36 protein-coding genes are annotated in these 43,484 nt (G+C 49.5%); 9 read left to right on the plus strand and 27 right to left on the minus strand.

What is annotated here, in order from left to right; translation table 11 throughout:
• Positions 1–29: 29 nt before the first annotated feature.
• Both IC230_RS14355 and IC230_RS14360 read right to left on the minus strand, forming a co-directional pair.
• Positions 30–1,097, minus strand: a complete 1,068-nt coding sequence (locus IC230_RS14355) for a mandelate racemase/muconate lactonizing enzyme family protein (protein WP_191039713.1) — start codon at positions 1,095–1,097, stop codon at positions 30–32.
• Complete coding sequence (locus IC230_RS14360) at positions 1,087–2,151, minus strand: DUF1611 domain-containing protein (protein ID WP_191039714.1); 1,065 nt, start codon at positions 2,149–2,151, stop codon at positions 1,087–1,089. The genes IC230_RS14355 and IC230_RS14360 overlap by 11 nt, the downstream gene beginning before the upstream one ends.
• A 220-nt stretch (positions 2,152–2,371) precedes the next feature.
• On the opposite strand from IC230_RS14360, the gene IC230_RS14365 reads away from it, so the two are divergent.
• On the plus strand, positions 2,372–3,544 hold the full coding sequence (locus IC230_RS14365; RefSeq protein ID WP_191039715.1) for a threonine aldolase family protein: 1,173 nt from the start codon (positions 2,372–2,374) through the stop codon (positions 3,542–3,544).
• Positions 3,545–3,567: 23 nt separating this feature from the next.
• Here the strand turns inward: IC230_RS14365 and IC230_RS14370 are convergent, their stop codons facing one another.
• The 4 genes from IC230_RS14370 to IC230_RS14385 form a co-directional block, all read right to left on the minus strand.
• Positions 3,568–4,488 carry a helix-turn-helix domain-containing protein gene (locus tag IC230_RS14370; protein WP_191039716.1) on the minus strand — a complete coding sequence of 307 codons (921 nt, stop codon included), beginning with the start codon at positions 4,486–4,488 and terminating at the stop codon, positions 3,568–3,570.
• Between the two features lie 69 nt (positions 4,489–4,557).
• A complete protein-coding gene (locus IC230_RS14375) occupies positions 4,558–5,568 on the minus strand; it encodes an aldo/keto reductase (RefSeq protein WP_191039717.1) in 1,011 nt (336 codons plus the stop codon).
• A gap of 401 nt (positions 5,569–5,969) precedes the next feature.
• Complete coding sequence (locus IC230_RS14380; protein WP_191039718.1) at positions 5,970–6,848, minus strand: MBL fold metallo-hydrolase; 879 nt, start codon at positions 6,846–6,848, stop codon at positions 5,970–5,972.
• A 190-nt stretch (positions 6,849–7,038) separates the two neighbouring features.
• A complete protein-coding gene (locus IC230_RS14385; protein WP_191039719.1) occupies positions 7,039–7,605 on the minus strand; it encodes a hypothetical protein in 567 nt (188 codons plus the stop codon).
• Between the two features lie 92 nt (positions 7,606–7,697).
• On the opposite strand from IC230_RS14385, the gene IC230_RS14390 reads away from it, so the two are divergent.
• Positions 7,698–8,060: a winged helix-turn-helix transcriptional regulator gene (locus IC230_RS14390; protein ID WP_191039720.1), complete on the plus strand. Its 363-nt coding sequence runs from the start codon at positions 7,698–7,700 to the stop codon at positions 8,058–8,060.
• Positions 8,061–8,125: 65 nt separating this feature from the next.
• On the opposite strand, the gene IC230_RS14395 is transcribed toward IC230_RS14390, so the two are convergent.
• The gene (locus tag IC230_RS14395; RefSeq protein WP_191039721.1) at positions 8,126–9,949 is read right to left on the minus strand and encodes a CocE/NonD family hydrolase; all 1,824 of its coding nucleotides are present in this window, start codon (positions 9,947–9,949) and stop codon (positions 8,126–8,128) included.
• Positions 9,950–10,181: 232 nt separating this feature from the next.
• Here IC230_RS14395 and holA point away from each other — a divergent pair, with 232 nt between their 5' ends.
• On the plus strand, positions 10,182–11,216 hold the full coding sequence (gene holA, locus IC230_RS14400; protein WP_191039722.1) for a DNA polymerase III subunit delta: 1,035 nt from the start codon (positions 10,182–10,184) through the stop codon (positions 11,214–11,216).
• A gap of 17 nt (positions 11,217–11,233) precedes the next feature.
• On the opposite strand, the gene IC230_RS14405 is transcribed toward holA, so the two are convergent.
• The 5 genes from IC230_RS14405 to IC230_RS14425 all read right to left on the minus strand — a co-directional run bounded on the left by IC230_RS14405 (position 11,234) and on the right by IC230_RS14425 (position 21,321).
• Positions 11,234–11,785 (minus strand): RNA polymerase sigma factor, encoded by a 552-nt coding sequence (locus IC230_RS14405; protein ID WP_191039723.1) that lies wholly within the window; start codon positions 11,783–11,785, stop codon positions 11,234–11,236.
• 361 nt (positions 11,786–12,146) lie between these two features.
• Positions 12,147–15,623, minus strand: a complete 3,477-nt coding sequence (locus tag IC230_RS14410; protein ID WP_223860641.1) for a glycosyl hydrolase — start codon at positions 15,621–15,623, stop codon at positions 12,147–12,149.
• 9 nt (positions 15,624–15,632) lie between these two features.
• Positions 15,633–17,081, minus strand: coding sequence for a DUF1501 domain-containing protein (locus IC230_RS14415; RefSeq protein ID WP_191039724.1), 1,449 nt, complete (start codon positions 17,079–17,081; stop codon positions 15,633–15,635).
• 21 nt (positions 17,082–17,102) lie between these two features.
• The gene (locus tag IC230_RS14420; RefSeq protein ID WP_223860642.1) at positions 17,103–20,360 is read right to left on the minus strand and encodes a DUF1553 domain-containing protein; all 3,258 of its coding nucleotides are present in this window, start codon (positions 20,358–20,360) and stop codon (positions 17,103–17,105) included.
• A gap of 196 nt (positions 20,361–20,556) precedes the next feature.
• Positions 20,557–21,321 carry an SDR family NAD(P)-dependent oxidoreductase gene (locus IC230_RS14425; protein WP_191039768.1) on the minus strand — a complete coding sequence of 255 codons (765 nt, stop codon included), beginning with the start codon at positions 21,319–21,321 and terminating at the stop codon, positions 20,557–20,559.
• 466 nt (positions 21,322–21,787) lie between these two features.
• Between IC230_RS14425 and IC230_RS14430 the strand changes: the two genes are divergently transcribed.
• On the plus strand, positions 21,788–22,816 hold the full coding sequence (locus tag IC230_RS14430; protein ID WP_191039725.1) for a LacI family DNA-binding transcriptional regulator: 1,029 nt from the start codon (positions 21,788–21,790) through the stop codon (positions 22,814–22,816).
• A gap of 27 nt (positions 22,817–22,843) precedes the next feature.
• On the opposite strand, the gene IC230_RS14435 is transcribed toward IC230_RS14430, so the two are convergent.
• The 3 genes from IC230_RS14435 to IC230_RS14445 are packed head-to-tail and all read right to left on the minus strand — an operon-like array spanning position 22,844 to position 26,972.
• Positions 22,844–23,614, minus strand: coding sequence for a DUF2490 domain-containing protein (locus IC230_RS14435; protein ID WP_191039726.1), 771 nt, complete (start codon positions 23,612–23,614; stop codon positions 22,844–22,846).
• Between the two features lie 56 nt (positions 23,615–23,670).
• The gene (locus tag IC230_RS14440) at positions 23,671–24,810 is read right to left on the minus strand and encodes a DUF3179 domain-containing (seleno)protein (protein WP_191039727.1); all 1,140 of its coding nucleotides are present in this window, start codon (positions 24,808–24,810) and stop codon (positions 23,671–23,673) included.
• A 2-nt stretch (positions 24,811–24,812) separates the two neighbouring features.
• Entirely contained in the window at positions 24,813–26,972 is a 2,160-nt protein-coding gene (locus IC230_RS14445) for an outer membrane protein assembly factor BamB family protein (protein WP_191039728.1), read from the minus strand.
• A gap of 197 nt (positions 26,973–27,169) precedes the next feature.
• Here IC230_RS14445 and IC230_RS14450 point away from each other — a divergent pair, with 197 nt between their 5' ends.
• Entirely contained in the window at positions 27,170–27,658 is a 489-nt protein-coding gene (locus IC230_RS14450; RefSeq protein ID WP_191039729.1) for a hypothetical protein, read from the plus strand.
• Positions 27,659–27,910: a helix-turn-helix domain-containing protein gene (locus IC230_RS14455; protein WP_191039730.1), complete on the plus strand. Its 252-nt coding sequence runs from the start codon at positions 27,659–27,661 to the stop codon at positions 27,908–27,910.
• Positions 27,911–28,016: 106 nt separating this feature from the next.
• Here IC230_RS14455 and IC230_RS14460 read toward each other — a convergent pair whose 3' ends face one another.
• From IC230_RS14460 to asnS, 8 genes are all read right to left on the minus strand, one after another.
• On the minus strand, positions 28,017–29,492 hold the full coding sequence (locus IC230_RS14460; RefSeq protein ID WP_191039731.1) for a DEAD/DEAH box helicase: 1,476 nt from the start codon (positions 29,490–29,492) through the stop codon (positions 28,017–28,019).
• Between the two features lie 192 nt (positions 29,493–29,684).
• The gene (locus IC230_RS14465) at positions 29,685–30,458 is read right to left on the minus strand and encodes an SDR family NAD(P)-dependent oxidoreductase (protein ID WP_191039732.1); all 774 of its coding nucleotides are present in this window, start codon (positions 30,456–30,458) and stop codon (positions 29,685–29,687) included.
• Positions 30,459–30,549: 91 nt separating this feature from the next.
• Positions 30,550–31,365: a phytanoyl-CoA dioxygenase family protein gene (locus tag IC230_RS14470; protein ID WP_191039733.1), complete on the minus strand. Its 816-nt coding sequence runs from the start codon at positions 31,363–31,365 to the stop codon at positions 30,550–30,552.
• A gap of 519 nt (positions 31,366–31,884) precedes the next feature.
• Positions 31,885–32,598 carry a phosphatase PAP2-related protein gene (locus IC230_RS14475; RefSeq protein ID WP_191039734.1) on the minus strand — a complete coding sequence of 238 codons (714 nt, stop codon included), beginning with the start codon at positions 32,596–32,598 and terminating at the stop codon, positions 31,885–31,887.
• Positions 32,599–32,730: 132 nt separating this feature from the next.
• A complete protein-coding gene (locus IC230_RS14480) occupies positions 32,731–33,552 on the minus strand; it encodes an ion transporter (RefSeq protein ID WP_191039735.1) in 822 nt (273 codons plus the stop codon).
• A 42-nt stretch (positions 33,553–33,594) separates the two neighbouring features.
• Positions 33,595–34,287, minus strand: coding sequence for a hypothetical protein (locus IC230_RS14485; protein ID WP_191039736.1), 693 nt, complete (start codon positions 34,285–34,287; stop codon positions 33,595–33,597).
• Positions 34,288–34,446: 159 nt separating this feature from the next.
• Entirely contained in the window at positions 34,447–35,529 is a 1,083-nt protein-coding gene (locus IC230_RS14490) for a complex I subunit 1/NuoH family protein (RefSeq protein WP_191039737.1), read from the minus strand.
• 95 nt (positions 35,530–35,624) lie between these two features.
• Positions 35,625–37,064 carry an asparagine--tRNA ligase gene (gene asnS / locus IC230_RS14495; protein ID WP_191039738.1) on the minus strand — a complete coding sequence of 480 codons (1,440 nt, stop codon included), beginning with the start codon at positions 37,062–37,064 and terminating at the stop codon, positions 35,625–35,627.
• Positions 37,065–37,217: 153 nt separating this feature from the next.
• On the opposite strand from asnS, the gene IC230_RS14500 reads away from it, so the two are divergent.
• The 3 genes from IC230_RS14500 (at position 37,218) to gloA2 (ending at position 38,426) form a co-directional block, all read left to right on the plus strand.
• Positions 37,218–37,724 (plus strand): SixA phosphatase family protein, encoded by a 507-nt coding sequence (locus tag IC230_RS14500; protein WP_191039739.1) that lies wholly within the window; start codon positions 37,218–37,220, stop codon positions 37,722–37,724.
• A gap of 113 nt (positions 37,725–37,837) precedes the next feature.
• The gene (locus tag IC230_RS14505; protein WP_191039740.1) at positions 37,838–38,032 is read left to right on the plus strand and encodes a hypothetical protein; all 195 of its coding nucleotides are present in this window, start codon (positions 37,838–37,840) and stop codon (positions 38,030–38,032) included.
• A 4-nt stretch (positions 38,033–38,036) separates the two neighbouring features.
• Positions 38,037–38,426: an SMU1112c/YaeR family gloxylase I-like metalloprotein gene (gene gloA2 / locus IC230_RS14510; RefSeq protein ID WP_191039741.1), complete on the plus strand. Its 390-nt coding sequence runs from the start codon at positions 38,037–38,039 to the stop codon at positions 38,424–38,426.
• A 44-nt stretch (positions 38,427–38,470) separates the two neighbouring features.
• On the opposite strand, the gene IC230_RS14515 is transcribed toward gloA2, so the two are convergent.
• The 4 genes from IC230_RS14515 to xerD all read right to left on the minus strand — a co-directional run bounded on the left by IC230_RS14515 (position 38,471) and on the right by xerD (position 43,393).
• A complete protein-coding gene (locus IC230_RS14515; protein WP_191039742.1) occupies positions 38,471–39,406 on the minus strand; it encodes an alpha/beta fold hydrolase in 936 nt (311 codons plus the stop codon).
• 180 nt (positions 39,407–39,586) lie between these two features.
• On the minus strand, positions 39,587–40,798 hold the full coding sequence (locus tag IC230_RS14520; RefSeq protein ID WP_191039769.1) for an aminotransferase class V-fold PLP-dependent enzyme: 1,212 nt from the start codon (positions 40,796–40,798) through the stop codon (positions 39,587–39,589).
• A 66-nt stretch (positions 40,799–40,864) separates the two neighbouring features.
• A complete protein-coding gene (locus IC230_RS14525) occupies positions 40,865–42,325 on the minus strand; it encodes a BNR-4 repeat-containing protein (RefSeq protein ID WP_191039743.1) in 1,461 nt (486 codons plus the stop codon).
• 159 nt (positions 42,326–42,484) lie between these two features.
• Positions 42,485–43,393, minus strand: coding sequence for a site-specific tyrosine recombinase XerD (xerD, locus tag IC230_RS14530; protein WP_191039744.1), 909 nt, complete (start codon positions 43,391–43,393; stop codon positions 42,485–42,487).
• Positions 43,394–43,484: the final 91 nt, after the last annotated feature.

Here is a 43,484-nt window from a genome sequence, read left to right on the forward strand (position 1 = left end):
AAATCACCCCTAAATCCCCTTCAGGGGATTTAGGGGTGATTTAACCCCAATCCCGCTCCTCCCGTCGGACGCATATAGCCGTTCTCTACCACAAAACCACCTGATACTACGTCCTCGGCCAGGTCGAAACTGCCGTCGAGGTCAATGTAGCGGGTATGTGGGCAGGCAAAGGCTGCATGCAAGGCGGCCGTGATGCTCACCCGGCTTTCGTCGTTACAACCCCAAAATAGGGAGATTCCGGCAGGTTCAGCAATGGTAGCCATGTCGAGGGCGGCCCGGATACCCCCGCATTTCATTAGCTTGATGTTGTAGATCCCAAACGGTTGTGGTTGCTGAGCTAGTGTCAAAGCCGCCTTTGGGCCTTTCAGCGACTCATCAGCAGCCAATGATTGCCGAATGTTATCAGGTAAAATAAGCAATTCCTGCTCCTGGCCCACGGGTAGTGGCTGTTCGATTAGTTCAACGTCTGCATCAGCAGTGGCAGCGACAAAGTGTTGTAAATCAGTCAGTGAATAGCCCTGATTCGCATCGACACGGATGGTGAACTCGTCAGGATACGTTTCTCTGAGTTTTAAAATCCGCTCGATGTCTTCGTCTACGTCTAACCCCGTTTTTACTTTCAATACCCGAAATCCCTGGTCAAAATAACCTGCCGCTTCGGCTAACGTGTCGGCTACGTTCATGATGCCAATCGTAACGGAGGTTGGGAGGGAGTGAATCTTTTGTCCATAAAACTGAACCACGGGAACGCCCAGGTATTGCCCAAAAGCGTCGTGCAGTGCAATATCCAGTGCGGCCAACGTACCGGGTGCTTGGGCAAACTGTTGCTGTCCGTCGCGTATCCAGGACTGAAATAGTCGAATGTCTTTGCCCACCAAACGGGTCACCCAGTCACCCTGAAGATGTTGCAGCGCCTGTTCCGGCGATTCTCCAACCACTTCGGGCGAGGGATTAGCCGCTCCGATCCCAACCATGCCGTTATCCAGCTCGATCTCCAGAAAGACATTTTCGACATCCGACGTTGTCTGATACGCAATGGTATACGGCTTGGTAAGCGCCAGATTCTTTAAATAAGCCCGTATCGATCTAATGCGCATGAACCTTGTTGATTAACGATTGAATAACGGGAATGATCGTGTCGACGCCTTCCTGCAAAGGCAGCAACGCCGGAATACCAAGACGTTCGGCGTACTCTTTCTGATACGTAACGGCTTCTTCGTTTGTACAATCTTCGGTGTTGAGCGCCAGCGCAATAACCTCCGAATGATAAGCCCGGATCAGGGCAATTTCGGATTCGACAGACGGAATTCTTCCCCAGGCCGGGTCATGGTCGTAATACGTTCGCTTGGGTGCATGGACGAGTACGACGTAGCGCGCGTTGCCCGATACCAGAAACTCGGAACCGCAGGGGCCGCTTGGATTCCGTAGTGCGGCTTGTCCTTCAATCAGCAAAACGTCGGCACAGGTTTCGCGCCAGCACGTAACGAGGGCGTGTTCCAGTTCGCCCGACACGAAATCGTTCAGCGTCGAATCGAAGACAAAACCGTATTTGCCGCCCTGTAGCCAGCCCGTTTGACCCGTATAAATCATCTGTGCATTCACATCATGTCGTTCACAAGCTTCCCGGACGAGTCGGGCAGTGGTCCGTTTGCCGAGGGCGCAGTCGGTACCGATCACGGCGATAATCGGCGCGGTGATTTGGTTGACCTCACCCGTCCAGAAATGGAGTTCGTCGCGGGATTTCGGTCGTCGTACGTCGATGAGCTGCACCCCGTGTTGCTGCGCTAACGTAACGATTTCGGGTTTGTCGTTCAGAAATTCGTGTAACCCATTGACGATCGACACGCCTTGTTCGATACACCGTTTAACATCAGTCAGCATCGTTTGAGGTAATACACCTCCGTTTGTGGCAATAGCAATGATGGCGTACTCAACCGAATCGACCTGTTCAAGTGCTTCATCGACCGAAGCAAAAACTGGTATGTTACGTGATTGACCATCCAGCACAATGCCTGCATCCTGACCCGCTGTCGGTGCGTCGACTACACCAACAACCGTGTATCGTTCCGTTCCGCGAATCAGTCCATGGGCTGTTTTGGCGTTCGGTGTACTCAATAAGCCATCGGTGAGCAGAATAGCTCGATTATTCATAAAAAAGAGTTTGGCGTTATTTACGGCGGTAATATGGCAATTATGGCCAAATATACCGCAGGGAAGGTGTTTTTGCGAGCTCACTTTCTTATACAATACGGTATACAACTTGTCTTTCAGAAGAGGGAATGGTTTATCTAAGCTTTCTTCGATTCTAGTGTAACTTGCTGCACGCAGAGAAGTATGTATACGTATCGTTCTCCCGTTAATTGACAGCCTTATGTTTACCCGAAGAGATTTTCTCCGATTTTCCAGTGCATCAGCCGTTCCAGCTTTTTCGGATTCCGGCGATTTTTCCAGACAATGGCTGACGGCTGACCCAGCCTTGGAACCTGTCTTTTTTATGGGCGATGGACCTATGTATTCACCAACGGAATTCATTGCCAAACTGGGTCAAATCAACCAGACTAAGCCCATCGAGCGAGATTTTTACGGGAAAGGTGGCTGCGTGGACGAGCTAGCCAGTCAATTTGCTACCATAACCGGCAAAGAAGCTGCCATCTATTTAGCCTCGGGAACGTTAGCCAATCAGTTGGCTATTTCGGTGCTAAGTGGCGAGAATACCAAGGTGTTCGTTCAGGAAACCAGTCACGTCTACCGCGACGAAGCGGATGCGGCACAGTCCGTATTTGGTAAACGACTGATATCACTAGCACCCAACAAAGCTTATTTCACGCTGAGCGACCTTCAGCAATCCATTGAGGAGCTTAATCAGGGCGAGGTTTTTCGAAGTGGCATTGGCGTTGTATCGATTGAAAATCCGGTACGTCGGAATGATGGCCAGTTTGTTCCGATCGACGAGATTAAGAAAATAGCCGCTTTTTGCCGGGAGAAGGGCTATAAACTCCATCTGGACGGTGCCCGGATTTATTTAGCGGCCGCCTATTCGGGTACGTCGGTGAAGGAGTATGCGTCTTACTTCGACACCGTCTACATTTCGCTCTACAAATATCTTGGAGCGGCTGGGGGCGCCATCCTTTGCGGTCCTAAAGAGATTATTGACAAAATGGAGCACTTAGCCAAGATCCACGGTGGAGTAGCTTTCATGAGCTGGACCAATGCGGCCATGGCGTTGCATCACCTGGCAGGTTTGGAAGAACGCCTGAAACGAAGTGTCCTTCAGGGTAAACAACTGGCTGGTCAGCTCAATGAATTGCCGGAAATTAAAATAACGCCCGTTGCCGGTGGGACGAACATATCAAACGCACAGCTATCGCCCGCCATAGACCCTAAAAAACTAAGCGAGACTCTGTGGCAGACTCATCAAATCGCTTTACCCGTCGCGAAGGCGGATGGATCATTCAAACTGATGGTCAATGACAGCTTATTGAACCGCACGAATGACCAGCTTGTAACGGCCTTTAAAAACGCCATTCGTTTCGCTAAACGGTAAGGACGGTGGCCGTTCAGCAACGATTAATTGAACGAGTGCCGGAATTCGAGGGGAGACACATTCGTTTTGCCTTTGAACAGTTTGCTAAACGATTGAGGGTATTCGAAACCGAGCTGATACGCAATTTCACTGACCGATAACGACGTGGTTGTCAGAATTTCTTTGGCTTTCTCGATGAGCTTGTTGTGAATGTGCTGCTGCGTGTTCTGCCCGGTCAGTGATCGAAGCATATCACTCAGGTAGTTAGGCGATACGTTCAACTGACCCGAAAGGTACTGAACGGTGGGTAGTCCCAGTTCCGCAACTTTATCGCTGTTGAAATAATCCGTGAGCAGTTCCTCCACACGTAGTAACAGATCGTTACTGGCGCTTTTTCGGGTAATAAATTGCCGGTTATAAAATCGGTTCGAATAGTTGAGCAGTAATTCAATGTGCGACACAATTACGTCCTGACTATACGTATCGATCCCGGACTGGTACTCCAGCTTAATGTTTTGCATGATGGACGTTACCATCGCTTCTTCTTTTTCAGAAAGGTGCAGGGCTTCATGCACGGCGTACGAGAAGTAGCCATAGTCCTTCATCCGCTTCAACAAAGGATAATTCCGAATAAGATCAGGATGCACCACCAGCCACCAGCCCGAAAGCGTAGGGTTATCAGCAATATCGGTTGACACGACCTGTCCGGGTGAAAAAAAGGTCAGGATGCCTTCGTCGAAATCATACGAATTCTGTCCATATTTCATTTTCCCGTTAAAGTCTTTTTTGGTGCAGATCGAGTAAAAATTATAGACAACACTCCGCAGGCTATCGTCGGAAAAGCACTTGATTTCATCCATATTGATAACACTTACCAACGGATGCTGCGGTTTTGGCAGAGACAGTAAGCGATGCAGATCAGAAATCGAATTGATGATGTATGGATGATGCTCTTCCCGTTTCATAAACAACTATTTTTAAAACCAACAGGAAGTTTACTACTAAAGACAGCCTTCCTGTTGGTATGTGAAATTCTATAAACTAACCATAGCCATTCCGGCCGCATCATAGCGATCGCCGGTCGATACGCCTAGTGGAACGATGGCTTCTAACTGAGCCAGTTCGTCAGGCGTTAAGGTGACTTCGGTGGCAGCACTGTTTTCTTCAACAAATTTCCGGCGTTTTGTACCCGGAATAGGAATGTATCCTTTGGAAATAATCCAGGCAATGGCCAACTGAGGGGCGGTAATGCCTTTTGACTCTGCCAATTGTTTGATCGCGTTGACCAGTTCGATGTTCTTATGAAATTGTTCGCCCTGAAAACGCGGGATGCTCCGTCTGAAATCATTTTCCGGGAAATCCTCCGGTTTTTGAATGTCCCCGGATAGAAATCCTCGCCCTACTGGAGAATACGCAACAAACCCGATGCCGAGTTCCTGAAGCGTGTCCAGAATGCCTTCTTCTTCCACGCTACGTTCAAACAGCGAATACTCGGTCTGTACGGCGGTTAAGGGATGGACCTGATGGGCTTTTTTGATGGTGGCCGACGACACTTCCGAAAGGCCAATGTAGCCAACCTTGCCTTCTTTCACCAGATCTGCCATGGCCCCAACGGTATCTTCAATGGGCGTGTTGGGGTCCAGCCGGTGCAAATAATACAGGTCGATGTAATCGGTTCCCAGGTTTTTAAGCGAACGCTCCACGGCCTTTTTGACGTAATCCGGCTGGCCGTTTATCCGCCAGGTCAGTTGCTCCTGATCATCGATCTCATACCCGAACTTGGTTGCGATGATGTATTTATCCCGGTTCCCTTTTATGGCTTTCGCCACCAGTCGTTCGTTGGCCAGCGGACCGTATAGATCGGCCGTGTCCAGAAAATTACCGCCTAGCTCTAACGATCGGTGAATGGTCGCAATGGATTCAGCGTCATTGGCTTGCCCGTAAATGTCCATTCCGGCAATTTTGGTCATGCCCATGCAACCGAGTCCGATTACGGGAACCACAAGACCCTGGTTGCCTAACGTTGTTTTTTGAATACTATCCATGATTTGTTTTTGTCCTGTTTACTACTAGTTGACGGGACAAAGGTCAGGAAGCGCACAGGCCAAAAAGTAGCTCAATCCCGTATTGTTGTATCCAAAATGAAGCTAGTGCTGCTCCAATTTAATTCTTATTACTGGTACCACGGGTTTTAACCCGTTTTTTGGGCCAATTCCTGACCGGGTTAAAACCCGTGGTACCTTTCTTTCAACCCATTAAACTGGTCAAGTACTAGTCCCAAAATGGGGGAGCTACACTCGATACTACGTTACTCCAGCACTATTTGACTCGATTACTGATGAAGAAAACGCTCCTATACGTAGCCATGAAAACTCTTTTCCGATGGGTGTAGAAGTACTGCGGTAATAAGGCACCGTGTAGCAGGAGTTAAAGCCCCAGGGACGGATCAGCGTCGATTGATTGGCTCTTCGCTTAAAATAGTTCGGTGTGTTTGGCCTGGCAAGACCCGATACACAGGAATGGTAATGTTGAATTCGCGGCACATACTTTTTATCGCCGTATCAATCTGTTCATGTGAATATCTGGAGGAAAAATGCCCCAAAATGAGCGTTTCAATATTGATCTCCGAAACCATTTTTAATACGTCATCCAGACTGCTGTGTTTATTCCGCTTCCCTGAATTATCCAGTTCGTTGCTTCGTAAAAACGTAGCTTCGTGGATCAGGATCTGGGTATTGTTCCAGGACGAAAAATTTTCGGCAGGCGTATCGCCTGAGTAGGCTAACACATTGGTTCTGACTTCATAGGTCATGTTTTCTCTGCCGATCGTTTGGGTTGCCTGTACGATTCCCGCCTGCGATAAATGCAGAAACTCCGCCTTCAATTTATTTTTCGTCTGGTAGACCTGAAATCCCAGGCTTTTGACTTCGTTCGGTTCCGTTTTTACGTGATGGTTTTTTATGGATTGAACAAACAGATCGTTCCTAACCGGAATGTGCTCGTCTTCGCGTATGGGTGTCCAGATCGTCTGCTGAACCTGCGTATCAAATCGCTTGGTGAACTCTTCCAGCGCAAAGAAAGACCGGCTGTTGTAAGGAAAATAGATTTTAGGAAAGCCCTCCCGAGCGTTCATCTGGTTGAGTTTCAGGAGTCCCGTTACGTGGTCCCGGTCGGCATGTGAGATAAAGACATGGTCGATTTTTCTTGATTTTTGTAGAAGAGAGGACGTAATACCATCGCCAGCATCGAAGAGAATGCCCAGTTCTTCAATGAAATACCAGGTGGAAAATAAGGCCGTTGAATAGCCGGTTATCGTCAATGCCATTATGCGTACGCTACGTGTGAAAGATTTCGGGATTAACGATGTAGGGTAAGGGTAGTCGCCCTTACACCTGAGCATACTAAACCGCACAGCATTGGCTCATGTTCGTATAAAGTGACAGTTTGGGCTAAACAACAAAAGCAGGAACAACCTGGCTGTTCCTGCTTCAACATAATAAGCAACAAGTCACGTATTACTTTCTGATCAACGGAATCTGCAAATTGGTTGGTCTGTTTTCGTCTGTATCAAATCCACGACCATCGACGTTTCGGGCACCCCAGAACAGCATGTCGTTTAGTACGTAAATCAAGTCGAACTCGGCGAAAATCTGTCCTTCTGCAAGGCCAAATGGAGCGAAGGCTTTACGCAGTGTACTTTGTGTTCTATTGACTTCCCATGTATTGAAACCCTGGCTGGCGATCTGGTTCAGAACATCCGCAAATCCCTGATGCAGGGGCGTTACGTCATAGCCTTCGTCAGCCATAAAGTCGACTTTTTGAGCGCCTTCCGCAATTGGGTGTGCACCTTGCCAAACCATATGCCCTTTGATCAGGATTTTTACCAGGGGAACTCGGCCATAAGGATCAGCACAGTTACTAATTGTCAGCTCAAATTTATCGCCTGCTGAGTACGTGAAGTCGCGCGACAGGTAAAACGGTTTTAAGCTACCGTCAGCGTTTTTGCTTATACTCGGACGTACCTCAGGCGCGATGCTTATCCACTCGCCCTGAATGGCTTGTTTGATTTCGTCTACTGTCATTGTCGTTTCGTTTGGATGAGGCAAAGGTGTTAGCTTTGTCTAAAATCGACAAGTAGTCAGTTTTTGGTTTACTAGTACATTTTTTTAGACCAATGGCAAATCCGCGCAAAAACAAAGATTTTAATCCAAACAATTGCCCCGTTACGCACTGCCTGAACCGAATTGGCGGTAAATGGAAGATTATAATCATCTACGCCATCAGCCGGAACGTCAATCGGTTTAGCTCCCTGCAACGAGCCATGCCCGCCATCAGTAAACAGATGCTGGTTAACCAACTGCGCGAGCTGGAAGAGGACGGAATTATCGACCGCATGATTTACGCCGAAATTCCCCCACGCGTAGAATACAAAATCACCGAATATGGCCAATCGCTAATGCCCGTCATCAGCGTAATGCAGGAGTGGGGATTAACCGATTTGAAAAGCGGACGTAGTGAGGTAGTAGCGGCCATCTAGGTCGGTCATTCTGACTTTATGATCTTTATCTGGAAGCTAATAGTCCACACTCATTCTGTTGAACGTTACTTCCCAACCACACTTAATTCCAAATGCGATGGATACGTAGCGGATCTGAAAATGGTATGGGTAGCTTTTTGATAATCGGTTTCTTTTGCTTCGAAAATATTGGGGACAAACGTTTGCGGATTGCGGTCGATGACGGGGAACCAGGTGCTTTGGATCTGCACCATAATTTTGTGGCCTTTCCGGAAAACGTGATTGATGGAATGTAAATCAATCGAGTAGGCTTCGGTTTTGTTGGATCGAAGAGCTTGCGGCTTTTCGAAACTGGTTCGGAACCGTCCCCGGAAAACGTCGTTGGCTACCATGAGCTGGTAACCACCCATGCCGAGTTGCTGCGGATACTGCGCCGGATACACATCAATTAGTTTGACAATCCAATCGGCGTCGCTGCCGGTGGTGGCGGAAAACAGTTTCGCCCACACTTCACCCGTTACCGTCACGTCTTCGGTCAATACGTCGGTTTCACACGAGAGCACATCCGGGCGGCCCTGCACAAACCGCTGATCTTCCGTCAGCCAGGTTCGCCAGCGAGAGCCGGGGCCATATGTTGCTTCAATCGGGCGGGTTCGGTACGGAACCGGGTGAGCTGGGTCCGATACGTACGCGTCGGAGCCGCTCGTTGTTTTGGGCGCATCGAAGGACAGCTTTCCGTTGGCCTGAAAATACAGATTCCGTTTCATAGCGTCTTTGGGCGGCCAGGTTTCGTAGCGTTTCCAGCTGTTTGAACCCGTCTGGAACGTAATGGCCTCCGGGAAATTTCCAGCGCCTTTGCTTTTCAGGTGATACGCAAACCAGGGAGCCTGAATCTCTTTCTGGAACGTAACGGCCGTGGACGTATCGAACTTGATGTTGCCTAGCGATCGTCCGTCGCCCCGCGCCCAGCCGCCGTGATTCCAGGGCCCGGCAACCAGAAAGTTTTTGTGCGCCCGATCCTGTTTTTCCCAGAGCTGATACGCTTTTAGTGGACCATAAAAATCTTCCTGATCCCACCAGCCCGCTACGTTCATGATCGGAACCTTCGGTTGATCAATACGGGAAATCAGCGACTGTTTCTGCCAGAACGCATCATAATTCGGGTGCTTCACAAAATCGTTCCAGGTCGGTAGTTTCTCCTTGAAATACAGCTTATTGACGTTCGAGAGCGGTCCGAGTTTCAGGTACCAGTCATACGTATCGTAGTCGGGAAACGGAAATAGGGAGTCCTGTTTGGTCGCTTCTTCCATAAAAGCGTACTCAAATCCATAGCTTAGCCGAAACGCGCCATTATGATGAAAATCATCACCCAGAAACATATCCGAAGGAGTTGCCTGCTCCGAAACAGCCGCTAAAGCCGGATGAGGGTCGATGGCGCCCATAACCGTCGTCCAGCCTGCGTACGAAATGCCATACATGCCAACTTTCCTGTTATTGTTCGGAATATGGGCCAGTAGCCAGTCGATGGTGTCATACGTATCGGTGCTTTCGTCGATGGCCTTCGGATCTTTTTTATCACGGGTAAATCGCTGCATCTCGAACGTGCCCTCCGATTTGTAGCGCCCCCGAATGTCCTGATAGACAAAAATATAGCCCTCGTCGGCCATGTCTTTTGTGTAAGGAACTTTATCCGGACTCGTGGTAAGACTGACTCCATAAGGTGTGCGGGTGAGCAAAAAAGGCAACGGGTCTTTGCTGTCTTTTAGAATGAAAATGACCGTGTTCAGTCGAACGCCGTCCCGCATCGGAATCATCACTTCCTGACGTTCATAGAGACTGGGTGTCTGACCAACTGTTTGATACGTTATGAGGAATAGTAAACCTATAATTCGGTAGAAGCTAGTGTGCATCGGGTGAAGTGTCTGGGAGTGAAGCAATAAAGATAAAAAACGTAGCCACATTATTTCGATGAACCGTACGCTGGCTTTTTAATTCGCCAGAAATAACCGGCAATCTTTACTTTTGTGTGTAGTCATCACTGGTTGGTGGTGTCGGTCGGTGGTGTCAGGTTTAGAACCTGACACCACCGACCGACACCACCAACCAGTGATGAACCATTGAACCTGAAACATAAGAAACGTTTTGATTCCCGCCGTTGACACTCTTTTGAAAGATATCCGTAACAAACGGATTGCGCCCGTTTACCTGATTCATGGCGACGAGCCGTATTACCTCGACCGAATTGCCGAAGAACTCGAAAAAGTAGCCGTTCCAGTGGCCGAACGGGGCTTCAATCAGTTTGTTCTGTTCGGAAAAGATACCGATGCCGGGGCCGTATTGAATTATGCCCGGCGCTATCCATTCATGGCCGAACGGCAGTTGGTGCTGGTGAAAGAAGCACAGCAGATGAACGGCATTAACGATAAGTCGACGCAAACGCTGCTGGAAGATTACGCCCTGAATCCGCTATCCAGCACAATTCTGATGCTGTGTTACGTCAAAGAAGAAGGAAAACCCGGCCTCGATGAGCGCAAATCGTGGGTAAAAGCCTTTGGGTCGAAAGGAAAGCTGCTCGGTGTTAAGAAACTCTACGATAACAAAATTCCGGATTGGGTAGGGGAGTACTGCCGGGAGCAAGGGGCAAAAGTGAGTCCCAAAGCCTGTCAGCTCCTGGCCGATCACATCGGTAACGACCTGAAACGGCTGGCGGGTGAGATCGACAAAATACTGATCAACTTACACGTCGGCGAAGAAATTTCTGCAGCGACGGTCGAGCGGTTAGTCGGCATCAGCAAGGAGTATAATGTCTTTGAACTGCAGAAAGCCCTTGTTCAGCGCGACGTAGTAAAGGCTAACCAGATTGTCGATTATTTCGGACGTAACCCTAAAGACAATCCGCTGGTCGTTATTCTGGCGCAATTGTTCAGTTATTTCAGCAAGGTTTTACTGGTACAGGCGTCTAAAGACCAAACCGAAAAAGGACTGGCTCCGGTATTGGGGGTGAATCCGTTTTTCGTGAAAGATTACCTCACGGCTGCCCGCACGTTCCCGCTGCCTAAAGTCGCCGGTATTATTCACTCGATTCGCCGGGCCGATGCCCGGAGCAAAGGCATCGATGCGCCTTCTATGACCGAAAGCGACATACTTCGCGAATTAGTATTTGAGGTATTGCATTGATCACTACACGCTGCGCCTTACCTTGCCTGCTGCCGGGCGTAGAACTGTTCAATCTTAGCGCGACTACGCTTGAGCCGCATCTTGACGGCGCTGATAGTCAGATTATGCATACGGCCTATCTCTTCAATACTCACCTTGTCCTCGTATTTTAACCGTAGCAGGTGTTGTTCGTCTGGAGAAAGACTAGCGAGGGCCCGGTTAACTAGCTGTATCGCTTCTTCCCGTAAAACCGTCTCTTGAGACTCAGTAACGTGCTGTTCCAGTTCATGATCAATCGCTGTTGTATTGAGTCGTCTGGATAGTCGGATCTGGTCGGCGCAGTAGTTGTATGCAATCGAGTAAATCCAGGTAGAGAAACTGGAGCGTTGTTGAAACGCGTCGAGCTTATCAAACACCTTAATGAAAATGTCGTGAGTGAAATCCTGCGCCTTTTCAGAGTCCTGCGTCATGGACAGGCATTGCCGGTAAACCTTATCTACGTAGCGATTATAGAGAGTTTCAAAACACTGGTTAGGTTGACCAGAAAGCAATTGACGAATCATCTCTTCGTCAGTGGGAAGGCCCTTCATGGATTATTGTACTGAGTAGAGGTTAAGGTTATTTTTTTTTACAAAATAAATGTATGTATGTCTGTTTGTTTAAAATTATTTAAAAAAGTAGATACTATGTATATTATATTTATTTAATGGCGTTGATATGTAGTAAAATATAACCAATTCATATAAAAATAATACTAAAAGTTGAACTAATAAAGTTCACGAAACATACGATAGAGCTGTTCGAACTGTCTAAAATCGAGCTATACCGGGGTGTTTTGTCATTCTTCGCCCCCTGTTGCCCGGCTTCGTCAGACTGACAAAGCACACGCTCTCAAACAACCAGCAAGGGGAGCGATAATAAAAGAGTAAAGCCCAGTTAAACGGAATAGTTTTAAAAAGAGCTTCTTAGTAACTCTACGGGGCCAAGTAAACCTGATTCCTGCAATGGTTTACCCTGCAAACGAAACGGAGCAGTGGTTTGAGTGACCCGTTTCGGTTCGGGTACTAACTGATCACCGATCAGACGATTTGCCCAAGTATTGCTGACTTCAATAGTTAATTGATTGTTGCCAGTATTGAGAAATTTGGTAACATCAATTCGGTAAGGAGCCGTCCAAAGCGTACCACACGATACGCCGTTTAGCTTCACATCGGCAATGTTGGCAATACGTCCCAGATCAAGCCAGATACATTGTGGAGTCGTTTCTGAAGACGCTGATTGCGATGGCCATGCAAATGTTTTGGTATAGATAGCCGTGCCTGAATAATACCGAATGGACGAATCCGGTGATTGACTCCAGTCAATAAGCTGGGTAAACGTTTGAGGTTGTTTCGGACCACCGTAAGCAGGGTCGAACTGTACGTGCCAGGGGCCGTCCAGGGTTTGACTTGACTGTAACTCAGGCCAATTTCTACCGGACTGCTTAGCCTGCCGGGTGGATCGGCGGAAAATAATAAACAACGACGCATTCGGTTCCAGGCGTAGTGGCAACTGCATAGTCAAGCCCTGCATGCGCCATTGGTGAGCGTCCGTCAGTTCGTCGGTAACGGGGTTATACAATTCAGGGACTTTAAAAAATTGGCGAAACGAAGCGGATATGTCGCGCTGTTTATTCTGCTGATTAGCAACAAAATAAACATCAGTCTCGCCATCTTTCCGGTGTGTCCAGGCAATGTCGCGAACGTAGTGGCCAGAGGAGTCCGTAAACGTTACGTCGCGCCGGATACCCAGTTGGTCAAATGAATCGGCCTGGAAGGGAGTCTGAATAATTCTACCCTGCCCCAGACGTTTCAGTCGAAACGTAGCTTTCCCGTCGTTGATTTCCTGAAACAAGCCGCCCCACAGTTCGTCCGTCAGTGCTTTAAGTGAATTATTCGGGCTTTTGCCTGCCTTATAAAGCGGTTTTTCGCCAACCAGAAGGGTTGCACCGTCCTTCACCAGGCTGACTAACTTCGTCAATGTTTCAGGGTTCGTGTAGGCGTTATTCGTGTTGAGGGGATTCTTCCGAGGGAGAACCAGCAGCGAATAGTCGGCGTCCGGCGCAAACGAAACGTTACCACCCTGAACCTTCGCCAGCGTATTCAGTGCATCCGGGCTGAAGGAATCATACGCATACCCACGTAGCGGATCGACCCAATTTTCGGGATCGGCCATGTTCGCTGAATGCGTAACGCCCGCCGGTTTTTGTCGCAGCGGTTCACCGACGTTGGCTACCCGTTTCGCTTCCTGGTGTATTACGTCTTTTCCGAAAAGACCGGGTAGAGTGGTGACCAAACGATCCGGCAGTACTGAACGGCGTGGTAAATCCTCTCCCGTAAATACGGCAATATCGGCAACGGGATGGCCTACTTGAAGCAGGGTTTGGCATCGTTGGGCATAATCGACCCAGGCTTTAGCTGATTTCCACCAGGTCTGGTCCCGCTGAAAGTACAGACCAACACCATCCAGCGTCATGCCCGGTTTGCGGTCAGTCCAGGGGTTATGGGTAAAGACGTGGTACACCAGTTTATTGATTCCCAGTGCGTAATTTCGGTCCTGAAGGGTTTTCAGCATACCCGGATGTTCGCTCCAGTCCATACGCACCGTCGTGAAGCCTTCGGCCTGAACAATACGTTTTCCGTAGATATGAGCAGCTGATACCGCATCGAGCATGTCGTTTGGCTTGTCGTGGGTAGGACTGTTCAGCCAGAATTCGCCCATCGGTACGTCGACCTGTCGGTAATGCGCTAAACCATCACTTACCATCGTTGGCGCTACGCTCTCAGCTGTGAACGTAACGCCCTTCTGACGTGCCAGATCCGCCAGCGTTTTGTAGAATACATCCACAATCAGTTCAGCCACCGTTTTACGTACGTCATACAACACCTGCTCCGATACGTCGGTACTTTCAATTGGAATGCCGGCCATGACGGGCAAATAAGGCATCAGGTCATACCCTCGTCGTTTATTAAATTCATTGGCAAACGCAGGCGACCAGTTTTGACTACCGCATTCCCAACTGTCGACGTGGAACACTTTTAATACGGTTTTGCTCAGGTCAGAACCGATTTGCCGTTGCGCTTCGCCAAACCAGCTATCGAACTGAAGTTTGATAGCTTCCGGATTAAATTTATCACATTCCAGTCCCTTACCTGCTCCGGCCGTCGCGTTGGTGTGTCCCGTAGATGTATGACCAATACGTAGAATCGTCCATGAACCGGCTGGTGCGTCCCAGTTGAGCTGACCATCATTGGTAAATTTGGCGGTTAGATCAATGATGTTAAGTAGCGGTACACAAAGTGAATCGGCGATTTGTTCGCGGGTGGTACGTTTACTGACGCGCCACACAGCGGCTGATTTTCCTTCAAACTGATTAATGCGAGGTTCAGCGGAGAGTTCCAGACCAATTAGTTTCAAGCTTGGTTTCCATTTGGCCGCGTCCAGATCTTCGGCGCCGGGTTCTGAACCAGCTTTATCATACACAAACCGGAAATAACGGGCTGTGGTCGGCGGAATGGCGTGCGTCATATCGACGTCGGTATCCTGCCAGCCGTGCCGGGGTGGATCCAGCCGGCCAATCGACCGGAAGGATTTGCCATCGTTGCTGACTTCGATCAATAGTCGATGTGCCTGATAATTATTGCCACCCGTTCGGATGAGGATGGAACGGCACGTAAACGGTTGTTCATAGGCGTATTGCAGCCAGCAGGTTGTATCGCTTCTGAAACTCTCTTTATTACTCCGATCAATCAGAAACTGCGGACTGATGCCCGATTTGCTGGACGTAATTTTAGGTTGGTTGGATGCGTTTTCCAGCAATCGGGAAGTCCGCGAAGGGAAGGCTAGTATGGCAATGTCTTTGTAATACCCTTCGGTCGTAGAAGGCTGCGGCAGTTTAACGGAAACGCGTTGATGACCCTGCACTTGTGTTGTCGAATACACCACTTTTTGCATCGACAGCGCGGGCGTTATCCAGGGGCCACCTGCCAGGGCGAACCCATCGCTCACGTGCATACCCATTTCCAGACCCAACCGTTTGGCTTCCTGCATCGAGTGCCGAACCATGTCCCACCAGCGGGGGCTAAGCTGCTCGGCCGCAGGTGTATACAGGGGCTGATTCGTGACACCCTGAATGGGCATTAAATACGCTCCGCCAATACCCGCGGCTTTCATGGCTTCTAAATCTGCCGTGATGCCTTCTTTTGAAACCCCACCTTTCATCCAGTACCAGAACACCCACGGTTTCGTCTGAGACGATTGTTTGCTGACCGGGACGATTTTGGCCAGGCCGCCCGGCGATTGTGCAGCAGTTTGATTCTTCGCAAACCCACCCACCAGCATGAATAAGACAAGCAGGGAACGGAATAGCCGATATGTTGAATGAATCATGGTTATATCTCAGGCCAGAATCCCCTTGACGAGTTTTCCTTCAACGTCCGTCAGGCGAAAGCGCCGGCCCTGAAATTCATACGTGAGTTGTTCGTGATTGATGCCCATCAGGTGGAGCAGCGTCGCCTGGAAATCATGCACATGGACAGGATTGTGGGCGATGTTATAGCCAAACTCATCGGTCTCGCCATACGTAATACCGGGCTTGATACCTCCGCCCGCCATCCAGATCGTGAAACAGCGCGGATGATGGTCCCGACCGTAATTGTCTTTCGTTAGTTTTCCCTGCGAATAGTTGGTTCGGCCAAATTCGCCACCCCAGATCACGATCGTATCGTCCAACAAACCCCGCTGCTTGAGATCCTGTACGAGGGCTGCCGAAGGCTGGTCGGTGGCTTTGCACTGGCGGGAAAGTCCTTTCGGTAGGTCGCCATGCTGATCCCAGCCCTGGTGGTAGAGTTGCACGAATTTTACGTCGCGTTCGAGCAGTCGACGGGCCATCAAACAATTGGCGGCAAACGTACCGGGGTTACGTGCTTCAGGCCCGTAAAGGTCAAATACCCAATCTGGCTCGTCGGACAGGTCGTTTACTTCCGGTACGGAGGTTTGCATTCGAAACGCCATTTCGTACTGGGCGATGTGGTTCGCTACGTCCGGGTCGCCGTAGATTTCCTCCTGCACCTGGTTGAGATCGTTCAGCGCGTCGAGCATGTAGCGTCGGTCCGACGTAGCATAGCCTTTTGGATTGTTCAGGTATAGAACGGGATCGGCGCTGGAGCGAAACTGAACCCCCTGATGTTTGGACGGTAGAAACCCATTGCCCCACAGCCGCGCGTAAAGCGGCTGATCTTTCGGCGCATCTTTAGACACCAGCACGATGAAGGCGGGAAGGTTCTCGTTGGCCGAGCCTAAACCATAACTGATCCAGGCACCGATGCTGGGTCGTCCGGCCAGTTGGTTGCCGGTCTGGAAAAACGTCAGGGCAGGATCGTGATTGATCTGCTCGGTGTACATGGACTTGATAAAACACAACTCATCTGCCACCCGACTCGTATGCGGCATCAGTTCACTGACCCAGGCTCCGCTCTTGCCATGTTGCGCAAACGTGTAAGGTGACTGCACCAGCGGCAGCGACGATTGCTGAGCGCTCATGCCGGTTAATCGTTGTCCTTTCCGTACCGAATCGGGCAGGTCTTTGCCGTGCATCTTTTCCAGAAACGGTTTATAGTCGAACAGCTCCAGTTGCGATGGGCCTCCGCTCTGACACAAATACACGATCCGTTTCGCTTTCGGTGCCCGATGGGGCATTACCAACGTCGATTCGGGTCCTGGATTTGAGAAGAGGTTACGCGGCAATAGGGAACCCAATGCCAGCGAGCCCAGCCCCACAGACGCTTTGGTCAGAAACGATCGCCGGTTAAACGTATCGGCTAGTTGTTGCGTCAGTTTCATATTCATGGTGTTGTTGGGTTGAACTAGTCAGTGCCTGGTTATAAACGCTTCTGAATTCATGACGGTACTAGCCACAACGGCCCCGGCTGCTAACGCTGGTAAGTCCGTAACGCCTGTTAATTTATGTTCGCCTGCCTGGAGCCAACCCTGCATTTTCGCTCGATTGCGGGTAAACGTTCGATGTTCCTGTTCATAGAGCCGGTTTAAGACAGCCAGTTCTTTGGCTGTCGGTTTTCGATTCGTCAGCAACCGGAATATTTTTATGAGTTGGTCCGGTAAAGCATTACGTTGTGCAAAAACGCGTTCAGCAACGACTTTCGCGGCTTCGACAAACTGCGGGTCGTTAAGCAAAACCAGGGCTTGCAGGGGCGTACTGGTTTTCTGCCGCTGTACGACGCAATAACTTCGGGAGGGTGCATCGAACGTATTCATGGACGGGGGCGGATTGGTCCGACGCCAGAACGTGTACAAACTCCGACGATACAATCCTTCCCCCTTGTCCTGTTCATACACCGCGCTGTTCACCGACCACAATCCCTCAGGCTGGTAGGGCTTTACGCTCGGGCCACCGATCTTAGTCGCTAACAAACCGCTGGCCGCTAAGGCGTTGTCCCGAATCATTTCAGCTGTTAAGCGCGACATCGGTCCACGGGCCAGCCAGACATTTTCCGGGTCTTTGTCAAGTAATTCACGATTGGCGCGGGACGACTGGCGATACGTAGCGGACATCACAATCCGCTTCTGCATGGCTTTCATGTTCCAGCCAGACTCCTGGAACGTAACGGCCAGCCAGTCGAGCAGTTCGGGATGGGTGGGGAGACTACCCTGGTTGCCAAAATTGTTGGACGATTTCTGAAGTCCCGTGCCGAAGTACGTTTGCCAGTAGCGATTAACGGCTACCCGAGCCGTTAATGGATTATCGGGGTGCAACAGCCACTTCGCTAAGCCCAGTCGATTGCGCGGAAACTCGGGTGAGAACGGCAAGATGGTCGCTGGTACGTCGGGTCGAACCTGAGTGCCGCGCGCGTCGTACACTCCCCGTTTGAGCAGGTAGGTCGGGCGGGGCGTTTTCATGTCCTCCATCACCATCATCTCCGGAATGTCTTCAACGACGCGATTTCGTTCGGTACGTAGTTTCAGCAGTTCGTTGCGCTTTTGCTGGTAGGGTACCGATACGTTGGCCAGGTAATACGGAAACAGCGATTTCGTATTTGGTAAAGTCGTTACGTTAGACGGACTCGTGCCTGCCGATTGCGGCAGCAGAGCGACTTCCGGAGCGGTGAGTTCACGGGAATAGACAACGAGTTCATCGACCAGCCCGTTCTTAAAACCCGATCCGCGCATATCGGCCCCGATCTGCAAACCAGGCTGTTCTTTGCCCAGATGTTTGCCTTTGGGCCAAATGATGTCCTTGTACAGGTTGTCTTTCTCGGTGACCATCGCGACTTCCCGGCCATCAACGTACAGCTTTAACCCATTCGCCTGACTCGACCCATCGTACGTCATCGTCAGGTGAATCCACTGTTGTTTTGGGAGGAACTGACGACTCACGCGAACGATGCTGTTGTAGGGCCAGGTATGGGCCATAAGCAACTCCGCCTTGCCGTCCCGAATGTTCAGGAAATACCCCCGAAAGTTGTAGAGAATATCCCCCTGGCCTTTATGCAGGATAACCCCTTTGTTCAGGTCTTTGGGAATGTTGACCCAGACGCCGATCGAAAACGGCTGTGCCCGATGGAAAACGCCTACTTTGCCCAGATTCAGAATGTCATCGCCATTCGAGCGGAACGCCTGACCGAACTTACCCGATGCCAGTACAGGGTCTACTACCGTGCCTTTATCAACTGTCGATACCTCACTGACAAACGTTCCATCAACGAGCTTGTCGAACGTAAATCGGGCTTGTAATCCCTTTTTAGGGTCGAACGCTACGTTCGTACCAAGGGTTGTTTGCCACTGAGCAAACGCCGTTTGTTCAGTACGTTGCGTTTGATCGAGCGTTCGTTCAGCCGTTTTGATGTTGGTGTCGATAAACGCCAGCAGACTATCCTGTTTTTTCTCCGACAGCAGCATGGTTGGTACGGGCATGGCGTCGTCCCAGGAGATTTGCCCAACTTCATCGACGTTATTGAAAAACGCAAACAGGCTGTAATAATCCTTCTGCGAAATGGGATCGAACTTGTGATCGTGGCAGCGGGCGCATTCCACGGTCATCCCCAGCATCGCCGTGCCTAACGTATTGGTCCGGTCGGCTACGTATTCCACCCGAAATTCTTCGTTGATAATCCCGCCTTCCATATTCTGCGAATGGTTGCGGTTGAAGGCCGTCGCTAGTCGCTGTTCGCGGCTGATCGAGTCACCAGTATGACGGGGGAGAAGGTCGCCCGCTAGCTGCCAGGTAAGAAACTGACTGAACGGACGGTTCTGATTGAATGCCTGAATGACCCAGTCGCGCCAGGGCCACATGGGGCGGTAGCGGTCAACTGTATAGCCGTGCGTATCAGCGTAACGGGCCAGGTCGAGCCAGTCAACGGCCATTTTCTCACCATAATGCGGTGATTTCAGCAACCGATTCACAACTTTTTCGTACGCATTGGGCGAATGATCGGCCAGGAAAGCGTCGGTTTCTTCGAGAGTAGGCGGCAAGCCGGTTAGGTCGAGGGATACCCTACGCAGCAGCGTTTCTTTATCCGCTTCAGGGGCAGGCTTGAAGCCTTTCTCCTCCAGTTTACTCAGCGTGAAAAAGTCAATCTCATTTTTGGGCCAGCGCGTGTCCTTTACGGTTGGCAAAGCTGACTTCTGGGGTTTGATCAGTGCCCAGTGTGGTTTGTATTCGGCTCCCTGCTCGATCCACTTGATCAGGATTGCTTTCTCATAATCGCTAAGCACCCGGTTGGAGGCTTTGGGGGGCATCATCTCGTGCTCATCGGCAGTGATAATCCGCTGGTAAACCTCACTGTGGGCCAGATCACCAGGCACAATGGCGTGTTTATCTTTCGCCTTTTTCAGGGCTGCCAGCGCTCCTTCGCGAGTGGCCAGTTCCAGGCCCGCTTTCTGGCTGTTTTTGTCGGGACCGTGACAGAAGAAGCATTTGTCTGACAGAATAGGCTTAACATGCAGATTGTAGTCAACCGTTTCGGGTAATTTATTAGCTAGTTGAACAATGGCCGCCGGTTTCTCGACACGACCGCAACTTTGCATCAGTACAGTTGCACAGAAACAAAGTGAGCCTGCCAGCAAGAGCAGCCCCGATTGACTCATCCTGAGCAGTGTCGTTCTTTCCATAATTCCCGATTGGCAATTGACAAACTGCGTATTACGTTGCAGATACGTCTGTTGATAATTGACTAATCAGTGACAAAAATAGGATTTAAATAAGTAATTGAAAATACACAAATAAGAGGTTGTTTTGCACAAATCCGACTATTGACTACTTCTTCCAGTCAAGAAAAGCTGCTCTGGAAGAAGTAGTCAATACGGTTTAGCGGCCCATCCAGCCGCCGTCTACGGTTAAAATGGTGCCATGTACGTAGCGGGCAGCATCGGAAGCCAGAAACACAATTGGGCCTTTAAAGTCGTCAGGTTCGCCCCACCGATTGGCCGGAATTCGGCTTAAAATGGATTGACTACGTACTGGATCGCCCCGTAATGCTTCGGTATTGTCGGTGGAAATATAACCCGGTGCAATGGCATTGACATTAACCCCCTGGCCTGCCCACTCGTTGGCAAACGCTTTCACCAAACTACCAATAGCCCCTTTACTGGCAGCGTAGCCCGGTACGTTGATGCCTCCCTGAAACGTAAGAAGTGAAGCCGTAAAGATTATTTTACCACTCTCCCGTGCCACCATTTCTTTGCCAATCTCCCGGGTCAGTAGAAACTGCGCCGTTTGGTTAATGGCAATAACTTCATCCCAATACTCATCGGAATGTTCGGCGGCTGGCTGGCGCAGGATCGTACCAGCATTATTCACCAAAACATCAATGACAGGGTGTTCCTGCTTCACCTGACGAATGAATGCATACAGCGAATCCCGTTTGCCAAAATCGGCCTGGTAAGCAAAAAACTGACGGCCCTGGGCTTCGACGGCTTTCGCTATGTCGCTGCCTTCACGTTCCAGGTTGGCCGAAACGCCTATAACATCGGCACCCGCTTCGGCTAAAGCCTCTGCCATCGCTTTCCCAATACCCCGTTTGCAACCGGTCACCAGGGCGGTCTTACCGGCAAGACTAAATTGATCGAAAATACGCATTGATACTTGACTAGATTACTGTGGTTAAATTATAGACTGGACTGCTTTGCCTGTACGCAACGTTACCGCCTTGATTTACGTAACAGATTCAAATGGAATACGCCAACCGGGTTAGTACTGAGTTGAGTTTCCGGCAGAAACGGCATCCTGGCAAAGTTCAATTTCTGTTATCCCGGCATAAACTTATCTGCCTGTTCTAGTAACTAGACCAGTAAGCTTTGTTGCCGGATAACGGGGCCTAAATTATAGGACAAATGCAGGAATAGGCGTGATTCCTGGTCCGATATTTATCTTTTTTCTGTGCAAACGTTTGCGGTATCGTTTGCATGTACGTAATAGCATCAACGCTTTACGACTAGGATTGAAGCGTTGTTTTAATCTCATTAGTGAGCAAAGTAGTAAGGTTTACTCTTTTTACTTTTAAGCGTTATAGTTTAACGCTATCCACACCCAGAGGTCCATGAAAAATACACCGGTCACGATTAAAGACATAGCGCGGTCGCTGAATATCTCAATCTCAACGGTATCCAGAGCCTTGCGTGGACTGCCGGAAATCCACCCGGAGACGCGTAAAGCCGTCATGCGGTTGGCGGAAGATCTGGATTATCAGCCGAATCAGCTGGCTAAAAATCTGGCTAAAAGCCGCACGAAAACGATTGGCGTCATTGTGCCGAATTTGAGTTATTATTATTACTCAGCAATGCTTAACAGCATTGAGGAAGCTGCCCTGCAAGCCGGTTACAGTGTACTGGTGTGTCAAACGAACGAATCGTATTTACGCGAGATCACAAACGTTCAGAATCTGCTACGTAGTCAGGTCGAAGGATTCATTATTTCGTTGTCGCGCGATACAAACAACTACGAACACGTCGAACGGCTGGTTCGTAAGAACATTCCCCTGGTGTTGTTTGATCGCTACGCCGAGAGTATCAACGTATCGAAAGTCATTGTCGATAACCACGCTGCTTCCTTTAAAGCGACCGAGCACCTGATTGAAAACGGCTGTCGACGTATTGGCTTTCTGGCGGGACCAACACAATTGGTGTTAAGCAACCAACGGGTAGAAGGCTATCGTGCCGCTTTGGCCAAATACGATCTTTCGGTTGGCGACCAGTACGTGTTTCACTGTGATTATACGCAGGAAAACACAATCATGCAGACGCTGGAGATGATGAGTTTGCCACAACCACCCGATGGAATTGTTGTGATCAGCGATCGAATGGCATTTTCGGCAATGTACGCCATGAGTCAAAAAGGAATCCGGATTCCCGACGATGTTGCCGTTGTCAGTTTTAATAATGAACCCGTCTCGGCTTATTTTTCACCCACGCTGAGCAGCATCAGCCAGCCTATTCAGGAAATGGGTACGGAGGCCGTTCGGCTTTTATTAAGGGAGTTAGAGGCTGTTGACGATACTGTTCCGAAAGAAACCAAAGTTATGGAGACGCAGCTCATCATACGGACGTCGTCGCTTAAGCAGGCCAGGTAAATGCGGGCAGTGGTACAATGGTACGTATCACTTTGTGAAATCGAGATCGTAACGCACGTTTAGGCGGAAGCCGTTATTCAATTCGAATACGGGCTTGCCGGTAACTGGTTCTACTTCGGGGTGTTGCGTAATTTGATTGAGGTAATTCAGTTCCAGCGCAAACGAATCGCGGATCTGGTACCCCAGCCCGCCGGAAATACGGTTCTGGTTAAACACGTTCTGCTCAACGTTCTGACCAAATCCGATGAACAATTCATCAAAGAAATTGAGGTAAAATTCGCCATCATCAACCGTTTGTCCTTTCAATGGGATCTCGCCGGAAATCTGGTAGCGTACCCGATGCTGGTATTCCCAACCGGCAATCTGGCGTGGGTTCGTCTCACTGCCGTTGCCAAGCCACCGCTGTTCGAGCCGGAAGCGATGGGATAGTTTCACAATGCCGAGTTTATCGCTGAGCTGAATCTCTTCGTGAATACGGTGTTCAAGAGTTGGAACTCCCGCATCGGCAACTGGATAATCGCCGTAGGGATACGTAGTGAAAAACGTATAGCCTCCGCCTACTTTAATCCGGTCCGTCAGTTTGTAAGTCAACCCCAGCCGAGCCAGCGATTGTTGCCAGGAGCGGATCAGTTCAACCCGACGCCACTGGTATTCTGTATGAAGCGCCCAGCGTTCGCTAAGCTTGTGATCGCCATTGTAGACGTACCAGCCAATAGCGTTCCGGTCGATGATTCGGTTTTGCTGACCGAAAACTGTGGTTGATAAGAAAATGAGAAAAACCAGGAAGCGAACTGACATTAGGGCGTTGCATACGTACAGACCAATAAGATGTTTGGCGTCTTGTTAGTTTAAAATCAGTAGCGTACGGTACCGGGATGAAAAGTTCGCCAGCTATGCCAGAACTCCTGGTGAGCCGGAATTCGCGTCAGATCTGCTTCCTGTCCGATCGCTTTACCCGTGAGAACATACGCCTGGTTGTTGCTCACGAGCGTATCATGTTGGAGTGAAAAGCGGGTAGTAGACGTAGGGCGTTGGTAGGCAAAGAAACTTCGATTATCGTCTGCCAGTACCAGCAGAATCGGGCGGCTCGCGAAGGTATCGTGAATGAGCCGTTCGCGCTTTAGGCGATTCCAATCGTACGCTTTCGTCTGATCGCCGATTGTCAGACCGACAACCCACGATTTGTCGCGCCAGGATAAACTATCGGTCTGGGTAAGTTCGCTGCCGCCTTTACCCCGTTCGTAGTTAGCCATTTTAACGTAACGCTCGTTATACGTTGTATCCGGCTGCATGATGAGACTGTTCGGATGGAGGATCAGCCATTTTTTCAGTGTCATTTGCTCGCTGAACACTTCGGGTAACGTATCACCTTTCAGTTGACCCGCAATCGATTCTCCGTTTGCCTGTCGCCACCAGCTGCCTGTCGTTGCATCCTCAAACATGGCGTTGAAATGATCCATGCCTACCAGTCGAAATGTTTCGGGTTTGCCGTTGACGATGCGCTGAAACACGCGCCCCGTGCGGCAGACAGTACAATACGTTACCATAACAGGCTGACCACCAATGGTGTCTAACACCTGATGATGGTAGCCGATGTATTGAATCGGGTACGCTTTTGCCTGACCGTTTAGCACGACGCCCAACACTTCACGATCTGGTTTAACAACGCTTTTCTCCGCTGGTTTCAGCTGCAAATTGCCGGGTTGGTAAAACATGTGATCAGCCGACATTCGAAAATTGAAAGCGTAACTAACAATGGCTACCAGTAGTAACGCTGCCAGCGCCAGCCACTTCGACCCTCGGAAAGCACTAAACAGACCAATGAAGAGCAGGAGGCCAAATACCGTCCGAAAAGCCCACCGCCAACTGTAGAGAAAATAAGCCAGATCAATACTTGTCATCCGCTGACTACCAGGCATCGGCATAATGAAATAGACGTTCGCTACCTCGAAGAGCAAAAGACCTATAATACCGATGTAAAAAAGTGCTTTCATGTTTACGGCAAGGCAAATGCTACGTACTGATTTCCTTTTTTTACGCCTATTTTTCCGCCACCACAAGCGATAACAACGTATTGTTTACTTCCGATCTGATACGTCGCGGGAGTAGCAAAACCAGCCGCTGGAAGATCCGTCTCCCAGAGTAATTTGCCCGTTTTTTTGTCGAAAGCCCGGAATTTTTCGTCGCGTGAACCGCCGATAAAGATCAGCCCGCTGGCCGTTACCACCGGACCGCCATAGTTCTCCGTCCCGGTGTTGGCAATGCCTTTGGCCTTGAAGGCTTTTTCTTCGCCGAGTGGGATTTTCCAGACGTATTCGCCTGTGTTCAGGTTGATCGCGCTGAGGGTTCCCCAGGGTGGTTTGATGGCCGGGTAACCCTGACTATCCTGAAAGCGATTATATCCCGTTATTTTGTAGGGTAGATACGGTCTTTTCGCCTTCGAAGCCACGGACGAACCCGGTGCTTCCTGCTTCTCGTCATCGAACAGGAAAGCGACAAGCGCATTTTTCTCTTCGGCGGAAAGTGCTGTGAAGCCCGGCATCATGCCCCGACCGTTGCTGACCGTCTGCATAACGTACGGACGATCCCGACGTTGGCCAATGTTCACTAAAGACGGGTAACCGCTACGTGGATTTCCCTTCCGTTCGGGACCGTGGCAACTGATACAATTCTGCGCATACACGCGCTGACCGGGACTTAGGTGCGCTAGTTCATCTTGTTTTGGCGTGTCGATCAACTTATAGAGCCAGGGAATGTCATTGGCATTTACATACAGAATGCCATCGGGATCGGCGGCAGCTCCACCCCATTCGGCCCCGCCATCGGTACCCGGAATCATGAGCGCCCAGCCTTTATCAGTGATGGGTTCATAAGGTCGTTTGCCAACGTTACGGAAAAGCGTAAGCAGAGAATCCCGATCAACAGAGTTCGGGTTAATGTCGGCTTCGGTCATTCCCTGACGAACAAACGGCGCTGGTTTTTGGGGTACAGGTTGCGTGGGCCAGGTCGATTCACCGGGCATGTCAGATTTTGGGATGGGAACTTCCCTGATCGGGAATAACGGCTTACCCGTTACGCGATCGAATACGAACACGTAGCCCGTTTTGGTCACCTGCGCCACCGCGTCAATCTTTCGGGGCCGACCATCAGGGCCGTTTTGAGTGACAGTGATCAGGTTCGGGGGTGCTGGAAAATCGCGATCCCACAGGTCATGATGAACAGCCTGATAATGCCATAACCGTTTCCCCGTCCGGACGTCAAGCGCCAGCAGACAGTTGGCAAACAGATTTTGCCCTTTCCGATTGCCCCCGTAAAAATCGTATGAAGGCGAACCCGTGGGTACGTAGATAATACCGCGAATCCGGTCAACAGCCATCCCCGACCAGTTATTGGCCCCACCGACGTCGAAATTCCTGTAGGCTTCCTTGGGCCAGGTTTCGTAGCCATATTCACCAGGATGCGGAATGGTATGGAATGTCCAGACCAGCTTCCCCGTCCGAACGTTGAACGCGCGAACATAACCCGGTGCAGCATCGGCTTCTTCCGATAACCGAACGGGCATGATGATCAGGTCTTCGAATAACGTACCCGGCGTATTGGAAACAATAAACTTATCTTTCGCCTGTTCACCCAGGCCATCGTGCAGATCGATATGGCCGTCCTGCCCGAAGGATGGAATGGGCTGGCCGGTTTTAGCATCGAGTGCGTAGAGAAGTGGTCCGATGGCGTGTAGAATCCGGGGAACGTCTTTTGCCGTTTCGCCCGATTTTGGCGCCCAATACGTAACGCCCCGGCTCGTGTTCGCTCCCGCTTTTTTCAGGCCGCCATACCGCCAGATTTCCTTGCCCGAAGCCGCATCGAGCGCAAAGGCCTGAACGTTAGGCATGACGCCATAAAGAACGCCGTCAATAATAATCGGGCTGGTTTGAATCTGGCCACTGTCGGGTGTCGAATACCGCCAGGCCACCTGTAGATTCTTTACGTTGTCAGGATTTATCTGCGTCAGAGCGGAGTAATGGTTCCGGTCAGGACCGCCAAGGTATTCGCTCCAATTGGTGAAATCGTTGGGTTTATCGTCCGTCAGATTCTGGTTTAGCTGCGACCAGCCAATAGCCAAAGCAGCCAGCGCGGCAACTGGCAAAATAAATCGTTTCATACGGTTCAGGGTAGTCTGACAAATCTACACGAAAATTTTAATCGTGGCTTTGATGTAGTCGATTAAGTAGCTAATCTGAATAGGAATGGTCTTAGGAAGATTGTTAATAAAAATTAAATAAAACGATAAAAATATATTGTTTAAATTAATTAATGACTAGTTTTACACGTCAAATGATAAAACCTTTCTTATATCTTATGAAAACAATTACCATCGTCTTTTGGGCAGTTGCCATATTGATTGGAACTGAATTATTGCTTTTCACGTATAGAGGCCTTTCGGTTATTCAGGATTACACGGGCGTTCTTCGATGGATGTGGCTGTGTAAGATTGCTACCTATGTCGGTATTGGCCTGATGGGTATCGTGTTGTTACGTATCATGAATATCTTCAAAAGACAGGGGTATTTTACGCAGAGCAGCATTAGGCAACTGAAACTGTTTGGCTTACTAAGCCTGTGCGTTGCCTTGGCAAATTCAATGGCGAATGCAGGCATGGATACCTGGAAGTATTATCACAAGGCGATAAGCCTTTCCGACGCTCGCGAACGACTGCTCTTTTATCTGGCTGAAAATGTTTTTGATCAATCCCTGCTGGTGTACGTATTGATACTTTCCATCATGTTGTTTGTGTTTTTTACACAAAAAGCGCTCTTGGTTAAACAGGAAAATGAATCGTTTATCTGAATGAAGATTATTGTTAATCTGGATGTGATGATGGCCAGGCGAAAAATGTCGCTGAATGAACTGGCCTCTCGGGTTGGCGTAACGAACGCTAATCTATCGATTCTAAAAACCGGGAAAGCACGCGGGGTGCGCTTTGATACGTTAGCAGCTGTTTGTAAAGCCCTGCAGTGTCAGCCGGGCGATATTTTAGAATATAGCGATGAAGAATCCGAGCTTGTGGAATATACCAATGAAGCGGTGCCCGTTGATTAATTATCAGGAGTTTGTTTCTGGTCGAAAAAGAGAAATATGAAGGCGATTTCCGAAAGATAAACTTGTAGAAAGTAAAAAGTCCCGGATCATATCCGGGACTTTTTACTTAATAGTTTTTGTCAGATCCTAAATCTAAATACCGGCTGTTGCCCGTACCTCGACCGGGGGTTTGTTCCCGATTGGCATTGGGTGACTGACGCTTATTGTCAGCAGGTTGATTCCGCTGGACGTTACGTTCGTCGGTACGTACCTGATTCCGGGTGTCGTCACGTCGGGCCGGTTCGTTACTGGCTCGGCGTTCGTTCGTGCGATTCGCATTGCCGGGTTGCGACGTACTATTTCTCCGGTCGTTACCCGATTGCTGCCGTTGGCCGCCATTGCGATTACCGTTACGTCCCTGTCGTTGCGCAGGCGCAGCGGGCGAAACCGAAGCCGTTTTAACATCGAGCACATACGGATGGTCCGTTACGACGGGAACGTTCTTGCCAATCAACTTATGAATATCTCTCAGGTAAGTGGTTTCTTCGGCGTCGCAGAAGGAAAGCGCTATCCCGTCATTACCAGCCCGTCCGGTTCGACCAATCCGGTGAACGTAGGTTTCCGGGATGTTCGGCAGTTCGTAATTGATCACGTGCGAAAGCTCATCTACGTCGATGCCCCGCGCGGCAATGTCGGTAGCGACCAGCACCCGTGTTTCGCGACTTTTAAAATTCGAAAGAGCACGTTGGCGGGCGTTCTGCGATTTATTTCCATGAATGGCTTCCGCACCAATTCCGGCTCTCAACAGATCTTTAACAACCTTATCGGCCCCGTGTTTCGTGCGGGCAAAAACCAGGGCTGACCGGATCTTTGTATCGTTCAGGACATGAACCAGCAGTTTACGCTTGTCGTCTTTACTAACAAAGTACATGGCCTGCTGAATTGTATCGGCGGTCGACGAAACTGGCGTCACTTCCACTTTAGCCGGGTTACGCAGAATCGTATCGGCGAGTTTAGCTACGTCGGGCGGCATGGTTGCCGAGAAAAATAACGATTGCCGACGCTCGGGCAGCTTCGCAATAACGCGCTTTACGTCATGAATGAAGCCCATGTCGAGCATCCGGTCGGCTTCGTCAAGTACAAAAAACTGTACGTCACGCAGGGACACAAATCCCTGGTTCATCAGATCAAGCAAACGGCCGGGCGTGGCAATCAGAATATCAATCCCTGCCTTCAATGTGTTGACCTGGGCATGCTGGGAAACACCCCCAAAAATAACCGTATGCCGGAAATTCAGATGACGGCCATAAGCGGCAAAACTTTCATTGATCTGGATAGCCAGTTCGCGTGTTGGTGTCAGTACCAGCGTTTTAATTCGCCGGGGCGCTTTCGGATTTTTGTTCCGCTCTTCGTCCTGTAATTGTAGAATCGGAATCGCAAAGGCTGCTGTTTTACCCGTACCGGTCTGAGCACAGCCTAATAAGTCACGGCGGTTTAACAGAATCGGTATCGCTTGTTGCTGAATGGGGGTTGGGGTGGTGTATCCTTCTTCGGCGAGTGCCTTCAGGATAGGGTCAATTAAATCTAAATCGGAAAATTGCATGTGTTGGTTGGACGTCGGCAGGCAAGGAAAGAAAGCTTTGGTTTAAGGTTCGCATCCAACGTCTTTGTAAAGTTATATGAGTACAACTCCAACTGGATAAATAAAGTGCCATTTATAGGTGGAGTACAAAAAAACGGACGTAACAACTTGCTTCAGCTATCACATCCGTCTGGAAATATGGAAAACAAGTACTTAGTCGTATATACTCCCTGCTGTTTGTTCGACCAGTCCTTTGGGAAGCAACCAGGCCATGAGTTTTCCGGCTTTATTGAGCAGACCCGTTACCACTTCGATTTTACCAGCAAGCATGGCGTCAACGGCTTGCTGTGCTACGTCTTTAGGGGTCATATTCACTTTCTCGGCGGCTTTACGACCTTTCTCGCCGATCTGCGCCCGATCTGCAAAGCCCGTATCTGTCGAACCCGGACAAACACAGGTGACCGATACCGATGACTTTCTTAATTCCTGATGCAAGCCCCGGCTGAACTGAAGCACGAACACTTTGGAGGCTGAGTAAAGGCTCAAGCCCGGTACGGCCTGGTACGCAGCTGAACTGCCAATATTCAGGATATAAGCTTTGGACTGTTGGCGAAGCTGGGGTAGAAACAGATACGTTAACTCAACCAGTGCTGTCATGTTCACACTCATCATGTTGGTATGCTCGGCCAGTGAATGCTTTTCGAATGGACCACTCAGACCGTAGCCTGCGTTGTTTATCAACGCCTGAACAGCATATTTTTTCTGACTGCACCAGTCGAAAACCTGTTGCGCGGCTCCCGCTTCTGCCAGATCAATGGCGAACGTATCCGTCTTAACGCCATGTTCAGTGGCTACTTGTTGAGCAACCTGCTTCAACAAAGCTGCTGATCGTGCAACCAGCAGCAGGTCAAACTTTCTGCGGGCCAGTTCCCTGGCAATTTCCAGACCAATGCCTTTACTGGCACCGGTGATGAGCGCGTAGGCCATACATGAAGGAGAAAAGACAAAAGGGAGGAAGGAGAAAGGAGAGGAAGCTTCAGCAACCCTCTCCTTTCTCCTTCCTCCCTTTTGTCCTCGATTAAATGTTTACTTTCGAAATAAACCGATGGTAGAACGGAGTCTTACTGTTTTCGTCCTTCGGCATGTATTTACCCGTTACGACCGGTACATACATCACACGCCGACGGCTGGCTTCGCCAACATGAGGAGACTGCTGCGCCCGGTGCCAGAGACGACCGTCGTGTACTGATAAATCGCCCGCGTTGATGTCAAAGCCGATTTCTTTTTTGTCGGGCTCGTTGTCAACGAAATATTTCTTACGGAAGAGCATTTTGAGAATACCCTGCTTGTGCGTACCTGGAATTACGCGCAAACCACCGTTTTCATAGGGCGTTGCATTCAGGTGAATACCGACGTTAAGCATCGGCATGATACGCTGACCGAGGAAAATGTCGCGCGGGCTATCCGTATGCCAGCCCATCTGAGAAAATTTACTGTTGGGCGTCCGAACGTAGTGGTTTAAAATAAGACCGTCTTTCTCAACTTCGGCAATCCGGCCTTCATACGGCTGTAACAGGTCAACAACGGCCTGCAAACGGGGGTCCTGTAAAAATTCGTGAAGCGCTTTGCTGTATTGCGACAGGAAGCACATCCGTTGAATCATGGAATTCCCGGCCTCATCCTGACCAAACTTGAGTGGAATACCGTTCACTTTATCCCGGCCTTCATCAAGCCATTCTTTCTCAATACGTTCGGTCTCACTGATGAATAATTTGACCGTTTCAGGATGAATAAAATTACGGAAAACGATAACGCCATGTTTGTTGAAAAACTGACGTTGTTCCTGGGTAATGGTTTCGCCCAAACTAAAGGGCGGTAAATCGATTTTGCTCATATCGGTGGTTTACAGTTCGGACGTTCCGGGTTCAGTGCCAACCGTTGGTTGCGTCGCATTAGACGGGTGCAACCATAATGGTTCCTTTAGGGCCCAAATCTACGAAATTTACAATTTTAGGATTACTTTTAATTGATTTAATTAATGCGACTTTAATTAACGACTATTCCAGGTGTGGTGGTCGATTTATTTGATCAACGGTTAATTGTCCTGTTAATCAATGGATTTGTTGGGTTCTTTTAGCATTTTTTCCAGTCAGCCTTAGCATGCGATATCGTCTAAGAAGCTGATAATAAACTCAGTTTTGATTGAGGTAACCTCCTGATTTTACCATTTATAATTACTGATAGAACCGCGGCCCCGCCTGTTGGTCTGATTAATGGCGCAAGCTGCGTTACCTATATCGTTAATAACTAACAGACAAATTTATACTCACTTAAGGGCAATTTAATGTGGATTTGGCCGGAATGACTGCTTTCCTGAATGAACAGTGAATCCTGAGTGATCAACTGAACTATACTACTTTTTCGACAAATCCTGCTGATCGGATTTGGGCAGAGCCGTTGAGTCGACAGGATGAACTACGCTGTTCCAGCCACTCAATGCCAGCCATTTTCCAAGCCGATAAAGCGGGTAGGTGAATACGAATGCCCCAACTACGTCAATGGTATAATGAACGTGCTGAAGCAATAAGCCTGCGCCCACAATCAATGTCCCAATGAACGTAAAGAAACGATCCCACCGACGGCGAAGGCACATAAATATCAGAAAGATAGTGGATGTGTGACCAGAGTAGAAAAGATCTTTTGTAATGTACGTTTTCCCATAGAAAGCGTTCGTCAGCGGATCGACCAGTGGGAGCAATCCGACGGGCGGATTAAGCGGTACTAAATTGATGGATAGCATCCGCGAAAGGGTAATAATAATGTAGGAATAGATAAATGTCATAAAGATCGTTGGACTACGCCGAACACGAATGAGCAGAAGGAGACCTGATGCCCAGATCGTTATAAATATGATCAGCGAAACATCCTGGGGAGGCAATCGATCTAATACCCAATCATTTAGGACGGGGCCCGTGTGTTTCTCGATTGTTTGGAAGAAATAAGGGAACGTAACCAGAATGGCCAGAATACCAACCAGGCCAACGCCTAGTTTTCGGCGGAATAACGGAGAACTCCAGGCAGTGTTCCAGGCCAGATCGTTGATTGGACTGGGAGTAAGAATGGACATAAGGGAAATAGAAAAGACCGCAAATTTACGAACAGAAGCGGTATACTGCATTAACCATTGCAAAGAGAGTCCTGTTGCAACGGACGCCTTCGCTTTTCTGAAAGTGGCCCTGGCTGTCTTCCGATCGAACAGTTATAATTTGGCGCCACAGTATTTGCAATGAACAGCGTCGGGATCGTGTCCCTGGCGACTGCAATTGGGGCATGCCTGGGTCGATATCTCTTGTTTTCTCCCGGCGTTGGCGTTGGTTAAACTAACCGCGACAATGCCCGTCGGAACGGCAATGATAACGTAGCCCAACAGCATGATGATCGTAGCGATAAACTTCCCCATAGGCGTACTGGGTACGATATCGCCATAGCCAACGGTTGTGATCGTAATGACAGCCCAGTAGATGCTGAGGGGAATGCTCTGAAATCCGTTGGCATGTCCTTCTACTACGTACATCATGGCGCCGAGGGTAATGACTAATGTAAAAATGGCAACGAAAAAGACGGTAATCTTAGCCCGACTTTCGCGCAATGAATACGCAAGCACGGAAGCTGCTTCGGTATATTCGCCCAGCTTCAGAATGCGGAAAATACGTAGCAGACGCAGAATCCGTACGGCGGCCAGTTCATGCGCACCGAACAGGAACAAACCAAGGTAGCTGGGTAAAATAGCCAGTAGATCGACCAGACCGAAAAAGCTGAATACATAACGTAACGGTTGTCGAATGCTGATGATCCGCAGCACATATTCCAGCGTGAACAGAATGGTAAACACCCACTCGATCCGATCGAAGAGAGGACCGTATGGCTTTGTTAGTGAGGGTATACTCTCCAGAATGACAGCCAATACGCTGAGAACAATCAGAAAAAGTAACGTAACGTCGAATGCCCGCCCGGCCAGCGTATCGGATTCAAAGACGATTTCGTGGAGTCGGTTCCGGAAGCGTTGCCATTGAGAGTTCATTACATATTTTTTAAACAGTGGCCGGATAAATGTAACGTAGGGTTATTTAACGTAACGTTTTTTATTTGCTTCTGAAAATAAAATGGGGAAATGATACGCGGTTGGTCGAAATTTTCCGCTTATATAATCAACACTCCACTCCGGTAGTAAACGCATTACTCGTACCGCTTCGGTATCCCAAACTGAACCTGCCCCTTTAATTAGCTTAATAGCAGGCTTGCCTCCTTCCGGATGACTAATAATGCGCACGAAAACTTTTATTACTAAGTCGGTAGGTAGAGTAGGTAATTTATTCCAGGCAATACGGCTGTAAACGAAATGCTTCAATTTCCCATTATCTACCTCGTACGTAGAAATCTTTGTTTTACGATTATCAAATACGGTTTTTGAACTCAGAGTACCCTGATTAAACTGATAAACCATTTCATACGCATAAATTGACTTATAAGCGTCATGATAGTACCGAAGCAACTTACCTCTTGGGCTAATAAGGTCACCCGAGAACCAGTCTGCCAGTACCCATCCTTTGTTAAACTGATCGCCAAACAAAGTTGCTAACGGAACTGCATGTCTGTTGGCAAAAGAGCACGAAACAATGTTCGTTAGGTATAATTTATTGTCAGTCAGTTGCCAGTAAGCTATATATCCACGCCAGCAACTTGTATCCCAATTGTTTAAAAAATCTCTGGCAAATTTAGCCTTATCGGGGAGCGTTTCGAGTGGATTAGAAAACAATAGAAACGTATCTGCGTTTACGACCAAATAATCGGGTGTCTGGCCCGTTGCAAATGATGAACTTATTCTAAAGATAAACCATAGAATGAGAAGTATACGTCGGAACATACTGAATTAAGCCTTTTCAATAAGAGGTAGGCTAACATATTTTTCCATAACTTAAACCATCAACAGCCGCCAGATTCCTGAGATCAGGAGGAGAACAAGGGCGGCCGGGGTTAGCACTTTCCAGCATAGATGCATCATCTGATCGACACGAATGCGGGGGAATGTCCAGCGTACCCACATCTGAACGAGCACGGCGAGGAAAACTTTCGATAATAGCCAGAATCCACCGGTTAGTTGCCCCCAGAACGTACCAGGAGCGCCACTAGTCCAGTCGGCTAGCCGGACGGGGCCGATATTCGGCAGGGGGGTATTCCAGCTTCCCAAAAACAAAACAGCACCTAAAAATGACACGAGCAGCATCATGGCGTATTCGGACAGGTAAAGCAGCGCAAACCGCATACCTGAATACTCCGTATGAAAACCGCCCACAATCTCCGATTCGCCTTCGGGCAAATCGAAGGGAGCGCGATTGCTCTCGGCCAGCGTACAGATAAAAAAGATTACGTAGGCAATCAGCAGAAACGGATTCCGCAGGATGTTCCAGGTGAAAATTCCGCCCCAGCCCGTTACGTCGACCCCTAACGCTTTCAGGCCAAACAGATAGTTTGTCTCGTGGGTGTAGATGCCCTGCTGAAAGCTGAGCGCCTGTAAGTTGAGCGTCTGACAAATCATAACGACACACAAAATGGTCAGACCCAGCGGAATTTCGTAGGAGATAATTTGCGCTACGGATCGCATCGCGCCGAACAGAGAATATTTGTTGTTCGAACCCCAGCCTGCCATCAGGATGCCTACTACGTCGAACGACACGATCGCCATGAGATAAAATACGCCAACAGCTGCATTTGACCCCTGAAGGTCTGGCGTGAGGGGCAGCACGGCAAAGCCCGCGAAAACCGATGCGAAAATGATTGCAGGAGCCAGTAGAAACAGTCGTCGGTCGGCCGCGGTTGGCACGATGTCTTCTTTCTGAAGAAGCTTCAGAAGATCAGCAAAAAGCTGTAACAGGCCCCACTTCCCCGTTTCCATTGGCCCAAGCCGGTCCTGCATAAAGGCGGAGACCTTACGTTCGGTGTAAACGCCAACGACCACAAAGCCGGAAGCCATAGCCAGGAAAATAGGAAGTGCAAGCATAACAGAAGTGAAGAATGTAGAGTGAAGAATGAAGAATAAATGCTTGTCAAGAAATTTGTATTCTTCACTCTACATTCTTCATTCTTCACTAAAAATTAAAACTCTGCTGTTTTTGGTGCTCTTGGGAATGGGATGACATCGCGAATGTTGCCCATGCCCGTTACGAACAGAACCAGTCGCTCGAAGCCGAGGCCAAAACCAGCGTGCGGAGCCGACCCAAACCGACGCGTATCCAGATACCACCAGAGCGCTTCGGGCTCAATACCCACTTCCTGCATCCGGGCAACCAGTTTGTCCAGGTCGTCTTCACGTTGCGAACCACCGATGATCTCACCGATGCCAGGGAATAATACGTCCATGGCGCGAACCGTCTTTCCATCAGGGTCCTGCTTCATGTAGAACGCTTTGATCTCGCGGGGATAGTTGGTCAGAATGACCGGTTTCTTGAAATGCTTTTCGACCAGATACCGCTCATGCTCTGACTGTAGATCGACGCCCCATTTCACTTCATACTGAAACTGGCCTTTTTTTGCCGGTTTCGAGTCGACCAGAATATCGATAGCTTCTGTATACGTCAACCGTACGAATTCGTTGCTGATAACGAAATGAAGTTTTTCGAGCAGACTTAGTTCGCTTTGCTCTTCCTTCTTTTTGGTTTTTTCTTCCTCCTTCAGGCGATTATCGAGGAACGCCAGATCATCGGCGCAATGCTGCAGGGCGTATCGGATTACGTTTTTGACGAAATCTTCCGCCAGATTCATATTATCTTCCAGCTCATAAAACGCCATTTCCGGCTCGATCATCCAGAACTCGGCCAGGTGACGGGTGGTGTTGGAGTTTTCGGCGCGGAACGTTGGACCGAACGTATAGATTTTTCCCAAGGCCATGGCGCCCAATTCACCCTCCAGTTGGCCCGATACAGTCAGGTTGGTCTCGCGACCAAAGAAGTCCTGGCTATAATCGACTTTACCTTCCTCATTGAGCGGAGGTTTGATCGCATCCAGCGTTGTCACCCGGAACATTTCACCGGCTCCTTCAGCGTCGGAAGCGGTGATGATAGGCGTGTTGAGGTAATAGAATCCGTTGTCGTTGAAGTACTTATGGACGGCAAACGCTAGCGCGTGACGAATCCGTAGTATCGCACTGAACGTATTGGTACGTGGACGCAGGTGAGCAATCTCGCGCAGAAACTCCAGCGAGTGACGCTTTGGTTGCAGCGGATATTTGTCGGGATCGGCGGTACCGTAAATCGTTACGTTGGTAATCTTGATCTCGACAGCCTGCCCCGCCCCCTGCGACTCAACCAATTGTCCCGTAATGGCCAAGCAGGCACCGGTCGTAATGAGTTTCAGTGTATCCTCATCGAGTTGACCAGTTTCCGCTACGGCCTGGATATTATTAATTGTTGACCCATCGTTAAGGGCAATAAAAACGGCGTTTTTACTTTCGCGCTTGGTCCGAACCCAACCTTTGACGGTTATTGTTGTGCCAACGGGCGCAGCTTTTAATAATTGCTGAATGGGAAAATAACTCATACTAAAACGACGACCAAAAGATGATAGTGGCCGCAAAAGTACGGATTGTCGTCCGAATCGTCCACAGATTTTAATCGGATAAACACATAAGGCGCGTTACTTGCCAATTGACCTTCTATTTTTGCAGGAGTGAACCAAACCGACCTTAACCTCATGGCGCTTACACTGTACATAGTCCGTCACGCGAAAGCGGAAGATCGGGCCATCTTTATGTCCGATTTTGACCGGAAACTAACTTCCGATGGGGTTATGGCCGCGGCTCGAATGGGTCGTTATCTGAAAGGGGAGGGTGTATTACCTGACGTGATTACCAGTAGCACGGCGCCCCGCGCCAGCGAAACCGCCAAAGGGATAGCTGAACAGATTGGGTACGATCTGGCAAAAATTGACTTTAATGAGAAATTGTACGAAGGTGGGCCCAAAGCTTATTTAGCGGCCATCAACGCTGTACCTGAAACAGCTCAAAGTGCTATGATCGTTGGGCACAATCCCGACGTATCGTATTTGGCCGAGTTTTTGACGCATCAAACTATTGGATCGATGAGCAAAGGGGCTGTGGTAGCCGTTACGTTCGAGAATCTCTCGTGGGCGGAAGTTTCGGGCAGAACGGGAAACGTATCGTTTCAAATGACGCCGAAAAAACTGTCTAACGAACAATAGCCTGTTTAGAATAGATTGTTTAGAGTGATGTCGGTTTCTGCAGCAAAACCGACATATATTTCTTAAATGTCAGTTTTTGGAGCGTCAACCTAGTTAAAACCGACATCACTGTTATGAGTCGCAACCGTCGTATTTTTATTGTCGTTTTCATCGTTTTCACGGCCATTGTTGCCCTGCTCGCTATCGATATGGCCAGCCGAACAACAGCGCCCTGGAACAAACGTAGGGAAGTGGAACGGGCTTTACCGACAGCCAGAGATGGAACGGCTGTCGATACAATGGCCACCGATACGTTGCTTGAACCTTAATCGTATGTTAAATCTTTCGGCGGTACACCATATCGCCATTATCTGCTCTGATTACGAAGTTTCGAAGCGATTTTATACCGAAATCCTGGGTTTGTCTGTGCTGGGCGAACAGTATCGGGCTGAACGACAGTCTTATAAATTAGACCTGGCTCTGAATGGCCACTACGTTATCGAACTGTTCTCGTTCCCAAATCCACCGAAACGCCCCTCCCGACCCGAAGCACTTGGGCTGCGCCATTTAGCGTTTGCTGTCCCTGATATTGATGCATCCGTTACCCATCTGACAGCGCATGGCGTAGTCACTGAACCCATCCGCGTGGATGAAACGACCGGTCGGCGCTTTACCTTTTTCGCCGACCCTGACGATCTGCCGCTGGAGTTGTATGAAGCATAAGGCATAGGGTCGCACTACGTATTACACTATGGTTGCTGGAAAGGTTAGAATCTATCCCGAGTAAAGCGAAATGTCACCAATATGGCCACTATAGTAGCTGCAACGATGGCTGCCCCCGCCAAGACATGTACAGGCTGTTCCGTTTTTTGGTCTGTCTCTTCACTACGTATTGGCTTGGATTGGGGTTTATACGTTCCATCGGTTACGTCCAAGATTAATTGCGTTGCCTGTTCCGGAACGTCCAGTTGAGGGAAGTGGCCGCTATGATCAAACCAATGCAGACTGGCATCGGGAAACAGCTGGAGCGCCAGCTTCGATTGACTGGGTAAACAAACCAGATCCTGACGGCCCCACCCAATGACCAATGGTTGCTGAATAGACCCCCTCGGAGCACCCTTCTGTTTCTCACCGTGAGCAAGGTTATCCAGTAGCTCGTTGAAGGTGGGCGTGGGAACAAATGTTCGTAGTTCGTTCAGGGCAATTTCAGCCGGCAGTTGCCACGGTCGGGCTGAAAACTGGGCAAAAAGCAACGTTCGGGTGATTGGGTTGCCGGTCAGCGCGGGTAGAATAGGTTGTAGTCGATCAACAAGTTGAGCCGAGAGACGGACGGAGTGATAGAAAAACGGAATTTCCCATCCCTGCCAAAAGCCGCCCGGATCAAGCGACACGACTGCACCCAGCACCCCACCCCGCCGGGCGAGTTCGAGAACCAGCCGGGCGCCCATCGAGCTTCCGACTGCATCGATACCAATCAGGTCGTTTTCCTGGAGGAATTCAGTTACGGCATCGGCCATCGTTTTGATAGACACCTCGCCAGTCAGCGGGGGTGTCGCACCAAAGCCGGGTAAGTCCAGGGCGATAACATCGCGTTCGCTGGCAAGAGCGTTACTAATCCGATCCCACGAACGATGGCTACTGCCTATACCGTGAATTAATAAAAGCGGTTTTCCCGTACCGAGTCGACTATACTGCATGGTCATGATATGCTGCGCTTTATCGTTGAATGCTATACCGCCGAACGGTTGAACCGGAGAACTGATCTATTGAGTACGACGAGGTGTAGTAAGAGTAACCGGGTTCGATACGTACTGTTTTTGTTAATCCGATAAACTTTTCGATCACCGAATACCAACACGAAGGAAAACACGCTGCCGCGCACTCTATTTTAAAACAGCTGTCAGTACGTCGACCAGCGCGTCCACATCCTCACCTGTATTGTACACGTGAGGAGCGATACGTAGCACCCGTGCTCTGGCCGATACCGACACATTTTTGGCCTGTAACGCTTGCTGAACGGTCATTGGATCGGAATGAGCAGGCAGCCATACACCAACGAGGTGGTGGCTACGGCCTACACTACCGTTCTCTGGTTCAAGTTGACAGCCAAGTTTTTCCAGAATTGGCCAGGCGTCGGCCATTAAGGTTTGGGTATATGCCTGGATTCGGTCAGGCTGCCAGTCAATCAGTTGCGTTAACGAGACTTCCAGCATGGGCATTTGCAGGAAATGCGAGTGCTCACCGACGTTATAGCGGTAGGCTTTGGGGCGGTATTCTGGCTGGTAATCCATTAGCCGATGAAATTGGTTACTGTCCAGTCGATTCATCCAGCCTTCTTCGAGTGGAATTCCCTCATCGAAAGCGGGGCCATAATACGCCAGTCCGAGCGAATAAGGACCCATCAGCCACTTGTAGCCCGCACAAACAACGGCATCCGGCTGAATCTTCGCCAGATCGAATGGTAAGGCGCCAATGGCCTGCGTTCCATCGATAACAAACCACGCACCGACCTCGCGGGCACGCTGGCCAATCGCTTCCAGATCGAAACGAATACCATACATCCAATGCACTGGTGGTACGATGACCAGGGCTGTGTCGGCATCGATTGCTTCCAGTAATCGTTCGTTCCAGGTGGGCCCTTTCGGAAAGTTATCGGGCATCCTGACAGTCGTAATCGTTAAGCCTAGTTCTGAGCAGACGCGCCCCCACGCATAGACATCGCTGGGGAATTCATCGCCCAATAATACGATACGTTGTCCCGCCTGTATGCCGGGTTTTCTCGATAGATTCAGGGCTACGACGGCCATTCCGTACGAAACGGAAGGCACAACGGCAATTCGGTCAGGGTCGAGCGATTCGTCGTTCCGGTTGTTGATGAGTTGGGAAAACAAAGTCCGAACGCGAATAGCGTCACTAAAGAAATCATCAGGGCGAAGCCCGAATGGATTGGCCTGGCGAGTCAGCAGTTCATGGCCAGCCTGCTCAACCGCCCGACTGAAAGGGGCACGGGTTGCGCAGTTCAGGTAATGAATGCCTTCGGGAAAGGAGAATAGATGCTTCTGGGTAGTAAGTTGATGATTAGCCGTTGTCAGCATACAAATAAGATTGACGTAGCTTGAAATAACGGCAATAATCAGGGAGTTCAAAGATGGGCAGTCTTTTTATTTTAATGGCCCCTGCACACGAATGGGTTTCTCGAAGTCAGATTGCATAGTCGGTGGTAACTGAAATACCTGACCCTGTTGATTACAGAAGTATAAATACGAAGCCGATGGCTTACGGGCATTTCCGTCGGCCCAGAACGCATAAAAATCGGGATGAGCGGCCACCGGACGTCGGGGATAGGTCTGATTACGTAGTGTTGCTTGCGTAATAGCCTTTACTTTTTGCCAGCTTTTTCCTTTATCCGTGCTTTCCAGCAACACCAGATCGCCACCCGTGCCGTACGGTTGAGGACCAGGTTCTGCCGGCCCAATAATCCGCCAGGTGTTTCCTGCTACGTAGAGAGAGCCCATATCGTAGTTATGATCTGACGAAGCAACCGGGTAAATGGCCCACTGTTTGCCCGTCCAGTGCGCTACGTGCCATGCATAAGGACCATTCGCCGGACCGGGTTCTGGTCCTTTGCTGGTGATGTAGAGAATAATCGGTCGACCGGATACGTCGTAGTTGACGTCGGATATATAAGCATTGAGCCCCAGACTTTTGTACTCTTTGACCAACGCCGGATTGTTTACTTCTTTCACCGGCAGACGGATTGGCTTGCCATCAGCCGTATGCCAGGTTTTGCCAAAATCGGCGGTTTCGACGTAGTAGACGTTCGTGCGGTAATCGAGTCCGGCTCCAATCTTCGTGTTGGGATGGTAATTAAACGCGCTGCCTAGTTTATTGCGCCATTGACCGCTGCTCTGGTAATGTCCCTCTTCAATGGTGGCGATATCCTGCCAGGCCGACCACGTAACGCCATCGGCGCTGGTAATGGCTGAAATAGTTCGCCGTGGCTTAGTGTCGCCATAGAGTAATACGCCCCGATCGTAATGCGTCATCAGATTGATGAATCCATGTCCTGGCTGGTAATACGTCTGTAGGTACGAGAAATTGTTGAACGGAACAATCTGGCCTTTTTCATCTAAACGCGTTGCGTCAATTTTATCGAATCCATCGATGTCGTAAGGCTTACGGCTGCGGTGAATGAACGAGGGGCGCTCAGTGCCGTGCGACGTAGAAAAAATCCAGACATACCCCTTTTCGTCGAGTTGAATCACCGGGTTATCGTGGGCATCGTCGGTGTTTTTGTTGAGTAAGAGGGCGGGCTTCGATACCATGCCTGTTTTATGATCGAAGACGCCGATCATGTGGCATAGTTCACGGGAAGTTGAATCGGTTACGCCACCGTAGCAAAAAAAGGTTTTATGAACGGTCGGAGCATAGACTGAAAAGGGATAGTGATTAGCCGGATACGTACCCAGTCCACCGCTATACTTGTAAGCGTATTCGTTTTTAGTCGGCCCAATAAAATACCAGAGTCCTTTATAGCCATCAGCTTTCTCAATTTTGGCTTCCTGAGCAAAGGCTACGTTTGTTAAGCAACAGGCCAGTATAAAGAATAGAACTACTCTCATTGCGGTTAAAAAGCGAAGAACAAGAATTCTACATTCTGTGGTGTCAGATGTAAGCATCTGACATTGTGCGGTTTCTCAAAGCCGAACATTACTATTCATTCGGTTTTGAGAAACCGCACCGTGTCGGTTATTGTAACCGACACCACGTATAAAGCCCTATTAACCCCGCTTCATACTTCTTGGATGATACTCTTTCAGCGTCTGCTTCAAATAATCGCGGTCAAGGTGCGTGTAGATTTCGGTCGTGGTGATGGATTCGTGACCAAGCATTTGCTGCACAGCCCGCAGGTCAGCGCCCCCTTCAATCAGGTGCGTCGCGAACGAATGTCGGAACGTGTGCGGACTGATCGTCTTTTTGATTCCTACGTCTGAGGCCAATTTTTTGATCGTAGTAAAGACCGAAATACGGGACAGTTGCTTCCCCCGCAGATTCAGAAAAATCGTGTCTTCATCGCCTTTCTGTACGTCCAGTTTACCACGTACGTGTTCGACATAAATACGGGTATAATGCATCGCATCTTCACCGATCGGTACCAGCCGAACCTTATCACCTTTTCCCACTACCCGAACAAAGCCTGCGTCGAAAAAGCAGTTCGTTAGGCGTAGGTTGAGCAACTCAGAAACCCGTAATCCTGAACTATACAACACTTCGAGCATGGCCCGATCGCGGGTGCCGCCGGGTGTCGACAGGTCGATAGCCGCCAGTATATCCTCGATTTCCGGAAAACTCAACGTATCAGGAAGCTTCCGGCCGAGTTTGGGTGATTCCAGCAATTGAGTCGGGTCATGCTGAATGAGATTTTCGAGCAGTAAATACTTGAAGAATGATTTCAATCCCGACAGTATCCGCGCCTGACTATGGGCCGATAGACCCAATTCGCCCAGGTATTTCAGGAAGTTCATCAACTCCTTTTCCGTTACCTGCATGGGCGATAACTCAGGATTTGTCAGCAGAATATATTGGTAAAGCTTTTCGGCGTCGTGCAGATAAGCTTCTACTGAATTTTCGGCCAGTGATCGTTCGAGTTTAAGGTAGTTCTTAAAGGCGTTTATATAACTTTGCCACATAATGGTAGTCTGGCCGGGCTGGCGTCCCAGCGGCCACGTCCGGGTAAAAAAAAAGTTAATCACACCCGGACGTGGCCGCTGGGACGCCAGC

Origin of the sequence: Spirosoma validum (assembly GCF_014699035.1) — a bacterium.
Classification (GTDB): Bacteria; Bacteroidota; Bacteroidia; order Cytophagales; family Spirosomataceae; genus Spirosoma; species Spirosoma validum.

Excerpts from the sequence above, each read along its gene's own strand:
- IC230_RS14390 (WP_191039720.1), top strand. The coding sequence starts at position 7,698 with ATGGCAAATCCGCGCAAAAACAAAGATTTTAATCCAAACAATTGCCCC.
- IC230_RS14405 (WP_191039723.1), bottom strand. The coding sequence starts at position 11,785 with ATGAAGGGCCTTCCCACTGACGAAGAGATGATTCGTCAATTGCTTTCT.
- IC230_RS14520 (WP_191039769.1), bottom strand. The coding sequence starts at position 40,798 with ATGCTGACAACGGCTAATCATCAACTTACTACCCAGAAGCATCTATTC.
- xerD (WP_191039744.1), bottom strand. The coding sequence starts at position 43,393 with ATGTGGCAAAGTTATATAAACGCCTTTAAGAACTACCTTAAACTCGAA.
- IC230_RS14500 (WP_191039739.1), top strand. The coding sequence starts at position 37,218 with ATGGCGCTTACACTGTACATAGTCCGTCACGCGAAAGCGGAAGATCGG.
- IC230_RS14370 (WP_191039716.1), bottom strand. The coding sequence starts at position 4,488 with ATGAAACGGGAAGAGCATCATCCATACATCATCAATTCGATTTCTGAT.
- IC230_RS14360 (WP_191039714.1), bottom strand. The coding sequence starts at position 2,151 with ATGAATAATCGAGCTATTCTGCTCACCGATGGCTTATTGAGTACACCG.
- IC230_RS14450 (WP_191039729.1), top strand. The coding sequence starts at position 27,170 with ATGAAAACAATTACCATCGTCTTTTGGGCAGTTGCCATATTGATTGGA.
- IC230_RS14395 (WP_191039721.1), bottom strand. The coding sequence starts at position 9,949 with ATGCACACTAGCTTCTACCGAATTATAGGTTTACTATTCCTCATAACG.
- IC230_RS14525 (WP_191039743.1), bottom strand. The coding sequence starts at position 42,325 with ATGAGAGTAGTTCTATTCTTTATACTGGCCTGTTGCTTAACAAACGTA.
- IC230_RS14480 (WP_191039735.1), bottom strand. The coding sequence starts at position 33,552 with ATGAACTCTCAATGGCAACGCTTCCGGAACCGACTCCACGAAATCGTC.
- IC230_RS14435 (WP_191039726.1), bottom strand. The coding sequence starts at position 23,614 with ATGTCAGTTCGCTTCCTGGTTTTTCTCATTTTCTTATCAACCACAGTT.
- IC230_RS14475 (WP_191039734.1), bottom strand. The coding sequence starts at position 32,598 with ATGTCCATTCTTACTCCCAGTCCAATCAACGATCTGGCCTGGAACACT.
- IC230_RS14505 (WP_191039740.1), top strand. The coding sequence starts at position 37,838 with ATGAGTCGCAACCGTCGTATTTTTATTGTCGTTTTCATCGTTTTCACG.
- IC230_RS14490 (WP_191039737.1), bottom strand. The coding sequence starts at position 35,529 with ATGCTTGCACTTCCTATTTTCCTGGCTATGGCTTCCGGCTTTGTGGTC.
- IC230_RS14445 (WP_191039728.1), bottom strand. The coding sequence starts at position 26,972 with ATGAAACGATTTATTTTGCCAGTTGCCGCGCTGGCTGCTTTGGCTATT.
- IC230_RS14380 (WP_191039718.1), bottom strand. The coding sequence starts at position 6,848 with ATGGCATTGACGATAACCGGCTATTCAACGGCCTTATTTTCCACCTGG.
- IC230_RS14440 (WP_191039727.1), bottom strand. The coding sequence starts at position 24,810 with ATGAAAGCACTTTTTTACATCGGTATTATAGGTCTTTTGCTCTTCGAG.
- asnS (WP_191039738.1), bottom strand. The coding sequence starts at position 37,064 with ATGAGTTATTTTCCCATTCAGCAATTATTAAAAGCTGCGCCCGTTGGC.
- IC230_RS14460 (WP_191039731.1), bottom strand. The coding sequence starts at position 29,492 with ATGCAATTTTCCGATTTAGATTTAATTGACCCTATCCTGAAGGCACTC.
- IC230_RS14515 (WP_191039742.1), bottom strand. The coding sequence starts at position 39,406 with ATGACCATGCAGTATAGTCGACTCGGTACGGGAAAACCGCTTTTATTA.
- IC230_RS14410 (WP_223860641.1), bottom strand. The coding sequence starts at position 15,623 with ATGATTCATTCAACATATCGGCTATTCCGTTCCCTGCTTGTCTTATTC.
- IC230_RS14455 (WP_191039730.1), top strand. The coding sequence starts at position 27,659 with ATGAAGATTATTGTTAATCTGGATGTGATGATGGCCAGGCGAAAAATG.
- IC230_RS14355 (WP_191039713.1), bottom strand. The coding sequence starts at position 1,097 with ATGCGCATTAGATCGATACGGGCTTATTTAAAGAATCTGGCGCTTACC.
- IC230_RS14470 (WP_191039733.1), bottom strand. The coding sequence starts at position 31,365 with ATGAGCAAAATCGATTTACCGCCCTTTAGTTTGGGCGAAACCATTACC.
- IC230_RS14385 (WP_191039719.1), bottom strand. The coding sequence starts at position 7,605 with ATGACAGTAGACGAAATCAAACAAGCCATTCAGGGCGAGTGGATAAGC.
- IC230_RS14465 (WP_191039732.1), bottom strand. The coding sequence starts at position 30,458 with ATGGCCTACGCGCTCATCACCGGTGCCAGTAAAGGCATTGGTCTGGAA.
- IC230_RS14365 (WP_191039715.1), top strand. The coding sequence starts at position 2,372 with ATGTTTACCCGAAGAGATTTTCTCCGATTTTCCAGTGCATCAGCCGTT.
- IC230_RS14420 (WP_223860642.1), bottom strand. The coding sequence starts at position 20,360 with ATGGAAAGAACGACACTGCTCAGGATGAGTCAATCGGGGCTGCTCTTG.
- IC230_RS14415 (WP_191039724.1), bottom strand. The coding sequence starts at position 17,081 with ATGAATATGAAACTGACGCAACAACTAGCCGATACGTTTAACCGGCGA.
- IC230_RS14375 (WP_191039717.1), bottom strand. The coding sequence starts at position 5,568 with ATGGATAGTATTCAAAAAACAACGTTAGGCAACCAGGGTCTTGTGGTT.
- IC230_RS14430 (WP_191039725.1), top strand. The coding sequence starts at position 21,788 with ATGAAAAATACACCGGTCACGATTAAAGACATAGCGCGGTCGCTGAAT.
- gloA2 (WP_191039741.1), top strand. The coding sequence starts at position 38,037 with ATGTTAAATCTTTCGGCGGTACACCATATCGCCATTATCTGCTCTGAT.